Annotated in this window: 34 protein-coding genes and 1 pseudogene; 16 read left to right on the forward strand and 19 right to left on the reverse strand. The window is 72.2% G+C overall.

What is annotated here, in order from left to right:
• The first annotated feature begins 399 nt into the window (after positions 1-399).
• Genes ACZ6RT_RS27375 through ACZ6RT_RS27405 form a run of 7 tightly spaced genes read left to right on the forward strand, consistent with a single transcriptional unit; the run spans position 400 to position 7,101 of the window.
• On the forward strand, positions 400-1,734 hold the full coding sequence (locus tag ACZ6RT_RS27375) for a hypothetical protein (RefSeq protein WP_470156987.1): 1,335 nt from the start codon (positions 400-402) through the stop codon (positions 1,732-1,734).
• Positions 1,734-2,729, forward strand: coding sequence for an ABC transporter substrate-binding protein (locus ACZ6RT_RS27380; protein WP_470157017.1), 996 nt, complete (start codon positions 1,734-1,736; stop codon positions 2,727-2,729). Before ACZ6RT_RS27375 ends, ACZ6RT_RS27380 begins: the two co-directional genes overlap by 1 nt.
• The gene (locus ACZ6RT_RS27385; RefSeq protein ID WP_470156988.1) at positions 2,726-3,733 is read left to right on the forward strand and encodes an iron chelate uptake ABC transporter family permease subunit; all 1,008 of its coding nucleotides are present in this window, start codon (positions 2,726-2,728) and stop codon (positions 3,731-3,733) included. Before ACZ6RT_RS27380 ends, ACZ6RT_RS27385 begins: the two co-directional genes overlap by 4 nt.
• Complete coding sequence (locus ACZ6RT_RS27390) at positions 3,730-4,719, forward strand: FecCD family ABC transporter permease (RefSeq protein WP_470156989.1); 990 nt, start codon at positions 3,730-3,732, stop codon at positions 4,717-4,719. Before ACZ6RT_RS27385 ends, ACZ6RT_RS27390 begins: the two co-directional genes overlap by 4 nt.
• Positions 4,716-5,546 (forward strand): ABC transporter ATP-binding protein, encoded by an 831-nt coding sequence (locus ACZ6RT_RS27395; protein ID WP_470156990.1) that lies wholly within the window; start codon positions 4,716-4,718, stop codon positions 5,544-5,546. Before ACZ6RT_RS27390 ends, ACZ6RT_RS27395 begins: the two co-directional genes overlap by 4 nt.
• Positions 5,543-5,896 carry a hypothetical protein gene (locus ACZ6RT_RS27400; protein WP_470156991.1) on the forward strand — a complete coding sequence of 118 codons (354 nt, stop codon included), beginning with the start codon at positions 5,543-5,545 and terminating at the stop codon, positions 5,894-5,896. Before ACZ6RT_RS27395 ends, ACZ6RT_RS27400 begins: the two co-directional genes overlap by 4 nt.
• 26 nt (positions 5,897-5,922) lie before the next feature.
• Positions 5,923-7,101, forward strand: coding sequence for a GTP-binding protein (locus ACZ6RT_RS27405; protein WP_470157018.1), 1,179 nt, complete (start codon positions 5,923-5,925; stop codon positions 7,099-7,101).
• 121 nt (positions 7,102-7,222) lie between these two features.
• On the opposite strand, the gene ACZ6RT_RS27410 is transcribed toward ACZ6RT_RS27405, so the two are convergent.
• Both ACZ6RT_RS27410 and ACZ6RT_RS27415 read right to left on the reverse strand, forming a co-directional pair.
• Positions 7,223-7,441 (reverse strand): hypothetical protein, encoded by a 219-nt coding sequence (locus ACZ6RT_RS27410; RefSeq protein WP_470156992.1) that lies wholly within the window; start codon positions 7,439-7,441, stop codon positions 7,223-7,225.
• Between the two features lie 123 nt (positions 7,442-7,564).
• A complete protein-coding gene (locus tag ACZ6RT_RS27415) occupies positions 7,565-8,749 on the reverse strand; it encodes a cation diffusion facilitator family transporter (RefSeq protein WP_470156993.1) in 1,185 nt (394 codons plus the stop codon).
• A gap of 48 nt (positions 8,750-8,797) precedes the next feature.
• Between ACZ6RT_RS27415 and ACZ6RT_RS27420 the strand changes: the two genes are divergently transcribed.
• The gene (locus ACZ6RT_RS27420) at positions 8,798-9,157 is read left to right on the forward strand and encodes an ArsR/SmtB family transcription factor (RefSeq protein ID WP_399191538.1); all 360 of its coding nucleotides are present in this window, start codon (positions 8,798-8,800) and stop codon (positions 9,155-9,157) included.
• A gap of 80 nt (positions 9,158-9,237) precedes the next feature.
• Here the strand turns inward: ACZ6RT_RS27420 and ACZ6RT_RS27425 are convergent, their stop codons facing one another.
• Both ACZ6RT_RS27425 and ACZ6RT_RS27430 read right to left on the reverse strand, forming a co-directional pair.
• Complete coding sequence (locus ACZ6RT_RS27425) at positions 9,238-9,462, reverse strand: hypothetical protein (protein ID WP_470156994.1); 225 nt, start codon at positions 9,460-9,462, stop codon at positions 9,238-9,240.
• Positions 9,463-9,490: 28 nt separating this feature from the next.
• The gene (locus ACZ6RT_RS27430; RefSeq protein WP_399191542.1) at positions 9,491-10,093 is read right to left on the reverse strand and encodes a hypothetical protein; all 603 of its coding nucleotides are present in this window, start codon (positions 10,091-10,093) and stop codon (positions 9,491-9,493) included.
• A gap of 521 nt (positions 10,094-10,614) precedes the next feature.
• Here ACZ6RT_RS27430 and ACZ6RT_RS27435 point away from each other — a divergent pair.
• Entirely contained in the window at positions 10,615-11,334 is a 720-nt protein-coding gene (locus tag ACZ6RT_RS27435; protein ID WP_470156995.1) for a class I SAM-dependent methyltransferase, read from the forward strand.
• Between the two features lie 96 nt (positions 11,335-11,430).
• On the opposite strand, the gene ACZ6RT_RS27440 is transcribed toward ACZ6RT_RS27435, so the two are convergent.
• The 6 genes from ACZ6RT_RS27440 to ACZ6RT_RS27465 form a co-directional block, all read right to left on the reverse strand.
• Positions 11,431-12,876, reverse strand: a complete 1,446-nt coding sequence (locus ACZ6RT_RS27440) for an ABC transporter ATP-binding protein (protein ID WP_470156996.1) — start codon at positions 12,874-12,876, stop codon at positions 11,431-11,433.
• On the reverse strand, positions 12,873-13,661 hold the full coding sequence (locus ACZ6RT_RS27445) for an ABC transporter permease subunit (RefSeq protein ID WP_470156997.1): 789 nt from the start codon (positions 13,659-13,661) through the stop codon (positions 12,873-12,875). The genes ACZ6RT_RS27440 and ACZ6RT_RS27445 overlap by 4 nt, the downstream gene beginning before the upstream one ends.
• On the reverse strand, positions 13,658-14,620 hold the full coding sequence (locus tag ACZ6RT_RS27450; RefSeq protein WP_470156998.1) for an ABC transporter permease: 963 nt from the start codon (positions 14,618-14,620) through the stop codon (positions 13,658-13,660). The genes ACZ6RT_RS27445 and ACZ6RT_RS27450 overlap by 4 nt, the downstream gene beginning before the upstream one ends.
• A complete protein-coding gene (locus ACZ6RT_RS27455) occupies positions 14,610-16,175 on the reverse strand; it encodes an ABC transporter substrate-binding protein (protein WP_470156999.1) in 1,566 nt (521 codons plus the stop codon). Before ACZ6RT_RS27455 ends, ACZ6RT_RS27450 begins: the two co-directional genes overlap by 11 nt.
• 271 nt (positions 16,176-16,446) lie before the next feature.
• A complete protein-coding gene (locus tag ACZ6RT_RS27460; RefSeq protein WP_470157000.1) occupies positions 16,447-17,775 on the reverse strand; it encodes a YibE/F family protein in 1,329 nt (442 codons plus the stop codon).
• Between the two features lie 197 nt (positions 17,776-17,972).
• Positions 17,973-18,353 carry an ArsR/SmtB family transcription factor gene (locus ACZ6RT_RS27465; protein ID WP_399191556.1) on the reverse strand — a complete coding sequence of 127 codons (381 nt, stop codon included), beginning with the start codon at positions 18,351-18,353 and terminating at the stop codon, positions 17,973-17,975.
• A gap of 66 nt (positions 18,354-18,419) precedes the next feature.
• On the opposite strand from ACZ6RT_RS27465, the gene ACZ6RT_RS27470 reads away from it, so the two are divergent.
• Both ACZ6RT_RS27470 and ACZ6RT_RS27475 read left to right on the forward strand, forming a co-directional pair.
• On the forward strand, positions 18,420-20,441 hold the full coding sequence (locus ACZ6RT_RS27470) for a heavy metal translocating P-type ATPase (RefSeq protein ID WP_470157001.1): 2,022 nt from the start codon (positions 18,420-18,422) through the stop codon (positions 20,439-20,441).
• 46 nt (positions 20,442-20,487) lie between these two features.
• Positions 20,488-20,688: pseudogene (locus ACZ6RT_RS27475) on the forward strand (permease); the annotation flags it as partial.
• 81 nt (positions 20,689-20,769) lie between these two features.
• Here ACZ6RT_RS27475 and ACZ6RT_RS27480 read toward each other — a convergent pair.
• Positions 20,770-21,267, reverse strand: coding sequence for an SDR family NAD(P)-dependent oxidoreductase (locus tag ACZ6RT_RS27480; RefSeq protein ID WP_399191560.1), 498 nt, complete (start codon positions 21,265-21,267; stop codon positions 20,770-20,772).
• Positions 21,267-22,046 (reverse strand): MFS transporter, encoded by a 780-nt coding sequence (locus ACZ6RT_RS27485; protein ID WP_470157002.1) that lies wholly within the window; start codon positions 22,044-22,046, stop codon positions 21,267-21,269. The genes ACZ6RT_RS27480 and ACZ6RT_RS27485 overlap by 1 nt, the downstream gene beginning before the upstream one ends.
• Before the next feature lie 83 nt (positions 22,047-22,129).
• On the opposite strand from ACZ6RT_RS27485, the gene ACZ6RT_RS27490 reads away from it, so the two are divergent.
• Positions 22,130-22,717 carry a TetR/AcrR family transcriptional regulator gene (locus ACZ6RT_RS27490; RefSeq protein ID WP_470157003.1) on the forward strand — a complete coding sequence of 196 codons (588 nt, stop codon included), beginning with the start codon at positions 22,130-22,132 and terminating at the stop codon, positions 22,715-22,717.
• 70 nt (positions 22,718-22,787) lie between these two features.
• Here the strand turns inward: ACZ6RT_RS27490 and ACZ6RT_RS27495 are convergent, their stop codons facing one another.
• Positions 22,788-23,441 (reverse strand): response regulator transcription factor, encoded by a 654-nt coding sequence (locus ACZ6RT_RS27495; RefSeq protein ID WP_470157004.1) that lies wholly within the window; start codon positions 23,439-23,441, stop codon positions 22,788-22,790.
• The gene (locus tag ACZ6RT_RS27500; protein WP_470157005.1) at positions 23,419-24,567 is read right to left on the reverse strand and encodes a sensor histidine kinase; all 1,149 of its coding nucleotides are present in this window, start codon (positions 24,565-24,567) and stop codon (positions 23,419-23,421) included. The genes ACZ6RT_RS27495 and ACZ6RT_RS27500 overlap by 23 nt, the downstream gene beginning before the upstream one ends.
• Before the next feature lie 167 nt (positions 24,568-24,734).
• Here ACZ6RT_RS27500 and ACZ6RT_RS27505 point away from each other — a divergent pair, with 167 nt between their 5' ends.
• Positions 24,735-26,597, forward strand: coding sequence for a serine hydrolase domain-containing protein (locus ACZ6RT_RS27505; RefSeq protein WP_470157006.1), 1,863 nt, complete (start codon positions 24,735-24,737; stop codon positions 26,595-26,597).
• A gap of 84 nt (positions 26,598-26,681) precedes the next feature.
• On the opposite strand, the gene ACZ6RT_RS27510 is transcribed toward ACZ6RT_RS27505, so the two are convergent.
• Together ACZ6RT_RS27510 and ACZ6RT_RS27515 are read right to left on the reverse strand one after the other, a co-directional pair.
• Positions 26,682-27,137 carry a hypothetical protein gene (locus ACZ6RT_RS27510; RefSeq protein ID WP_470157007.1) on the reverse strand — a complete coding sequence of 152 codons (456 nt, stop codon included), beginning with the start codon at positions 27,135-27,137 and terminating at the stop codon, positions 26,682-26,684.
• A gap of 201 nt (positions 27,138-27,338) precedes the next feature.
• The gene (locus ACZ6RT_RS27515) at positions 27,339-28,856 is read right to left on the reverse strand and encodes an RICIN domain-containing protein (RefSeq protein ID WP_470157008.1); all 1,518 of its coding nucleotides are present in this window, start codon (positions 28,854-28,856) and stop codon (positions 27,339-27,341) included.
• 861 nt (positions 28,857-29,717) lie between these two features.
• On the opposite strand from ACZ6RT_RS27515, the gene ACZ6RT_RS27520 reads away from it, so the two are divergent.
• Both ACZ6RT_RS27520 and ACZ6RT_RS27525 read left to right on the forward strand, forming a co-directional pair.
• Complete coding sequence (locus ACZ6RT_RS27520; protein WP_470157009.1) at positions 29,718-31,931, forward strand: glycoside hydrolase family 9 protein; 2,214 nt, start codon at positions 29,718-29,720, stop codon at positions 31,929-31,931.
• 786 nt (positions 31,932-32,717) lie between these two features.
• A complete protein-coding gene (locus ACZ6RT_RS27525) occupies positions 32,718-33,752 on the forward strand; it encodes an SGNH/GDSL hydrolase family protein (RefSeq protein ID WP_470157010.1) in 1,035 nt (344 codons plus the stop codon).
• A 1,516-nt stretch (positions 33,753-35,268) separates the two neighbouring features.
• Here ACZ6RT_RS27525 and ACZ6RT_RS27530 read toward each other — a convergent pair.
• Positions 35,269-36,279 (reverse strand): DNA polymerase Y family protein, encoded by a 1,011-nt coding sequence (locus ACZ6RT_RS27530; RefSeq protein WP_399191577.1) that lies wholly within the window; start codon positions 36,277-36,279, stop codon positions 35,269-35,271.
• Positions 36,276-39,752 carry a DNA polymerase III subunit alpha gene (locus ACZ6RT_RS27535; protein WP_470157011.1) on the reverse strand — a complete coding sequence of 1,159 codons (3,477 nt, stop codon included), beginning with the start codon at positions 39,750-39,752 and terminating at the stop codon, positions 36,276-36,278. The genes ACZ6RT_RS27530 and ACZ6RT_RS27535 overlap by 4 nt, the downstream gene beginning before the upstream one ends.
• A gap of 532 nt (positions 39,753-40,284) precedes the next feature.
• Between ACZ6RT_RS27535 and ACZ6RT_RS27540 the strand changes: the two genes are divergently transcribed.
• Positions 40,285-42,159 carry an RICIN domain-containing protein gene (locus ACZ6RT_RS27540; protein ID WP_399191581.1) on the forward strand — a complete coding sequence of 625 codons (1,875 nt, stop codon included), beginning with the start codon at positions 40,285-40,287 and terminating at the stop codon, positions 42,157-42,159.
• Positions 42,160-42,193: 34 nt separating this feature from the next.
• On the opposite strand, the gene ACZ6RT_RS27545 is transcribed toward ACZ6RT_RS27540, so the two are convergent.
• Entirely contained in the window at positions 42,194-43,219 is a 1,026-nt protein-coding gene (locus tag ACZ6RT_RS27545; protein ID WP_470157012.1) for a LacI family DNA-binding transcriptional regulator, read from the reverse strand.
• Positions 43,220-43,496 lie beyond the last annotated feature (277 nt).

The following is a 43,496-nucleotide window of genomic DNA, read 5'->3' on the forward strand; positions in this document are numbered from 1 at the left end:
TCCTCTTTTTTTTTTTTTTTTGTTCTGTACCTTTTTTTTTTTCTTTTTTTTTTTGTTGGTGCTTTTTGTTTTCTGGGGGGGGGGGGGGGGCGCCCCCCCCCCCCCCCCCCCCCCCCCCACCGGGGACATCAGGCCTCGTCGTCGAACAGGTCGGCGACGAGGGCGTGGTTGCAGGTCGGGTGCGCGGCCGCGACGGGACGCTGCTCGACCGCCGGGCTGAACACGGGCAGCTCGTTGCTCTCGGACATGGTGACTCCTTCGTTCGGTGAGGTGTGCCGAACACGGCGCGCCGGCGAAGTTGCGCATCCTTCACATAACGCCCCTTGGCACAGCGATCAGGGTAATGGTAATCATTATCAATGTCCACGAGTTGACAACGATCATCATTTTGGAGGCTTCGTGCGTTTAGCAGCGCTCTCCCTCGGTACGGCCGCCGTCCTGGCCCTCGGCCTGGTCCCGGCCCTTCCGGCCACTGCCGCGAGCTCCGGCTCCCGGCTGGTCGTCGCGGACGCGGCCGCCGACCGGCTGTACGTGTACGCCGTCCCCTCCCACCGGCTGCTGGCGACCTTCACCGGCCGGACCTTCGCCGACCACACCGGGATGCTCCCGCTGAAGGACGGCCGGGTCCTGTTCGTCGACGAGGCGAACCGGCAGCTCGTCGCCCTGCAGACCAGCGGCTCCCCGCGGATCGTCGGGACGGCTCCCCTGCCCGAGGGTGAGTTCACCCACCTGGCCGCCGATCCGTCCGGCCGGCACGCGGTCGTCGCCGCGGCCGAGGAACACGACCATGAGGAGGAAGAAGCGTCCAAGGAGCGCCAGGAGGCCGCGAAGGCCACGAAGGCCGAGGAGGCCGAGGAGGAGGACGGCCACGGCACGCTGACCGTCGTCGACCTGCGCACCTACGGCGCCTGGACCGCCGAGATCCACACCGGTCACCCGGGCGTGGCCTTCGGTGAGGGCACCGTCGTCCACCGCAACGACGCCGACAACACCTTCGAGACCTATCCGATCGCCGACATCGTCGCGGCGGGCGGCGGCGAGGTCGAGCCGACCAGCACGGTCCCGATCGGCGCCGGCGGCCACGGTGAGGCCTACACCGGCGGCCTCGTCCTGAGCGCGACGAACGCCGGGCTCGACACCGCGCGCCTGTCCGGCGGCGTCCTGTCCCCGGTCCGGACCGTCGCCTGGCCCGCGACCGGACGCGCCTACTACCTGCGGGTCAGCGCCGACGGCCGCCGCGTGGCGGCCTACTCCTCCGACGAGTCCGGCGACGACTGGCAGAACTGGCGGCACGAGTCGTTCCTCGTCGACCCGGTCACCGGGAGCTCGGTGACGGCGCCGCTGGGCACCGGCTTCCTCTTCCGGCACGGCCTGTCCGACCGGCACGCCGGATACGTGATGCAGCGTCCGGCCAACGACATCGTCTCCTTCGTCAAGGTGCGTCCCGGCGTTCCCGGTTACGGAACGGTCAGCTCGACCGTCACCCTGCCGCGCCTGCCCGGCGGCCCCGTCGTCGGCACGTCGCCCTGGAGCGCCCAGTTCAGGCGCATCGCCCTGCAGCCGAACGGCTCCCTCGCCTACGTGACGGGCGGAGGCACCGGCAAGATCACCGTCATCTCGCCCGACCTCGGACGGGTCGTCGGGACCATCAACGTCCCGACCTCGCTCGACGGCGGCGGAGCCGTCACCGTCGTCACCCCCGGTGTCGACTCCGTGGACAAGATCGGTCGTTGATGAGAAAGCTGATCGCCGCGACCGTGCTCCTCGCGCTCACCACCGCCACCGGGTGCGGCGGCTCGGACGCCAAGGAGCCCGCCGCCGCCTCCGCCCCGGCGGCCCCGGTCGCCTCCGCGGCCCCGGTCGCCTCCGCCACCGCGGTCGCGGCGTCCCTGACCGTCACCGACCCCACCGGCAAGACCCTCACGCTGAAGAAGGTCCCCGAACGCGTCGTCTGCCTGACCGGGATCTGCGACGACATGCTCGTCGAACTCGGCCTGGTCCCCGTCGGCACCACCACTCCCAAGCTGCTGACCCGGCCCGACTACCTCGGTCCCGCCGGAAAGGACGTCCCCGTCATCCCCGGCGGCTTCGGCGGCGAGGACGTCGCCGCCATCGCCAGGGCGAAGCCCGACCTGGTGATCGGCCTGGCCGGCGTGCACGAGGGTCTGGCCCCCGCGGTGGAGAAGTTCGCGCCGCTGTGGAACGTCCAGGTGAAGTCCTACAGGGACTCCATCGGCTACCTCCGCAACATGGCCGCGCTCACCGGCCGGGGCGAGCAGCAGACGAAGGCGGAGAACGCCTTCACCGCCAAACTCGCCAACGGCGCCACCAGGGCCCAGGCCGCGGGGCTGAAGGACAGGACCGTCCTGGCCATGTACGGCGGCAGCTCCATCGGCGTCAACACCACCGACGACGTGCTCGGCAACTTCCTGTCGCAGTACTTCGGCTACCCGTGGCCGAGCAAGGGCGGCGGGTTCGAGACCGCGCAGGCCTACAGCATCGAGGAGATCCTGGCCAAGGCACCACAGGTGATCTTCGTGCAGTCGTTCTCCTTCGGCAACGCCAAGCCCGTCACCGAGACCTACCGGGACAACCCCGTGTGGAAGCGGATCCCGGCGGTCACCACGGGCAAGATCTACGAGGTCCAGCCCGAGCTGTGGGCGTCCGGTCGCGGCACCCGCGCGTTCGGCATCATCCTCGAAGAGGCCCTGGCGAAGGCCACCGGGTGACCTCCTCGCACGTCAGGGGGCACGGCTCGGCCGTGCCCCCGCTCCGCTTCGTCCTTCCGGCAGCCGTGCTGGCGCTGCTGGCCCTGTGCGGTCTGTGCCTGGGCACCCCGGTGATCGCGCCCCATCACCTCCCCGCGGTCCTGGCCGACCACGCCTCCCTGGAGTACGTGGTGCTCTGGGAACTGCGGCTGCCCCGCCTCCTGCTCGGGCTGCTCGGCGGCGCCGCCGTCGCCGTGGCCGGGTTGTTGCTCCAGGAGGCGCTGCGCAACCCGCTCGCCGTCCCCGAGCTCCTCGGCGTCTCCTCCGGCGCGGCCGTCGCCGTCGCCGCCTGCGTCATCTGGGCGCTGCCCGTCTCCCCCTCGCTCCATCCGCTCGTCGGCCTCGCGGGCGCCGCCGCCGGAGGCGGGATCACCCTCGCCGCCGCCCGCACGGCCCGTACCGCCGGTGGGGTCCTGCTCATCGGATCCGCGGTCACCGCGGCCATCCAGGCCCTCCTGCTGGCCATCATGGCGACGGCCGACCGGCTCCAGTACGACCTGCTCTTCCGCTACCTCGTGGGCAGTCTCAACGGCATCCTGTGGGAGCAGGTCTCCCGCACCCTCCCGTGGCTCGTCCTGGCCGTCCCCCTCGTCGTGCTGGCCGTACCCGCGCTCGGGCTGCTCCGCCTCGGGGACGAGGCCGCGACCTCCCTCGGCACCGGGGTCACCGCCGCGCGCACCGGTGTCCTGGCCGTCGCGGCACTGCTGGTCGGAGCGGTCACCGGCCCCTGCGGCCCGATCGCCTGGGTCGGATTCGTCGCCCCCCTCCTGGCCCGCAGGATCCGGCCGGACGGCGACGCCCGTTCCTGGACGTGCTGGACGGCCGTTCTCGGCGCGACGATCACCGTGGCCGCCGACCAGGTCGCCCGGCTGGCCCTCGCCCCCGTCGAGACGCCGCTCGGCGCCTGGACCGTCCTCATCGGCGTCCTCGCCGGGACCGCCCTGCTGCGCCGGGGTGCGCGATGAGAAGGGCACTGCTTCCACTTCTGGCGGCGCTGGTGGCGCTGGCGGCATGCCTTCACCTGTGGGCGGGAGGGGCCTCCGTCGACGACCTGCTCGCCGTCGCCCGGCCGCAGACGCTGGAGGAGCGCATCCTGTGGGAACTGGGCCTGCCCCGTCTCGTCACGGCGGCGCTCGCGGGTTCGGCGCTCGGCGTCGCCGGTCACCTTCTGCAGACCTCACTGGGCAACGAGCTGGCCGCCCCCGAGCTCACCGCCGTCAACCCGGGAGCGGTCCTCGGCGTGCTCGCCGCCGCCACCTTCGGGCTGGCGCCCGCGGACTCGGCGCTCGGCGGCCTGGGGGCGGCGCTCGTCGGCGGCGTTGTGGGAGGGGTGGTGACCTGGCTGCTCGCGGCGGGCGGAGGACCCGGCCGCGCGGTGATCGCCGGCCTGCTCGGATCGGCGCTCATGGGCGGGGTCACCACGCTGCTGCTCGCCTACCAGCCCAGCCGGTTCGGCAACGTCCTGCGTTGGCTCGTCGGATCCGTCGAAGGCCGGGTCTGGGACCACCTGGTCATCGCCGTGTGGTGGATCCCCCTGTGGATCTGCGCCGCGTGGGCGGCGACCGCCGTCACCACCATCCTGCAGGGCGGGGACCAGCACGCCGCCTCCCTCGGGCTGGCGCCGCGGCGTGCCCGCCTCACGGTCCTCGGCATCGCCGTCGCCCTCACCGCCTGCGCGGCGAGCCTCGCCGGAGCCCTGGCGTTCGTCGGGCTGGTCATCCCGCACGCCGCACGGCGCCTGCCCGGCACCGGCCCCCGCCGCCACGTGCCCGCGGCGGCCCTGCTGGGAGCCGCGGTCCTCGTCGCGACCGACGCCGCCGCCCAGTCCCTCACCCGCCTCATCGCCGGCACCGAGCTGGGCCACCGCCTGGGTCTGCCGACCGGTGTCGTCACCGCGCTGGCCGGAGCAGTGATCCTCGTCGTCATCGTCTCCAGGGAGAAGCACCCGTGAGTCTGAGAACCCTCGGCCTGAGCTTCGGGCACGACGGCCGCCGCCTTCTCCGCGGAATCGACCTGACCGTCGGAAAAGGCGAGTCGGTCGCGCTGGTCGGAGTCAACGGCAGCGGGAAGAGCACGCTGTTGAGGCTGCTCTCGGGGATCCTGACCCCGCACGCCGGCACCGTCGAGCTCGACGGCCGTCCCCTGAACCGGATGTCGCGCAGGCAGATCGCCCGCCGCGTGGCCATCATGCACCAGACGCTTCCCCCGGTCCCCGGTCTCACCGTCCGCCAGCTCGTTCACCAGGGCCGTTATCCGGGCCAGGGCCCGCTCGGGATGCTCCGCACCACCGGACACGACCCCGCCACCGAGGAGGCCCTCGCCCTCACCGGCCTGGCCGGTCTGGCCGATCGGGTCCTGGACACCCTGTCCGGCGGAGAACGGCAACGCGCCCGCCTCGCGCTCGCCCTCGCCCAGGAGAGCGATGTCCTCCTGCTCGACGAGCCCACCGCGCACCTCGACATCCGCCACCAGCTCGAGGTCCTCGAACTCGTCCGGGAGGTGCGCACCGCCCGCGGGCTGACCGTCGTCACCGTGCTGCACGAACTCGACCATGCCGCACGTTTCACCGACCGCATCGTCGCCCTTCACCGGGGAACGGTTCACGCCGACGGCCGGCCGATCGACGTGCTCACCCCGGACCTGCTGAGCGAGGTCTTCGGCGTGACCGGCAGGGTCGTCCTCGACGAGGTGCGCCACCATCCCCGCTGCATCCCCGACGACCCTCTCGCCACCGGCCCGGCCGGCGCCCGTCCCGGACCGGTGGGGAGCGTGTCGTGACCGGCAGGCCTTTCACCGTGCTCGTCTGCCAGGCCGGCCCGTGCCGCTCCGGGGAGCCGGGCCTGGACGTCCTGACACGGCTCGCCGCCACCGTGCGGCACAGTCCGCACGGCGTCCTCGTCCGCACCGGATGCCTGTTGAACGCACCGCGTTGCCGGACGGGCGCGGCACACGACAGCGGATGCCACCTGGTGGTGCAGCCCTGTGACGTGAACCGCAGGCCTCGCGGCACGGCGATCCCGGTCGGTCCGATCCTCACCCCCCAGGACACCCGGGCCGTGACGTCCTGGCTGGCCGGCAGCGTCCTGGACGCCGAAGGTCTCGCCCCGAGACTGCGCACCATCCCATGAAGAAGACGTCCCTGCTCCAGGAGGTCGTGTTGTCCGTTTCCCAAGCCGATCGGATTCCGGCCGCGCCACTGCCGGTGACCGTCCTGTCGGGATTCCTCGGCGCGGGCAAGAGCACCCTGCTGAACCACGTGCTGGGCAACGTCGAAGGGCTCAGGGTCGCGGTCATCGTCAACGACATGAGCGAGATCAACATCGACGCCGAACTCGTCCGCGGAGGAGCGCTCGCCCGCACCGACGAGCGGCTGGTGGAGATGACCAACGGATGCATCTGCTGCACGCTGCGCGACGACCTGCTGGAGGAGGTGGGCCGCCTGGCGCGCGAGGGACGATTCGACTACCTGCTGATCGAGTCCAGCGGCATCTCCGAGCCGATGCCCGTGGCGGCGACGTTCGCGTTCGGTGAGCAGGGCGGGCAGATGCTGGCGGACATCACCCGGCTGGACACGATGGTCACCGTCGTCGACGCCGGCGGCCTGCTCACCGAACTGCAGGCCGGCGACGAGCTCGCGGCCCGCGGTATCGCGGCCTTCGACGACGACGAGCGCACGGTCACCGACCTGCTGGTGGATCAGATCGAGTTCGCCGATGTCATCGTCGTCAACAAGACCGACACGGTCACCGCGGCACAGGCCGGCAGGATCGAGGCGGCGCTGCGCGGGCTCAACCCCCAGGCGCGCGTGCTGCGGGCCACCTTCGGGCGCGTCCCCGTCGCGGAACTGGTGGGAACGGGCCTGTTCGATCTGGAGCGCGCCCAGCAGGCGCCGGGCTGGGTCAAGGAGATCAATGGAGAACACGTCCCGGAGACCGAGGAGTACGGCATCGCGAGCATGGTCTACCGGGCGGACCGCCCGTTCCACCCGGCGCGCCTGTGGGACCTGGTGGAGCGCGGCATCGTCACCGACGGGACCCTGCTGCGTTCCAAGGGGTTCTTCCTGCTGGCCAGCCGCCCCTCGGTGACAGGGCTGTGGTCGCAGGCCGGTCCCGTCGCGTCCTTCGAGCCGTTCGCCGACGCGGCGTCCCTGGACAGGTCCGCCCTCCAGGAGATCGCCTTCATCGGGATCGATCTGGACCGGGCAGGGTTGTTCGCGGACCTGGACGCCTGCCTGTGCACCGACGCCGAACTCGCTCCCGGTCCCGCGCACCTGGTCGACCCCTTCCCCGAGTGGGACACCGGCGACCTCCACTCGCACGCTCCGGCCCACTGAGGAACCACCCCGCCTGCCGGTGGCCCGCGACGACGTCGGCCGTGCCATTCGCCGGCGCGGCACGGAGCGTTGCGGCGGCGCACGGCACGGTGTCGGGCATGGTGGTTCCTCCTTCGCCCTGTCAGGCACCGCGGCGAACGAGCAGCACGTGGTCGGTGACCTCGGCGGTGCGCCCGCCCGGCCCGGTCGCGATCCTGCGGAGCGCGTCGGCCCGCTCGACCGTCCACCTCGCCGGGTCCAGACCGATGCCCGCGACGACCTCGCGCGGCGTCGGGTACCGGGCGTCGGGATCCTGGTTCCACGACCACGGCGCGGTCGAGCCGTGGTCGACGACCAGCAACCGGCCGCCCGAGCGCAGCGCGTGCGCGGCCGCGCGCAGGACGAGTGGCCTGTCCAGGCCGGAGGGTGTGTGCAGGTGATAGGCCAGTGGTGCCGGCCGGATCGTGCCGGCGACTCCGTCCGGTCAGCGGTGGGTGGCCAGCAGGGCGTGATGGTCGGCGCCGTCGAGGTGATCGGGGTCGGCGTGCACGGTGGCGGCGCCCAGGCGGGGCAGATGGTGGATCAGCCGGTGCTCGGCCTGCACCGCCACGGCGTGCGCCTGCAGCAGCGACAGGGCGGGATCGACGACGATGTCGACCTCGGCGCGCAGTGTGTGACCGACCCAGCGCAGCCGCATCGACCCGACCCGCCGTACGCCCGGAGTGGTGGTGAGGATCTGCTCGCCCCGGTCCAGAAGGGCCGGGTCGACCGCGTCCATCAGCCGGTGGTAGATCTCCCGGGCCGCCTGGCGCAGCACGAAGCAGATGGCCACCGTGATGGCCAGGCCGACGATCGGGTCGGCGATCGGGTACCCCAGCGCCGCGCCGCCCGCGCTCAGCAGCACGGCCAGTGAGGTGAAGCCGTCGGTGCGGGCGTGCAGCCCGTCGGCGACCAGAGCGGCCGAGCCGATCTTCCTGCCGACTCTGATCCGGTAACGGGCCACCCACTCGTTGCCGAGGAACCCGATCAGCCCGGCACCGGCCACCCAGCCCAGTGCCTGCACCTGCTGGGGAGCGATCAAGCGCTGCAAGGCCTCATACCCGGCGAACGCGGCGGAGGCGGCGATGATCATCACGATGGCGATGCCCGCCAGGTCCTCGGCCCTGCCGTACCCGTAGGTGAAACGGCGGGTGGCCGCCCGGCGCCCGAGGGAGAACGCGATCGCCAGCGGGATCGCGGTCAGCGCGTCGGCGACGTTGTGCAGGGTGTCGCCCAGCAGGGCGACCGACCCGGAGAAGGCCACGACGACCATCTGGACGACGGCGGTCACCATGAGGGCGGCGAAAGAGATCGCCACCACCCGCATCCCCTGGTCGCTGGACTCCAGCGCCGCGTCGCTCTTGTCGGCGCTGTCATGGCCGTGCGGGGTGAAAGCGTGGCCGGCGCGCCCGATCAGGCGCCCGAGTCGGCCGCGCGCGGATTTTCCTTGGCGCCCGTGCCCATGCCCGTGGCCGTGCCCGTGGTCGCGTCCGTGGCCGTGCCCGTGGCCGTGCCCGTGGCCGTGCCCGTGGTCGTGCCCGTGCTGGTGGTCGTGGTCGTGGTCGTGGTCGTGGTCGTGGTCGTCAGGCTCCTGGGAGGACAAAGAATCGTCCTTGGGCTGTTCAGACATCGCTACCTCACTTGCGAACGACGGCCATGTCACACAGCATATGTATCCATGTGCGCACGCGACAACGTCTCAGATACCAACCCTTCGCAGGAGCAACCCACCGGCGCCCAGGTGGAGGCCGCCGTCGGGGCCTTCCGGATGCTCAGCGACGCCACCCGGCTGCGCCTGATGTGGCTGCTGGCCTCCGGCGAGTACGACGTCGGCTCCCTGGCCGAGGCCGTCGCGGTCGCGCGCCCCTCGGTCTCCCAGCATCTGGCCAAACTGCGCCTGGCCGGTCTGGTCAGCACTCGCCGGGACGGCCGTCGCGTGCTGTATCGGGCCCGCGACGTCCATGTCCGTACCCTCATCGGCGAGGCTCTCTTCCACGCCGATCACGAGGTCTCCGGCATCCCCCGCCACCCCGACTGACCACAGCGCGTAGATCTCGCTGCGGCCACCCCGGTCCAGGGCCGCGGGTGGCGGTGACTCCGGTGCCGGTCCGCGCCGGGTCAGGTCACCGTGCCGATCCCGACCAGCGACGTGACGTCGGCCGAGTCGACCCCCTGCTCGGCCAGCAGAGCGGGCACGACCGCAATGCTCTCACCGCGGCCGTCCTTGTCGGTTTTGGAGATGCGAACGGTGGCCTCAGAACGGGAAGGCCATTCCATCCAGCCGGCACCCAGGCCACTCCCGAGCCTCAGTTCGTCGGCCCCGGCCTCGTGAACGACCCGCATCGCTCACCCAGAAGAACCCCCGGCGGAATTAACCGGGCGCACCTTCCGGAACGGTGTCCGCGGACATCGCCCCTTCTCCTGGAGCACTCGTCAGGTAGACATGTTGGTGGCCGTTGCCGGCGCTGACATTGATCTGGTCGAGTTGTGTCGCCGCGACAGACCACGTCGCGACAGCGGCGGACCGTTGGCGGGCCGCCAGATCGAGGAAGTCCCGGCGAAGATCTACGGGAAGCCGCTGTCCGGCCGCGTACGCATCGACCGCGATCGCCACGGCGTTCACCGCGTTACGAAACCCCATGCGAGCCACGTTGGTCGCGGTCGTCCCGGAGGGAGTCTCCGCATGCCTGTCGACAGCCTGCCGCAGAACACGCTGCCACCCATCGATCTCCGCCGGCTGCGCCGGTTGCGCGGTGAGGGTTCTGTCCTGAGGAAGCGCCTTGGTGAGGCCGGACAGCACCCCGTTCAGATCAACGGCGGTCACACGCGCCGTGGTGGTCAACTCGCTGATTTGCCGGACATCCCGTTTCGCCTCCGCCTCCCGCATGTCGGCGATGGCGGCCTGGCCGGCATCGGGGAGAGCGAAAAGGTAACCCAGTGATCCGGCTATCGCGACGGCGACGAGGATGGTCACGATGTGGCGCACCCTGCCGGACGAACGAGTGCTCGGCCGAGCCAGGGGGGATGGCCTGGCCGTTTTCGAGGACATCCAGCGGCTCCCGTTCACCCTTACAACCCCGAGTGCGGTCGTGTGACCGACGTTACCGCTTTCAACGATCTACGTCCACGCGCTCCGTTTCGGCTCGGCTCATCCTTTCGTTCTCCTGCGTTGCCTTTAGTCGTTTCTAGCCTTGGTCGATTTTCAATCATTGATCACCTCGACAATGTCGATTCATGAAATTCCTACCGGTCTCCTGCGACGAGCCGGGATCCGCTGTCGCATGCCCGCCGGTCCTTTCGCGCCGGACCTGAGCGCCGGGCCACGATCCTGAGTAACGGCCACCGCGGCGAGCCACCCCACCCACTCACCCGCTGACGGGCTCGACGTGACCCTCGTCGGACCGGCCCTCATTTTCCTCATGGCTTCACTTGACGCTACGCTCGACACCGAATGGAAATAGGAACCATTATCAAACTCAGTGAGGACGTGTGCGCGTGACTGATCCGTACGAGTGGTCGGCCGAGTTCGTCGACGCCATGATGGCCCCCCACTGGGACGTCTTGGGCCCCGTGCTCACGAAGGCGCTGCAGCAGGGCCGCCCGGGCCCTGTCGTCGACCTGGGCGCGGGCGGCGGGCTGGGCACCCTGGTGATCGCCGAGGCGCTGCCGGACGCCGAGATCATCGCCATCGAACCCTCCCTCGCGCTGCGGTCGGTGCTGACGGCCCGCGTGTTCGAACGCCCCGGCCTGCGTGACCGGGTGACCGTGCTGCCCGACGGGCTGCTGCAGGCCACGCTCCCCTCCGACGTGGGTACGGTGGTCGCGATGAACGTCATCGGCCACCTCACCCCCGCCGAACGGCACGGGCTGTGGGATCTGCTGGTGCCCGGCGGCAGGGCGGTGCTGAACCTGCAACCCCCCGCCGAACCGGTCGCGACGCCGCTGACCCGCTTCACCGACCTGCGGCTGGGGCGCCACCGCTACGAAGGGTGGGGCAGGGCCGAACCGGCGGGACCCGACAGCGTCACCTGGCACATGTCCTACCGGGTCTACGAGGGAGAGCGGCTCGTCCGTGAGGTCGAGACCGGCTACCCCTGGCGGGTGCTGCAGGAGCGGACGCTGCGCGAGGAACTCGCCGGGCACGGACTGGGCCTGACCGCCGTCGGGCCGAGCGACCTCGGGATGTACGTCATCGAGGAGGGCACGCACGTGTGAGGTGATCCGCTCCCTTCCGGGCCGAGGCGGCCCGGAAGGGAGCGGATCACCGATGTCGGACAGGTCACGTGAGCGAGCAGCGTCTGCCCGACCCGTTCACCGGACATCGGTGATCTTCCTCCGATCATCGATCATGGAGTGGTCGATCCGCAGGACGCGGTCGGCCCGGGCCGCCACCGTCGCGTCATGGGTGACCGCCAGGACGGCCAGGGCCGTGTCCTGGCCGCCCTGGCCGTCCCGGCCGTCCCGGCCGTCCTGGCGCAGCCTGTCGAGCAGGTCGAGCACCCGCTCGGCGGTCTCGGTGTCGAGGGCGGCGGTGATCTCGTCGGCCAGCAGCAGTGCCGGGCCGGCCGCCAGCGCTCTGGCCAGGGCGACCCGCTGCCGCTGTCCGCCGGACAGGGCCGCGGGGTAGCGGTGCGCCGTGCCGGCGGGCAGTCCCACTGCGGCGAGCAGGCGCTCCGCCTCGATGGTGGCCGCCGCGCGGCCGAGCCCTCCGAGCAGGCGCAGGGGACGCCGCAGCGCGGCCGCGACCGGCCGAGCCGGGTTGAGCGCGGCCAGCGGGTCCTGCCCGACCAGGGCCAGGGCGCGCAGGGCGCGGACGTTCCTGTCGCGTACCGGCCAGGGCAGTGGTTCACCCAGCAGCGTGGCGCTGCCCGCCCGGACCGGATGGAGCCCGGCCAGGGCCCGCAGAAGCGTGCTCTTGCCGCACCCGGAGGGGCCGAGCACGGCGACGAACTCCCCCGGTGCGATCGTCACCTCGACCCCGCCGAGCAGGGGGGTGCCGTCCGGCCGGTCGAGGCTCAGGCCGTCCACCGCGAGCACCGCACCGGCCGCCCGCGTCCCGGCCCTGCCATGGGCGCTCTCGGGGGACCTCGGCGCGGGGAGCGCGCCCAGCCGTACGACCCGGTCGGCCAGCCCGGTCACCACGGCGTCGTCGTGCGAGACGATCAGCGTCACCGAACGGCCTTCGGCCCGGCGGCGGCGTATCAGGGCGACGGCGGTCTCCAGGGCCTGCGGGTCGAGCGCGCTGGTGGGTTCGTCGAGGACGAGCAGGTCGGGGTCGGTGACGAGCGCCCTGGCCAGGGCGACCCGTTGCGCCTGCCCGCCGGAGAGCTGGTGCGGCAGACGCTCGGCGAACTCCGCCGGATCCAGCCCGACCTCGGCGAGCATCCGCTCGGCACGCGCCTGCCGTCCGGCGCGGGGCCACCCGATCGCCCGCAGGGGTTCGAGCACCGCGGCCCGCGCGCTCAGCAGCGGATGCAGGGCGGAGGCGGGGTCCTGGCCGAGGTAGCCGACGTGCCGGCGACGCCAGCGCCGGGTGGCGTGCAGGGGCGCGCGATCCCATTCGACGCGGCCCGCGACCCGGGTCAGGCCGGGCGGCAGCTCTCCCAGGACGGCACGCAGGACCGTCGTCTTGCCCGCGCCGGAAGGGCCCGTCAGGGCGAGCACCTCGCCACGCGCGGCGCTCAGGGCGACATCGTCGGCGACGAGGACCCCGGCGGGACCGACGACGGTCAGCCCGCTCACGACCAGCCCGCTCACGAGCGTCCCGCCAGGACGTGCGAGAGCCCTGCCACGGTGGCGGCCAGCAGGGCCAGCGCCACGGCGGGAGCGAGCAGCGCGGCCGGGTTGAGACCGATTCCCGGCAGGTTCTCCCGGAGCATCGCCGCCCAGTCGGGAGCCGGTGGAGCGGGCCCGAAACCGAGGACGTTCAGCGCGGCGGCCAGCTGCACCGCGAGCACCGTCCGCTGGCCGAGATCGGCGCCGATCAGCCCGGCGTGCGCGGGCAGCACCTCCCTGCACAGGACCGACAGGCCGCGCTCCCCCCTGGACAACGCGGCTTCGACATACCCGGCGTGCCGGGCCTGCGCGGTGGCGTCGGCCACCACCCGCACGGTGAGCGGGGCTCCGCCGAGCACCGTCCCGGCGACGACCGCCGCCGGGCCGGGCAGCACCACCACCGCCAGCATCGCCACCAGGAGCAGGGGAAGCACCAGCAGCAGATCCGACAGGGCCGCGACCACGCGGGTGGCACGGCTTCGGCTCCACCCCGCCCACAGCCCGCCCGCCACTCCCAGGGCGCAGGCGGCGGCGGCCGCGGCCAGCGCGACCAGGGTCAGTTCGCGGCCACCGGCCAGCACCCGGGAGAGGACGTCACGGCCCAGGGCGTCGGCGCCCAGTGGCAGGCCCGGTCCCGGGGCCGCCCACGGCACGGCCACGGTGCGGATCGGGTCCTGGCCGGCCAGCGCCTCTCCCCCCAGGGCGACCACCAGCACGCAGCCGGCGGCGACCGCGGCCGCGGCCGTACGTGCGCGGACGGCTCTCACCGGACCGCTCCGCCCCGGGGGTCCACGGCCCACGCGACGGTGTCGGCGGCCGTCAGGCCGGCCCCGACCACCACGCCGGCGAGCATGGCCGTGGCCTGTACCACGGGCAGGTCCCGGCCGCCGATCGCCGAGACCAGCAGCTCCCCTAGCCCCGCCAGGCCGAACAGCGTCTCCACCACGGCCGTCCCGGCGACCAGCCCGCCCCCGACCACGGCGAGCAGCCGGGCGACGGCGGGCGCGACGACGGGGAGCACGTACCGGAGCGCGACGGCCGCCGTGGACATCCCCCGCAGCTCGGCGTCGCGCACGAAGGGCCGGGCGACGGCGTCGGCGATCGCACCGCGCAGCAGGGCGGCACCGTAGGCGGCGGTCGGCAGGGCGAGGGTCAGCACCGGCAGCACCAGCAGCTCGGGACGGCTCCACGCGGGCTCGCCGACGGGAAGCAACGAGACGGGCGGCACGAGCCTCCAGCCCGCCGACAGTGCCGCCACCAGCAACGCCGCCACGGCGACCTGGGGCAGCGCCGCTCCGCCCACGACGAGCCCCGTGATCACCGGCCGCAACGGCTTCGGCCCCCGTACGGCCGACCAGGCCAGGGCCGCCATGAGCGGTACGGTGAGCGCCAGCGCGGCCACGGCCAGGGTGAGGGTCACCGGGATGCGCGGGCCGATCAGCTCGGCGACCGGCCGGCCGGTGAGAAGGGAGTGTCCCGGCTCGCCGGACAGCATCCCGGCGAGCCAGCTCACGTAGCGTTCGGCGAGGGGCCGGTCCAGCCCGGCGGCGGCGCGCAACCGCGCCAGCTGCTCGGCGTCGGCCCGTCCGCCGCCCAGCACGACGGCGGCGTCTCCCGGCAGCGCCTCGGTGAGCAGGAAGATCGCCATGGAGGCGCAGGTCAGCAGTGCCCCGGCTCGGACGATCAGCCGCAGGACGCCGCCGAGCCCCGCCCGGTCAGCCGCCAAGAGCCACCTGGTCGATGAAGCCCGCCGAGAAACCGATCCCCTCGGGGACTCCCGTCAGGCCGGGCCTGGCCAGGTCGAGCCTGTCGCTGAGCGCCCACACGGCGTACCCGCCCTCGTCGCGCAGCCGGGACTGCAGCTCGCCCAGGCGGGTACGGCGCTCAGGTTCGTCCGCCTCGGCCAGGGCCGCTTCCAGGCCGGCGTGCCAGGTCTCATCCTCCCAGGCCGTCTCGTTGGTGGGAGAGCCCGGCTTCAGCGCGACCCGGACCACGTCGAGGAAGGGGATGCCTCCCAGGTAGCCGACGTAGAAGGGCTCCTTGCCCCATACCGTCGAGAAGTAGGTGTCGGCGGGGGCGAGCTTGACCTTCGCCCGGATTCCGACCTCCACCAGCTGCTGGGCGATCAGCGTCGCGGCGGAGTCCATTCCCGGGTAGGCGGTGGTGCTGTGAAGGGTGAGGTCGACGCCGTCGGCGTATCCGGCCTCGGTCATCAGCCTCCTGGCGCGTTCGACGTCGCGGGTGCGCTGCGCCAGCCCGCCGGGGCTGGTGGGGTCCTTGGGGGTGAGCAGGTCGTTGCCCACCTCGCCGAACCCGAGGAAGGCGACCTGCAGCAGCTGCTCGCGGTCGAGCGTCAGCCGTACCGCCTCGCGCACGCGCCGGTCGTCGAAGGGCTTGGTGTCGGTGCGCATGACCAGCGGGTAGAGGGTCGCCCCGGGCCTGCGGACCAGCTTCACCGCGGGGTTGCCGGCGTGCTGCTTCACCAGCGCGGCCGGTACCGCCGCGGCCAGGTCCACCTGGCCCGACAACAGCGCCTCACCGCGCGCCTGGGGGTCGGGAACCGCGCGGACCTCGATGCGGCGGCTCGGCGGCTTCGGCCCCCACCAGTCGTCGTTGCGCTCGAACGTCGTCGCCTGCGCGTCACCACCGGCGGGACGGAACGGCCCGGAACCGGGGACGGGCCTGGTGAAGTCGGTGCTGCCGGCGGGAACGACGAACGTCGCGCCCTCCAGGGCCTTGCCGACCTCGGCGTAGGGCTTCTTGGTGACCAGTTCGAAGGTGGTGTCATCGAGCACCTTGGAGGCGCCCAGGTCGAACATCTCCATTCGGCCGAAGTTCTCGGCCGCCTTCTCCCCCATCCGCCGCAGGGAGAACAGCGCGTCCGCCGCCGTGACGGCCCGTCCGTCGGGGAACGCCGCATCACCGCGGATCGTGATCTTCCAGCGGGTGAGGGACGTGTCGGGCTTCCAGGCGGTCGCGAGCCTGGGCAGCGTGCGCCCGTCGGGCCCGGGCAGGGTCAGCACGTCGTAGGTCAAGGCCATCCGCACCAGATCGCTCTCCCCCGGCAGCAGGCCGTGCGGGTCGCCTGTGGCGTTGGACGGGGAACCGGGGGCGGCGTAGCGGACCGTGTCCGATGCCGCGCCGGACGCGGTGCCGGACCCGGCGGGCGAGGATGCGGCCGGTGATGCGGCCGTGCCCGTACCGCCGGAAGAACAACCGGTCAGCAGCGTCGCGGCCGCGGCCGCCACGGTGATCCGGCGGGAGAGTCGGGGGAACATCATGACCTTTCTCAGGGGAGCACTCGGTCGAGCTCGTCGTGGGCCGGTCGGGCGGGCCGATGATCGATGGGTGGAGACCGGCCGTCGCCCGGCGCCGAGTCCCTCCAACCGAGAAAACGGTTTTCATTTTTGCAGTAAGTTTCGGACATGTCCAATCGCTGAAAATGATCACGTTGTTCCCGTCCTGCCCGACGACGGCCGCCGCCCTCGGTAGCGGGTGCCGGGCGCCGGAACGCGCGCCGGCGCCGGCGCCGGGGGCGGCGACGACGGCGTTTCAGACGGCCGGGTCGGGCAGCGCCTGCGACGGACGCCGGTGGCGGGCCCGGCGCCGCGGGATCCCGCGGCCATCGCCGGAACCACCGCCGTGATCACTGCCGCGGTCGTGGTCGCGGTCGTGGTGGGGCCCGGTACGGCGGGTGACGGCCAGTGCGGCCAGCGCGGTCGTGATCGGCACGGCCGCGATCAGTCCCAGGGTGCCCACCACGCTTCGGACGATCTCCTGGGCGAGCACCGGGTTGGTCACCGTGTCCCCCAGGGGCTGCTCCCCCACACTGATCAGCAACAGCAGCGGCAGCGACGCGCCGGCATAGGCCAGCACGATCGTGTTGATCACCGAGGCGATGTGGGAGCGCCCGACCCGGGCCGCGGCCCGGTACAGCCGGCCGAACCCGTAGCCGGGATTGGCGCGGGCCAGCTCGCCGACGGTGGCGGCCTGGGTGACGGTGACGTCGTCCAGCACACCCAGGGACCCGATGATGATGCTGGCCAGCAGCAGCCCCTGGGTGTTGATGCGGTGGCTGGTGTCGAGGTAGAAGGAGCTCTCGTCGGTGATGCCGTTCAGCCGTACCAGGTCGATCGCGGCGTAGGCCAGCGCGCCGGTCAGGCTCAGGCTGGCCACGGTGCCCACGATCGCCACCGAGGTGGTGAGGGTGAATCCGTGGGTGAGATACAGCACGGTCAGCATGATCGCCGCGGCGCCGACGACGGCCACCGGCAGCGGCGGGCTCCCGGCCAGGATCGCCGGGATGACGAAGGTCAGCAGCAGCACGAAGGTGATGCTCAGGCCGATCAAGGCCATCAGCCCGCGCCAGCGGCCGAAGGCGATCACCGCCAGCGCGAAGGCGGCACCGGCCAGCGACAACGGTGAGGACCGGTCGTGATCGGAGATCTGGTACGGCGCCACCTCCGGCTCACCGCCGGGGGAATGGATGAGCACCACGTCGTCGCCCGTGGTGAAGCGCTGCGCACCCGGGCCGCTGGGCAGCGCGGAGGTGACGTGCCGGCCGGCCTGCGGGCCGCCGGTCAGCTGGATGCGGGCGTCACCGCAGGTGGCCGGGTCCGGTGGCGGCGGGACCGCCTGCGCCTCCCCTTCGAGCGGGGGTTCCTTCGGGCAGGGGGTGAGGGTCATGGCGGTGATGGTCCCGTTCACCCGCTGCAGTGCCCCCTGCTGGGCGGTGGAGACCGGTTCTCCCGGCCACAGATGGACCAGTGCCGCCACGGTGACGACCGCCAGCGGGACGATCACGGCCAGGATGGCCCACAGCGCCGCTCGCGAGCCGGCCGGGACGGGAGCGTGCGGGCCGTGGGAATGGTTGGCGCCCATGGGCGGGACTCTCCTGAGGCACGTGCGGACGGGACGAGGTGCCACGCGGTGACGCGGGCCGGGCAGGCGGTCGTGACCACCGGCCGCCGGAGGCGAGGGCCCGGCGGCGCCGAGCCGCTCGAATCCTCACCCGGCCTCCTTCCGCGGGCCGCACGAGGAGCCGGGCGTCAGGAGGCGATCCTTGCGGGGGCAGAGGTTCAGGAGGTGCGGTGGACCGGCCGGGTGCCGTTCGCGTGGCCGGGGGCGGCGGGCGCGTCCTCCCGGTCGAGGTGGTCGGCGTGGTAGAGGCCCTGGGTGAGCAGCCGGCGCACGTGCTCGTCGGCGGCGCTGTAGTAGACGAAGGTGCCCTCGCGGCGGCCCTTGACCAGCCCCGCGAGGCGGAGCTTGGCCAGGTGCTGGCTGACCGCGGCGGGGGCGGCGTCGGCGAGCTCGGCCAGGCAGGCCACGGACGACTCTCCCTGCAGCAACGCCCAGAGGATCTTGATGCGGGTGGGGTCGCACAGCAGCCGAAACGACTCGGCGGCCAGGTGCACCTGCTCCTCGGTGGGCATCTCGAAGTCGGGCAGCGAGCTGTGCATGGCGCCAGCATAACCTTCACCCCACCTACTTGCTTACTTGCGTGAATGCGCATATACGATACTTCGGTGACCGAGCTGAGAACCTCCACCTCTCCCGCCGCCGGGACCACCGCCACCGCGACGACGCCGGGGGCGGCTTCCTGGCGATCGGACATCTGGTCGCTGCCCGAGGTGCGGTGGGCGGTGGCCGCCACCGCGCTGTTCGCCGCCGGTGGCCTGTGCCAGCTGGCCGGGACTCCACCGTGGCTGTGGTGGGGCCTGTACCTGGCCTGCTACGCCGCCGGTGGCTGGGAACCGGGCCTGGCCGGAGTGCGGGCGCTGCGCGAGCGCACGCTGGACGTGGACCTGCTGATGGTCGCCGCCGCGATCGGCGCCGCCGCGATCAGGCAGGTCCTCGACGGCGCCTTGCTGATCGTCATCTTCGCCACCTCCGGCGCGCTGGAGGCGGTGGCCACCAAACGCACCGCCGACTCGGTACGCGGCCTGCTGCACCTGGCCCCCGAGCGGGCCACCCGGCTCACCGTCGATGGCGGCCGCAACAGGGAGGAGGTGGTGGAGGCGTCCGCCCTGCGGGCCGGCGAGGTGATCCTGGTACGGCCGGGTGAGCGGATCGGCGCCGACGGCCGCGTCGTCGCCGGGCACAGCGACGTCGACCAGGCGAGCATCACCGGCGAGGGCCTGCCGGTCGACAAGCAGGCCGGCGACGAGGTGTTCGCCGGAACCCTGAACGGCACCGGCGTACTGCGCGTGCAGGTGACGCGTCCGGCCGCCGAGAGCGTGATCGCCCGGATCGTGGCCCTGGTGGAGCAGGCCAGTGCCACCAAGGCGCGCACCCAGCTGTTCATCGAGAAGGTCGAGCAGCGCTACTCCGTCGTCATGGTCGCCGCCACGGTGGCGCTGTTCACGCTGCCGCTGCTGTGGGGCACGGACGTGCAGGACAGCCTGCTGCGCGCGATGACCTTCATGATCGTCGCTTCGCCGTGCGCGGTGGTCCTGGCCACCATGCCGCCGCTGCTGGCCGCGATCGCCACCGCCGGCCGTCACGGGGTGCTGGTCAAGTCCGCGGTGGTGATGGAGCGCCTCGGCACCGCCACTCGGGTGGCCTTCGACAAGACCGGCACGCTGACCGAGGGCCGTCCCTACCTGGCCGAGGTCCGCCTGCTGCCCGGCGGCCTCGGGGATCCGGCCGCGGATCCGGGCAGGGAGCGGCTGCTGGCACTGGCGGCCGCCGCCGAGCAGTCCTCGGAGCATCCCCTGGGCCGCGCCGTGGTGCGGGCCGCCCGCACGGCCGGTCTGGTGATCGCACCGGCGGACGAGTTCGCCTCCGAGCCCGGCCGGGGCGTGCGCGCCCGCGTCGAGGGCATGCTCGTCGAGGTCGCAGGTCCCGCCTGCCTGCTGCCCGGCGACCGCGATCGGGCCGCCCGCCGGGCGGTCGCCGACCTGCAGGACGGCGGCCACACCGCCGTCGTGGTCCGCATCGACGGCACGGCGGTCGGCGTGCTGGCGCTGGCCGACCGGATCCGCCCCGGCGCCGCCGACGCCGTCGCCCATCTGACCACCCTGACCGGTGCCGCGCCGGTGCTGCTGACCGGCGACAACGCACCGGCCGCCACCCGGCTGGCCGGCCAGGCCGGTATCGCCGACGTGCGCGCCGGGCTGCTGCCCGAGGACAAGGTGAGCGCCGTGGCCGAGCTGCAGCGCCGCGGTGCCCGGGTGGCGCTGGTCGGCGACGGCGTCAACGACGCCCCCGCGCTGGCGTCCGCCCACGTCGGTATCGCGATGGGCCGCGCCGGGTCCGACCTCGCCCTGGACACCGCTGACGCGGTCATCACCCGCGACGAGTTGGCCACCGTTCCCGCCGTCATCGCGCTGGCCCGGCGCGCCCGCCGCATCATGGTCGCCAATCTCGTCATCGCCGCCACCTTCATCGCCGTCCTGGTCGCCTGGGACCTGTTCGGCGACCTGCCGCTGCCGCTCGGCGTGGCCGGTCACGAAGGCTCCACCGTCATCGTCGCCCTCAACGGGCTGCGCCTGCTTCGCGATGCCGCCTGGCGCCGCGCCGCCGACCCCACCCGCGTTCAGAAGTGAACGCCCCCGGAGCCGTCGGGTACCGTCTCCCGTCACCTGCCCGCCCATGGCGCTGCTGGCGGTGCTGCTGTCGATCTGCTCGGAGGCCGACGCGTTCGTGGCGGCCTCGATGACCGCGTTCTCCCCGACCGCGAAGCCGGCCTTCCTGGTGGTCGGCCCGATGGTCGACCTCAAGCTGATCGCGCTGCAGACCGGCACGTTCGGCCGGGCCTTCGCGCTCAGGTTCGTCCCGCTCACCTTCGTCCTGTGTTCCTACGGTCCCTGCCGGGAGCGGGTTGAGGATCGACGCTGCGCGTGGTGCCGGTGCCCCGCCGGCTCGTTCTCGTCGTCAGTGGCGACCGTCATCGCGAGATCGACGACGGCCCCTCCCCCGGGATCGTCCGCTCCCGCTCGTAGCCGGTCCGCAGGGCGAACGGGTGGTAGGTGGCGCGACGGGGACGCCGGGTGCGGGCCCGGAGACGTTGACGATGACGCGTGGCCGGTCCAGGCCGTGGCTGAGGACGAACCGGCTCAGGTACTCCAGCGCGAAGACGCCCTCGACGCCCTCGGTGGTGACGAACCGGCTCGACCGGAAGTAGCGGGCGCACAGCACCAGCGCGTCCACGGCGGGGTGGCGGGCGTTGATCTCCCTGAGAACTCTTCTGTTCTCGCCGACCAGGCTCAGGTCCGCGGGGATGAAGTGGGCCCCGGGCAGCGTGGCCGCTTTGGCGGCATCACGGCCGATGATCACCACGGTGTCACCCCGGCCCAGGTAGGTCGAGGCCAGGGCCCGGCCCATGCCGTCGGTGCCGCCGCTGATCACGATGGTCTTCGCGGTACCGGTCATCAGGACTCCTTTGCTCCGGTGGTGGCGGGTTCGGGGTGGGTGGACGGCGCGTGGGTGCGGCCGGGCAGCAGCGGGATCGCGGCGAGCACGGCCACGATGAGCACGGTGACGAGCCAGAAGACACCGTGAAGGCCGGTGATCACGTCTGCGGAGGTCTGCAGGATGAGGGTGACCAGGGCGATGCCGAGTGCGGCGCCGAGCTGGTTGAGCATGTAGAGGACCGAACTTCCCTGCGCGACCAGCGGGCCGGGCAGGCTCCGGTAGAGCGAGCCCATCGTCGGCGCGCTGAAACAGCCCATGCCCAAGCCGATGGTCAGCGCCGCCAGTACCGGCCACCCCTGGCCGGTGTCGGCGGTGATCCGGGTGAAGGCCAGGGCGCTGAGCCCGGCCACGAGCGCGCCCCCGGCGGCCAGGCCGCGGGTGCCGATCCTGTCGGACAGCCGTCCGGCCAGCGGCATGGCGACGGCGCTGCCCAGACCCGCCGGAGCCATCAGCAGCCCGGCGGCGAGCACTCCGTGGCCGTGTGCCTGCAGGTGGTACAGCGGAAGCGTGAACAGGGTCGCGAAGGTGGCCAGCCCGCCCAGGCCCATGATGGTGACGCCGGCGGCGAACCCCCGGTCGGCGAACAGCCGCACGTCGATCAGCGGTGGCGTGCGGCGGGAGCCGAGCGCACGCAGGACGTAGCCGGTGATCAGCACGATGCCCGCGGCCAGCGGCAGCAGCGCCTGCCAGACGGTGAACGCTCCGTGCTCGGCCGTCTGCGACAGGGCCAGGACCATCGCGGAGAACCCCGGCCCGAGCAGGGCCAGTCCCAGGACGTCGAGCCGGACCGCCGACGGCGATCCTGGACGGCGCCTTCGCCGTGTTCGCCCGTCAGGGCTACGCCCAGGCCTGCGTGCAGGAGATCGCCGACGAGGCCGGCGTGGCCAAACCCACGGTCTACAACCACCTCACCGACAAGGCGACCCTCTTCCGGCACGCGATCCAGGCCGCGGCCCGGAGCGTGCTGGACCAGCGGCTCACCGCGCTGCAACCGCTCACCGAGCCCGGCACCGACCTCCGGACCACCCTGGAGGAGGTCGGCCACCACTTGGTGCGGCTGCACGCCGACGACCGCTCCTGCGCACTGCGGCGCCTGCTCTACGCGGAACTCACCCACTTCCCCGACATCCTCGACATCGCCGTCGAGAGCGGTCCGCACCGTCTCAACCAGGCGCTGGCCGACCGGCTGGCGCGGCTCGTCCTCACCGGACGTCTCCGCGCCGCCGACCCCGACCAGGCCGCCGAACACCTCCTGTCCCTGCTCGTCGGCCCCCTGGAGTCACGCTCCCAGATGGGCACCCGCCGGCTCGACGACACCGAACTGCAGGAGATCGCCCGCGCCGCCGTCCACACCTTCCTCCAGGCCTTCGGCCCCGAGAACGCGGACGCGCGGCAGCCCGCGACGTGATCGCCGCCGGACGCGGTCCCGTCCGTGGCGCGAGACGGGTCTTCCATCCCGCGTCCACGTGAGGGAACGTTCAGTCCACCAGGCCGGCGCGGTAGGCGACGATGGCCACCTGTACCCGGTTGGTCACGGCGAGCTTGTCGAACAGGTGGGACACGTGACTTTTGACCGTTGCCTCGCTCATGTGCAGGCCGGCCGCGATCTCGGTGTTGGAGCGGCCGAGTCCCACCTCGACAAGCACCTCGCGCTCGCGGCCGGTGAGGGTCTCCAGCCGGGCGAGCGCGTCACGGCGGCGCCGGACGGGCACGTCGGTGGTGACCCGGTGGATCAGCCGCCGGGTCACCTGCGGGGACAGTATCGCGTCACCGCTGTGCGCGAGGCGTACGGCACGGATCAGGTCGTGCGGCGAGGTGTCCTTGAGGAGGAATCCGCAGGCCCCGGCCTCCAGGGCGGTGAAGACGTGCTCGTCGGTGTCGAACGTGGTGAGGATCACGACCGCGGGCGCACGGGGAAGCCCGCGGACGGCCTCGGTGGCGGCCAGGCCGTCGGTCCGCGGCATCCTGATGTCCATCAGGACGACGTCCGGCTTCAGGCGGCGCACGGCGTCGACCGCCTCGCCCCCGTCCGCGGCCTCTCCTGCGACCTCCACGTCGGGCGCGGATTCGAGGATGAACCGCAGCCCGGCGCGGATCAGCAGTTCGTCGTCAACCAGCAGCGTCCTGATCATGTATGCCCCTCGCGGACGCGTCCCACGGCAACCGGCCCTCGAGACGCCAGCCTCCCGCATCGCCGGGCGCGCCGCGCACCGTTCCGCCGATCAACCGGAAACGTTCTTCCAGGCCCACGAGACCCGCCCGGGCGCCGGAAGGGCCCGCGGCGGGCCGGGGCGACCGCTCGTTGACGACCGTGATCGTGACGCCGTCCTCCGGGCTCCCGGTCACGCGGACGGTGACCGGTGCTCCGGCGGCGTGCCTGTGCGCGTTGGTCAGCCCTTCCTGCACGAGCCGATAGGCGGCCCGGGCGGTCGCCACCGGCAACGTGCCGAGGTCGCCGTGCAGCGTGACGGCGTTGCCGGCCGATGTCCAGGACTCCACCAGTCGCCGCAGGTCGGGAAAGGCGTCGTCATGTCCGGCCCGCAGCACGCCCACGATCTTCCGCAGCTCTTCGAGGGCCTCCTGCGCGGTGACCCGGATCAGCGCCGCCTCCCGCTCGACGCGTGCCGGTCCCGCGCCGGGGTTGACCTCCAGCCCGCCGGCGTGCAGCGAGATGAGGGTGACCTTGTGCGCGAGCACGTCGTGCATCTCCCGTGCGATCCGGCCGCGTTCGGCGGCCTTCGCCTGTTCGTCGCGCAGGTGCCGTTCGGTCTCGGCGCGCTCCGCGCGTTCCCGCAGTGACCTGGTCAGCTCGCGGCGGGTGGCGGTGTACCCGCCGGCCACCAGCACGGCGGCGGTGGCGGCCGTCGCGGAGAGCAGCGCGTCCGTGCCGGACCCGCCGCCGTCGACCCACTGCTGCGCCAGGAATCCCGCCACGCCGATCGCCGCCAGCGCCGCGAACCGCGGGCCCGGCCGCACACCCGCACCGCAGAACAGGCCGATCAGCAGCGGCCCAGGGTTGCCCGACAGCGCGTACGCGCCCGCCCCGGCGGCGGTGACCGCGATCGGCCACCGATCGCGGAACCACACCGCACCCGTGGCGACCAGCCCGGCGGCCGCGATGACCACGCGCGGCAGCGGCGCCCACGGCACCTTGACCGCCACGACGGTCAGCACCAGGCAGAACACCACGGAGGCCGCGCTCACCGCGTGCGGGCCGAGCGTGACGACCCGCCGCGACGCGTTCCGGTACGTCACCATCGGCCCAGCGTAACCAGGACGGCGGCGCGTCACCTCCTACGAACGTCGATGCCGTCCGCCCGAGAATCTCCGGCTTAAGTGTGATGCGGCCATGACCGCGACGGCGATGCGGCCCCGCCCTCGCCGGCGGCACCGTTGATGACCCCGACCACGTCAGGAGTCACGCCATGTGGCCAGCCCCCCTTCCACGCCTGCTGCTCATCATCGCCCTGTCCCTGGGGGCCCTCTGGCCGCCCTCCGCGGCCGCGGCCTCGGCGGCCGTTCCCGACACCCGCCGGCTGGCGGACTTCTTCGACGCCACCATGCCGGCGGCGCTGGAGGCCGACCACGTGCCGGGCGCGGTGGTCTCGGTGGTGGGCGCCGGGAAGACCCTCTTCAGCAAGGGGTACGGCCTGGCCGACCGCGAGAACGGGACGCCGTTCGACCCCGCCACCTCGCTGGTGCGGATCGCCTCCATCACCAAACTGTTCACCTGGACCGCGGTGATGCAACAGGTGCAGCGGGGCAGGCTCGACCTGAACGCGGACGTGAACCGCTACCTCACCACGTTCCGCATCCCCGCGACGTACCCCCGGCCGATCACGCCGGCGCATCTGATGGACCACACCGCCGGGTTCGAGGACAGCGCCATCGGCGTGGGCGCGCGGCGCAAGGCCGACGTGCCGCCCCTGGGCACGTATCTCGCCGAGCACGTGCCGGCGCGGATACGCCCGCCCGGAGAGGTGTCGGCCTACTCGAACTACGGCGCGGCGCTGGCCGGGCACATCGTGGCGCAGGTGAGCGGGAAGCCCTACGACCGGTACGTCCAGGACCACATCCTGGACCCGCTCGGCATGCGGCACAGCACGGCCTCCGAGCCCGTCCCCGCCCGTCTGGCCGCGGGCCAGGCACGCAGCTATGACCACGAGGACGGGACCTACCGGCGCAAGCCCTTCGTCTTCGACAACCTCCCGCCCGACGGGTCGATCAGCGCCACCGCGGACGACATGGCCCGCTTCATGATCGCCCACCTGGGGAACGGGCCCATCCTCGACGAGCCCACCGCCCGCCTCATGCACCGGCGGTCCTTCGCCGCCGACCCCCGCATCGACGGGTACGCCCACGGGTTCAAGGAGCAGACCGTCAACGGGCATCGCGTGATCATGCACGACGGCAGCTGGGAGGGCTTCCAGAGCGCGCTGCTGCTGGTGCCCGGCGCCGGCGTCGGCCTGTTCGTCTCCACCAACGGCACGGGCGGCATCGACACCGTCTCCAAGCTCGTACCCGCCTTCTTCGACCGTTTCCTCCCCGGCGACCGCGCCGCGCCCTCCGCCCCGCCCGGCAGGACGGCCACGCCCGTGGCGGGCTTCTACAAGCCGGCCCGCACCGTCGAGTCGACCATCGAGAAGGTGCTCACCCTCACCGGCTCCTTTCGGCTGCGGGTCACCGACGACGGAAGACTCGCCTTCAAGGGCATGACGTGGAGCCCGCTGGCGCCGGGGCTCTATGAGCAGGACGGCGGCTCCCAGCGGCTGGCGTTCGTCACGAACGGCGCCGGCGTCACGTACGCGGCCACCGACGGGCCCACCTACGAGCTCATCCCCTGGTGGGAGACGCCTCCGGTCAACCTCGTCGTCGTCTCGGTGTTCGCCGTCACCGCCCTGACGGCCGTGCTCGGCCTGCCGTCGGCCGCCGCGCTCCGGCGACTGCGGGGACGTCCCGCTCCAGCGCCTCGCGCCTGGCGCGCCGCCCGTCTCCTCTCCGGCCTGGCCGGCGCCGTCGGGCTGGCGTTCGTCGTCATGTTCGCGCTGATGCTGACCGGCGACACGAGCATCCTGTACGGCGTGCCGGTGAGCCTCCGCATGCTGCTGCTTCTCCCCCCACTGTTCCTCGCCCTCACCGTCGCCGCGATCGCGACCACCGTGATCGGCTGGAGACACCGGCCCATCGGCGTCCTGGCCCGCGGTCACCAGGTGACCGTGCTGGCCGGAATGTCGGCCCTCGTCTGGTTCTGCCTGCACTGGAACCTGCTCGGCTGGCGGTTCGGCTGACCGCCGCCGCAGACGATCCACCTCCACGATCCCACCCCGCCACCACACCGGCCGTCCCACCTGCGAGAACAGGCTGAAGTCTCCTCATCGTCCCGGTCGGGGCGTCCGAACGGCCGTCAGGCCTCCGCTTTCCCAGGTGTCTCCACCGGACGGCCCACCGGCCCGGGTGAGGCGTTCGCGCATCACGGCCGGATCTTCAAGACCCCGCACCGGCTCCGGTTCGTCGGCGACGACGCCCACCGGCGGATGATCGGCGCTCGGCTCAGCCTCCGGCTCCGGACCTGGTCCAGGAAACAGGACCTGGGAGCGGCGGTCCTCCATCTCCCACAGGTGGTCGACGACGTGCCAGGCGAGGCGGCGCGCGGCGTAGCGGACCGGCCGGCCGCCGGGGATCGACGGACTCCCGTCGGAGGGCCGGGACAGCACCTCGACGAGGTCCGCGCGCATCGCCACCAGGGCCGAGGGCTCGCGGATCGGCTTGCGGCGGACGCCGATCCTGCGAGCGTACGCGCGCTCGGCGTTCACGACATGGGCGGCCATCTTGTCGCGGTCCCTGCCACCCCGGTGCCCGGAAGGCACCGGGCACCGCTCGGCGCCGGTGGAGGTGGGTGCGAGAGCCGTGGTCCTTGCCGGTGATCTCGTCACAGGTGTCGCCCTGATCAGCACTCGCACCCTGCTCGTACGGTCCCACCGGAAGCGTGAGGGCCGTACCGCGGACCCGCGGTCACGTCGAGAGGATCGTCAGACGGCCGTGCGCGACCACTGCTGGTTGGTACCGGTGTTGCACGGATACTGCTTGAGGATCACCCCGTCCGCGGTCGACGCGGACGGCACGTCCACGCACTTGCCGCTGTGCCGTGCCCGGAGCTGGAAGTGGCCACCGCCGGCGACCATCTGGAACTGCTGGTTGGTGCCGGTGCCGCAGGTGTACTGGACGAGCTCGGCGCCGTCCGCGGTCGAGGCGCTCACCACGTCGAGGCACTTCCCGCTGTGGCGGCTGACGATGCGCCAGTAGCCGCCGCCGGCGTCCTGGAACCGCCACTGCTGCCACGCGTTGCCGCCGTAGGTGTACTGGCCGACGCGCGCACCGTTGTCGGTGTTCGGCTGCTGGACGTCCATGGCCTTGCCGCTGTGGCGCGCGTCGACCCTGTAGAACGTCACCGGCGGAGGGGTGGGGTTGCCGACGGTGTCGCCCCAGGCGTACCGGATCCGGTCGGCGCCGGAGGCGTTGCGGACGGTCAGGTTGAGGTCGGTGCCGCTGCCGCTCAGGGCGTACATCGAGTACCAGTCGTAGCCGATGGTGCCCGGCTTGCCGCCGAGGGCGGGCCAGTAGGTGCCGCCCATCTGGTTGTCACGCATGACCTGGGCCATGGCGCGGATGTGGCGCACGAAGTTGTCGGTGCTGTTCGCGTCGCCGTAGTCGAGGCCGGTGGACATCGGCGCGCCGAACTCGGTCGCGACCGCGCGGGAGGCGCAGTTGCCCAGGCGCGTCTGGATGTGGCTCCGGAAGGCGTCGTAGGTCATGGCGCCATAGAAGAAGGCGTAGTGGTGGAAGGAGAGCAGCGTCGCGTTGAAGCGGCCGTCGTTGCAGACGTCCCGCAGGTCCTGGCTGTAGCCGGTGCCGCCGATGAGCACCCGGCCGGGCACCGCGGAGGTGTGGTAGCCGAGCCAGTTCGCCGCGACGTTGCGCCATTCCGCCGACGTGTAGCCGTGCGGCTCGTTCATCGGCTCGAAGTAGACGTTGCCGTTCGAGCCGTACGTGTTGGTCACGCTGGACCACATCGTGTTCCACGCGGCGAGGTTCGTGATCCTGCCGCCGGAGGCGGCGCCGTCCTCCCAGTAGGCCAGGATGACCTTGAATCCGCGGGCGGTGGCGGCGTCGATGGCGCCGCGGTAGGCGTTCCACCAGGTCGTGTCGGCCACGGTGTGGGTGTTGATGGGCAGCCGGACGGTGTTGACCCCCAGGGTGGAGGCCATGTCGTCGTAGAGGGCGTTGGCCTTGGCCCGTACCGTCGCGTTGCTGTCGGACCGGCTCAGGCCCTGCACGACGAGCGTGCCGGTGCTGAAGTTGTCGCCCAGCACGGCCCAGTTCATGCCCCGGAACTGGCTGGTGGCGGCATCGGCCGGCGGCGCGGAGACGACGAGGCTCGTCGCCGCGACGAGCGCGGTCACCACAAGGGCGATCAGCGACCGGCGCGACGACCGGGTGCTCCGCGACGATCCTGATGAGTGACCATCAGACGCCATGATCAGTGCCATGAAGTGTCCAATCACTAGATCTGAATTCCCGGGTCGAATCCTCGGTCGGCGTGACGACCGGGTCGTTCTGGTTCAGGGGCGTCAGGTCGAGACCGTCGGGGCTCACCGCCAGGTGGAGGGCGTGGTCGTCACCGGACCGGTTCGGCGGCTCCTCTGACGCAGGGACACCGCGGGCGTCCTTTCCGGGAATCGGCGGAAAGACGGCGAGGGACGACATCACGGCTGCGCGCTCACGGCGGGGCCTCGGGAGAAACGAGATGCATCGACGGGCACGCGAAGAGTTGTTAACGTTAACATTTCTGCGCACATCTTTTTCCTGCGAGCTCGGCAATGGGGCCATCGGTTCCCGCTCAAGGGTCGGCGATCAGGTCACATCCGTGTTTCTGCTGCATTTCCGCAAAGTGTTTAGGGTTCATGGGCGGGATGTCAACATCCCCTCACAAGAAATTCATCTCCGCGCAGTCAACATCCCGCGGTGGCGGCGACGGTGTGCGGTCCGTCCCCGGCCGCGGAAGCTCGTATCGCCTGTTCAACCCTCTGCGATGCCCGGTGGCCGGCGGCGCGGGTCTTCGGGGAATGCCGGTGAGCCCGGGGGCCATGCCGCATGCCCGGGTGATCTCGCCCATGCCCCGGGTCGGCGCGACCCCCGCCGGGGACGCGGGGAAGCGGTCGCGCCGAGATTCTGCGGACTAGGCGGAAACTTTCGTGAAAGTTACAGAAGCATTCGGCGGGAACGGCGCCGTGAGCTGCACGAAACACTTTCCACGACAGCGGTGGCTATCCCTTCCCGGCCTGCGCTTCCAAGATGTGAAGCCCGCACAGCACAGGTCGAGAGGACTCCGTGTGAACATGCCAGGCCGGATGCGGCTATCGGCGGCGGCGCTGGCCGCCGCCCTGGCCGCGGCGTCGATCACCGCGGTCACCGCCGCAGGAACCGCCCACGCCGTCGTACGACCGGCGCTCGGCCAGAGCATCAAGGTCAACCAGGTCGCCTACGCGCCCGACGCGGCCAAGCAGGCGACCGTGATCAGCAGCTCCGCATCACCGCTGGCCTGGAGCCTGCTGGACGGTTCCGACCAGGTGGTGGCCGGCGGCACCACGACCGTCTTCGGTGCCGACTCCCGCTCCGGCGACTCCGTCCACAAGATCGACTTCTCGTCCTACACCGGGACCGGCACCAACTACGTGCTCACCGTGAACAACGAGTCCAGCCACCCCTTCGACATCGGCACCGCCGTCTGGAAGAAGCTGCCCTACGACGCACTGGCGTTCTTCTACCACCAGCGCAGCGGCATCGCGATCACCTCCCAGTACGCCGGCGGCGACCGGTACGCCCGAGCCGCCGGCCACCTGAACGTCTCCCCCAACCAGGGCGACGACAACGTGCCGTGCCGCAGCGACTGCGGCTACCGGCTGGACGTGCGCGGCGGCTGGTACGACGCCGGCGACCACGGCAAGTACGTGGTCAACGGCGGCATGTCCGTCTGGCAGCTGGTCAACGCCTACGAGCGGGCCAGGAACGTCCCCGGTGCCGACACCGGCGCCTTCGCCGACGGCACCATGTCCATCCCCGAGCGCGGCAACGGCGTGCCCGACATCCTGGACGAGGCCCGCTGGGAGATCGACTTCCTGCTGAAGATGCAGGTCCCCGACGGCCGCCCGCTGGCCGGCATGGCCCACCACAAGATCCACGACGCCAACTGGACCGGGCTGCCGCTGCTGCCCGCCCAGGACCCCCAGGCCCGGGTGCTGTCGGCGCCCAGCACCGCCGCCACCCTGAACCTGGCCGCCGCGGCCGCCCAGTGCGCCCGGGTGTGGGCGTCCGTCGACTCCGCGTTCTCCGCCCGCTGCCTGACCGCGGCCGAGAAGGCCTACGCCGCGGCCAAGGCCAACCCCTCGCGGCTCGCCCCGGCCTCCGACGGCACCGGCGGCGGCTCCTACGCCGACGGCAAGGTGACCGACGAGTTCTACTGGGCCGCCGCCGAGCTGTACGCCACCACCGGCAAGCAGGCCTACCGCACCGACCTGACCTCCTCCTCCCTGTACTACGGGCGCAGTTTCACGAACGAGGGCGCCCAGTGGGGAGAGGTCGGCAGCCTGGGCGACATCACGCTGGCGCTGGTGCCCAACGGCCTGACCTCCTCCATCGGCCAGCAGCTGCGGGCCTCCTTCGTCTCTGCCGCCGACGGCCTGCTGAACGTGATGCGCGGCCAGGGCTACCCGGTGCCCTTCCAGCCGTCCGGCGGCTACATCTGGGGGTCCAACAACCTGATCCTCAACAACACCGTCCTGCTGGCCCTGGCCCACGACTTCACCGGCGCCGAACGGTTCCGCACCGGGGTGTTCGAGACCATGGCGTACCAGCTCGGCCGCAACCCGACGGGCTACTCCTACGTCACCGGCTACGGCGACAAGCCCTCCCGCAACGTCCACCACCGGTTCTGGGCCAACCAGATCGACCCCTCCCTGCCCATCGCACCGCCCGGCGCCCTGGCCGGCGGACCGAACAGCGGCCTGGAGGACCCGGTCGCCCAGCAGCGCCTCAGCGGCTGCCGGCCGCAGAAGTGCTACCTGGACGACATCGAGGCCTGGTCGGTGAACGAGGTCGCCATCAACTGGAACGCGGTGCTGGCCTGGGTCGGCGCCTGGAACGCGGAGAAGGCCGGCGGCACCGGCCCCAGCCCGTCTCCGACCCCGACTCCCACCCCCACCCCCACCCCCACCCCCACCCCGACCCCGACCCCGACTCCCACTCCGACCCCGATCGGTAAGGCTTGCGCCGCGACCTACACCGTCACCAACCAGTGGAACGGCGGCTTCGGAGCCAACGTCGCGGTGAAGAACACCGGCACCACCGCGCTCACCGGCTGGACCGTCGCGTGGACCTTCCCCGGCGGCCAGACCATCACCCAGCTGTGGAGCGGCTCGCACACCGTGAACGGCCCGGCCGTCACCGTGGCCAACCTGGCCTGGAACGGCGCGCTGTCCTCGGGCGGCACCACCTCCTTCGGCTTCAACGGCGCCGGGTCCGGAGCCGACGCCACCCCTGCCGCGGTGACCTGCACCGCCCGGTGACCCGAACGGCGGGAGACGCGCCGGTGCGCGACGGAGCAGAGTCCGCTCCGCACCGGCGCGGCCCCGTCTCGTGAGGCCGTCACGGGCTCGATCCTCGCTGCCGAAGGGTCGCGCGACGGCCGTCACCGTTTCACGGCGCCACGCCCGTCACCGGGCCGGACGCACACCATCCGCGTGGGACGGCCGTCCTTCGTGCTCCGTCCTGATCGGCTGACCGACAAGGGTTCGTTCAGAACGGCTTCGGCCGACCGGGACCGAATGGCCGAACAGCAGGAATTGAACTGCTGAAATAGCCCACAGTGATAGTTCTGCTACAAGATTACATGTCTCGACGTCGAATTCGTCCTGTCGGTAAACGTGAGATTTCACTCACACACGCCGGACGGGACCGCAATACGTGGCCGGACGAGATCGCTTCGGCCCGATACCGGGCGCACGGAGAATGCGAGCGATGATCCACGCCTCAAATGCAAATTTTGACAAGCCTGAAAAGTCCTATTTTGGTTGAGAATACCCATAGAAGTGACGAAATTGTTCCAGGAGAGGGTACTTCACAGTCATCATGCGACACCTATGGTTGTTCCGGACGCGATGACATCAAGGATTCCGGGCGAAAGCAGCGGCAGTACGCTTTGCGCACCGCTGCCCGAGCGGAAATCCGGCACACGGATCCTGTCGTTACGCGGTGCCCGCCGATCTCCTGTCGGAATACCGGTCGATCCCGGCCTTCGACAGCACCGATCACCGTTTTCGCTTTTTCCAGACCGGCCAAGGAGCACGCCTGACGTGAAACTTCACCGTGACGAACTGACCCCGCAGATGCAGGAGTACACGCGGTTCGACGACCGTGGCGAGACCCGCTACCTGCCGTACCTCATGTATTTCCACCGGGCCGACTACAGGTCCTCCGTCATCAACACCGACCGTGCGGGATTTCGTGTCTCACACGGTCCGGACGGAGAGACCGCCTCGGCCGCCGGGACCATGCCCGCAGGTCCGGTACGTCTGATCTCCGGCAGCTCCACCGTGCTCGGGATCGGGGCCACCAGTGACGCGACCACCCTCGCCTCCCAGTTGTGGCGCAAGCACGCCCCCTCCGCCCCGTGGCTCAATTTCGGCGGGCGCTGCTACAACTCGACGCAGGAGCTGCTGCTCTTCACTCTCTATCGCCATCTGCTGCCCGAGATCGACGAGATCGTCGTCTTCTCGGGGCTCAACGACCTGACCGTCGGACGGCTTCCCGAATGGCAGCAGGGCGACCACGGCGCTTTCTGGTTCTGCGGTGAGTACTTCGAGAAGATGGAGGAACTTCGCGAGAGCAACCGCAAGAGCTCCGGCCGGATTCTCGGCCGCCGCTCCGAACGCCGCCGCACCATCTCCACGCACGACGACGTACGCCGGGACATCTCCGCCGTCATCGACTCCGCGGCCGGCCTGACGCTCCGTCACCTCGACAGCTGGCAGCGGCTGGCCGGTCCGACGACGAGGCTGATGTACGTGCTCCAGCCGATGGCGCTGTGGATGCGCGACCGGCATGCCCCGCAGGAGCAGCTGCTCTTCGACGAGATCGACCAGATCTCCAAGCTGGGCACCTGGGAAGCGCTGTACGGCGACATCTCCAGGAAGGAGGTCGCCCAGGCCTTCTCCGAGAAGCTGCGCGCCGGTTGCGAGAAGATCGGTGTCGGTTACGTCGACCTCAACCCGATCGTCGCCGAGGCCGTCACCGAGAAAGACTGGGTCTTCGTGGATCGGGCGCACTACACCGACCACGGCTACGACCTCGTCGCCCGCATCATGGCCGAGACCCTCGATCTCACCTGATCTTCCGGCCCCTCCCTTTCCCGCTTCCTCCCGAATCCCGAGATCAGGTCGTCTCATCATGGCTTTTCTGCGCAAGCTCGTGACCAAGGTGTTCCGGCGCCCGAAGCGCACCGGCCGCAAGAACGACGCGTCCATCTACCCCATGTTCTGAACCGCTCCCCCGGGGAGAAGCCGGCCACGAGAACAAGCCCGGGCGTTCGCCGCGCCGACGTGCTCGGATCTCCGACGCGTCGGCGACCGCCGGCCGTAGAGGCGGCCGGACGGCTCGTGCGGAGACCGTGAGATCCGTGGTCCCGTGCCTCGGACCTGGGAGGGAGACGGTGCGGTATCGAGCACGAACGGCGATGCCGGTGACCACCGTGTCGGCGTACCCTCCGATCATGACGCACCCGGGCACCGCTGTCGTGATCGGCGCGAGCATCGGCGGCCTGCTGGCCGCCCGGGCCCTGACCGAACGGTACGCGAAGGTCGTTCTCGTCGATCGCGACCCGCTGCCGGACGAGGTCGCAGCCCGCCGCGGTGTGCCGCAGGGACGGCAGCTGCACATCCTGCTGGCCCGCGGCAGGCAGGCGTTCGAGGAGCTGCTGCCGGGCCTGTCGGACGAGCTGACCCGCCTCGGGGTCCCGCTGATCGATCTTCACGACGAGGTCCACTGGTACAACGACGGGTACCGGATGCGCCGGGCGCCGTCGGAGCTGAGAGCCTTCGGGATCAGCCGACCGCTGCTGGAGCACGCGGTCCGGAACCGGGTCGCGGCACTGCCCGGGGTGAGCATCCTGTCGGGGTACGAGGCGGTCGGCCTCACCGTGGCGCCCGGCTCACGACGGGTCGACGGGGTGCGGGTCCGGCCCCGCACCACCGGGACGAGCGAGCGGGTCACAGAACCGGACAGCGAGCCGGTCGGTGAGTCGGTCATCGGCGCCGACCTGGTCGTGGACGCCGCCGGACGGGCCTCGCGGACGCCGGTGTGGCTGCGCGAGCTGGGATACGAGTGCGCCCCGGAGGAGCAGGTACGCGTCGACATCACCTACGTCACCCGCAACTACCGGCGCGAGTCCCACCACCTCGACGGGCTGTCGGGGGTCCTGACCAACGCCGTCCCGGCCCTGCCGCGCACCGGGATCGTGGCCGCCCAGGAGGAGGGCCGCTTCGCCGTGGTCCTGGCCGGCATGCTGGGCGAGGAGCCGCCCACCGACGACGAAGGGCTGGCGCGCTACGCCACCGGCCTGGCCGCGCCGCAGGTCGGCGAGGTCGTGCGGTCGGCGGTGCCGCTGGACGCGCCGGTGAAGATGCGCTTCCCGGCCAGCACACGACGCCGCTACGAGCGGCTGCGGAGCTTTCCCGGCGGCTACCTCGTGACGGGCGACGCCTTGTGCAGCTTCAACCCCCTCTACGGCCAGGGCATGACGGTCGCCGCGCTGGAGGCACTGCTGCTGGCCGACCTGCTCCCCCGGCGGCACGCGAGACCGGCACCGGTGACCGGGACGTGCGCTCCCCGGCCGGGTGACCGGCCTTCTCAGCGCGGTCGTGCCAGCGTCGCGGGGCGGACGGCGTCCGCGCCGAAGCGGGCGCGTGCCCGGTCCGCGGCCTGCTCGATGCGGCGCCGCCTGTCGTCGCCCGGATCCAGGACGAGCTGCCGTACGGCGTGCTCCTCGTCCATGAGCCGCTCGGCGCGCACGGCGACGGCGCGGACACGGGCACGCTGGAGCCCGAGCCGGGCGTGCAGGTCGTAGGCGCAGGCGGCGAGGGCGGGCGTGTGCGCGGTGGGCTCGTCCAGGGTGCGCGAGCGATGGGTGCTCGTGCCGTCGGCGTAGGTGACGCTCAGCGCGAGCCGCGTGGCGACCTGCCGGGTCGTGCGCAGCCGCAGGCCGAGCCGTTCGGCGAGGTCCAGCAGGGCCCGCCGGTGCGCGCCCGGATCGAGCTCGTCACGGGGGAAGCCGTGCGCGCAGCCCGTCGACGCGGGCGGGGCCGCGGGACGAACGGGCCGGGGGTCATGGCCCCGGGCGCGCTCGGACAGCGTCAGCGCGGCGGCACTGCCGAGGATGCGCTGCAGGGTGTGCGGGGGCACCCGGAGGAGGTCGCCGACGCAGCGGATGCCGTAGCCCGCCAGGGTGCCGGCCGTCGCGGGGCCCACGCCGGGCAGGTCGGCCACCGGCCGTGGGCCGAGGAAGGCGGCGACGGCCTCGGGCTCGGGCGCGATGACGGTGACGTCGCCGGGGGCGGTGGCGGCGGCCGCCATGGCGGCGATCATGGGGGTGCATCCCGCGCCTATCGTGGCCCGCAGGCCGACATGGGCGGCCAGGCGCAGGCGTACGAGGTGGGCCAGGTCCTGACGTCCGGCCTCGGCGTCGAAGTACCTGTGGGCGCCCGTGACGTCGAGGTCGGCGGCATCGGGCGGCAGGGCCTGGACGAGCGGGGTCACGTCGCCGAGCAGCGTGAGCGCCGTCTCGTAGAGGTGCCGGTCACCGGGGCCGATGCCGTGCAGGTGGACGCGAAGGATGCTCCGGGGCGCGGGCACGTCGCTCACCCCGCGGACCCGGGACCGCGGTGCGCGAGGCGCCGCAGGTCCGCCGAGCGGCTCCCCGCGACCTGCAGATCGCTCCACGGGTGAAGGCGGGCACCGGCCGTCCCGTCGGGCAGGGTCCGCCCGGCGGGTGCCGCGGTGCCGTCGTGCGCGGGGGTGGGCGCGGGCTCGGTGCGGCCGAGGAGTTCCAGGGCGGCCTGCGGGCCCGCGTCCCGGCGGGCCGCCGCCACTTCCTCGAGGTCCCAGGCCGCCTGGCCGACCACCGTGCGGCGGTCGCCGCGGCGCGCGACCGTGCCGCGGACCAGCAACAGCCCGGAATGGAAGATCGTCCTCGCGCATGCCGGGTGACCGTGGTCGAAGAAGACCAGGTCCACCAGGCCCGAGTCGTCCTCCAGCGTCACGAAGATCACGCGTTTTCCCGACGGGACGGGCGGGGTCTGGGTGGCGGCGCGCACGCCGGCGACGAGCACCGGCCGGCCGGCGTGCATCGCCTGCAGGTGCCGGGCGTCGGTGGCGCCGAGCTCGGCGAGCAGGCGGTGATGGTGGGTGAGCAGATGACGGCTGACGTCGGCGGACAGCACGTCCAGTTCGGCGCCCAGGCTCTCGCGGGCGGTCATCTCCGCCAGCCCGCTCGCCCGGGCACCGTCGAGCTCGTCGCCGAGCGGCAACTGACCGTCGGTGCTCGTACCGGTGCTCGTGCCGGTGCCGTGGCGGCGGTGGCGGTGCAGTTCGGCGGCCTGGAGCAGCAGGTCGCGTCTGCTCGCCTCGCCGCGCAGGGCGTCGAGGGCGCCGATCCGGATGAGGCGCCGGGCCAGCGGCAGGGACGGGCGGGCCCGCAGCCACAGGTCCCGCAGCGAGACGAAGGGCCGCCCTCCGGCGATGCGGGCGCTCTCGGGGGCGGTGATGCCGCGCACCATGGACAGGGCCAGCCGTACGCCCCAGCCGTCGCCCGTCCTCTCCACGCCGTGGAACGGGAGGGAGGCGTTGACGTCGACCGGCAGGATCGGGACGCCGTGGCGCCGGGCGTCGTGGACCAGGACGCGAGGCGCCCACATCCCGGGGTCGTGCTCGAACAGGCCCGCGTAGAAGGCCGCCGGGTGGTGGGCCTTGAGCCAGGCCGACTGCACCGCGGGCACCGCGAACGCGACCGCGTGCGCCCGGCAGAAGCCGTAGGAGCCGAACTCACGGACGATCGCCCAGACCTCCTCGGTGACGGCCCGCCCGTAGCCGCGCTCGGCCGCGCGGGTGCGGAACCAGGTCTCGACCCTGGCGAGACGCCCGGGGTCGGCGAGGGCACGGCGGGCGACGTCGGCGGCCGCGCGGTCGCAGCCGGTCATCACGGCCAGGATCGCGATGATCTGCTCGTGCCAGATGACCACCCCGTAGGTGTCGTCCACGATCGGCTTCAGGTCGGGGTGGGGGCAGTGCGGCGGCTCATGACCGTGGCGTGCGGCGATGAACCGGGCGGGCATCCCACCGGCGACCGGGCCCGGCCGGAACAGCGAGATGTCGGCGATGACGTCCCGCATGGTCCGCGGCTGCAGCCGGGCGATCAGATCCCGCTGCCCCGGGCTCTCGAGCTGGAAGCAGCCCAGCACCGATCCTCGGCGGATCAGCTCGAAGGTCGCCTCGTCGCCGAGGTCGACGTGGCCGGGGTCGTCCAGGTCGATGTGCCGGCCGGTGGTACGGCGGATCTCGGCGACGGCGTGCGCCATGGCCGACTGCATCCGCACCCCCAGGACGTCCAGCTTCAGCAGGCCCAGGTCCTCGACGTCGTGCTTGTCGGCCTGGACGGTCGGGTACGCGCCGCCCGGGGCGGGCTGCACCGCCAGCCGGTCCAGCAGGCCGGCGCTGGAGAGGATCACCCCGCACGGGTGCATGGCGAACCCGCGCGGCAGCGCGTCCAGGCCCTCCGCGAGCCTCCACAGCGGCCCGAACCGGGCCGCCTCGGCGGCGAGGTGGCGCAGCTCGGGCAGCTCGGCGAGGCAGGCGCGGATGTCACCGGCGCGGATGCGGGGGAACGACGCGGCGATCCGGTCGATCGTCCGGGGGCCGATCCCGAGGGCCAGGCCGGCATCGCGCAGGGCGTGACGGGCCCGGTAGGTCTCGACCGTCCCGGTGACCGCCACCCGCTCGGACCCGAACCGCTCGAAGATCTTGTCGTAGACGTCCAGGCGGCGCGCGGACTCCACGTCGAGGTCGATGTCCGGCAGCGTGGTGCGCCGCTCGGACAGGAACCTCTCGAACAACAGCCCGTGCTCGAGCGGGTTGGCGGTCGCGACGAACAGCGCGTGGTTGACCATGGATCCGGCCCCTGAGCCGCGGGCCGCGACCCGCACGCCGAGGGCTCGCGTGTCGGCCACCACCTGCGCGACCGCCAGGAAGTACGCCTCGTGGCGCAGCGTGGCGATGACGCCCAGCTCGTACTCCAGCCGCTTCACGGCCCGCGGGTCGCCGTCGAGGCCGCGGGCGGTCATGCCCGCCGCGCACCGCTGCCGCAGCAGCCGCATCCCGTCCCCCGCGCCGGTGCCGGCGCCCACGACGTGAGGCTCGGGAAGGTGCGGGCGTCCGAGGCCGAGATCGCGTACCGGGTCCACGGCGCACTGCCGGGCGGCCCGCGCCGTCTCCTCGATCAGCCGGCGTCCCCGGCCTGCGGCGGCGCTCGCGCACGCGGCCACCCGCTCGGCGACCTCGGCCATCTCGGCGCCGGACTTCAGGTACCGCTCCCCCGGATCCAGCCGGCCCGCCCGGAACGGGATGGGCCGCAGCAGCCGGGCGGCGTCCAGCACGTCGGCGAGCCGGTGCTGTTCGCGCCGCTCGTAGCGGACCGCGTTCGTCGCCACGACCGGTATGCCGAGCCGGTCGCCGAGCGTGAGCGTGTGCGCCGCCAGTCGCAACGAGCCCGCTCCCAGACCCGGCAGCCCGTACGTGACCACCTCCAGCCACAGGCCCTCGCCGGCGACCTCCCGCCACGGCGCCAGGAGCCTCTCGGCGATGTCGGGCCGTCCCGCCGTGAGCGCGCGCACCGGCTCCGAGGCCGGGCCGAGCAGCACCGACAGGTCCCGGCCCACGTGCTCGCGCAGAGCGTCCCAGGAGGCGAGGGGGAAGCCGCCGGCCGGGCTCGCGTGCGCGGCGGAGACCAGGCGGCACAGCCGCCCCCACCCGGCGGCGGAGCGGGCCAGCAGGGTGATCCGCAACGGCGGTTCCGTCACCCGGGCGCCACCGCGGACCGGTGTACGGGCCCGGCGTGCCGTCGCGGGCGCGGGGATCTGCGCGGCGACGGCGAGGTCCACGCCGAAGATCGGGCGCACCCCGGCCTTCATGCACGCCTTCGCGTGGCGGACGGCGCCGGTCACCGTGTCCCGGTCGGTCAGCGCGAGCGCCTCCATGCCGAGATCCGCCGCGGCGCGTACCAGGTCCTGCGGGTGGGAGGCCCCGTAGCGGGCGGAGAACCCGGACGCGACGTGGAGATGCACGAACCCGTTCCCCGGCATGAGTCCTCCCGGTGTGACGGCGGGCCCGGGGAGCACATCCCGCATCGAATACGTGTTCGATCAGTATGTGCCGCCCGTCACCGGAACACGCCGTCCGACACGCCGCGAAAGTCCGGATTTCCGGTACACGTCCGTCGTGGGTCCGGGCCGGGACCCGTCACCGGGGCCGACGCCTCCCGGGGGACCCTGCCGTTCGCCCGCTTCACGCGACGGGGCCGGCGCGAGAGGAGGCCGGCGGCCGTTCCGCGGCCGATGTCCCACGCTCACGGGAGGTGACGCCCGGCGTGGCCCCGCCGCGCCGGGCACGGGACGGGTACGAGGAGCGCTCGAAACCATACATTCACCTCACTGACACACATCATTGACATCACTGACAGCGAGTTCTAGGCTGCGGTCGAATCGATTCGATCCGACGTCGGACATCCTGGTTTTCACGCCGTTCGCGCCACCAGCACCCCCACGAAGCCGTTCCACTCACCGTGCACGCAGCACCCATGAGTGAGGAGAGTCCACGATGAACATCGCCGACATCGTCCGCCGGATCCGGCCGCGACGTCCCACGACACCACCCCCGGCCCGTCCGCCCCGCCCCCGCGCGCCCGAGGAGCCGGGTGCGGACGTCACGTCCGGCAGGCGGCACGGGGGCCGCCGCGCGATCGCCGCCTTTCTCGCCGTCGGCGCCCTCGTCGCGGGCCCCGTCGTGACGTCCGCGACCCCGGCCCAGGCCGCCGACCAGTCCATCGCCGTCGACTTCTCCGCCGGTGGCGGCACTCCCACCTACCGGGCCTCCGGCTGGATCTACGGCATGACCGAGAACGCGTCGGGCCCGCCCGACCGGTTCTTCACCGACGTGAAGTTCCGGTACATGCGGGCCGGTGGGGCACAGCTCGACGGCCCGGGGGGCTGGGTGTCGGGCAAGTACGACCGCCGGTGGAACGCCACCCGCGCCCAGCTGCTGCGCACCCGGTCACTGGGCGGGGAGTTCATCCTGCTCGTCCACGACCTGTGGGGCGCCGACGGCCACCCGATCTCGCGCTTCCCCGGCGACAACGGCAACTGGACGGACTACGACGCCTTCCTCACCCGCCTGATCGGCGACGTGCGGGCCACCGGCGTCCCGGTGCAGTGGGACCTGTGGAACGAGCCCAACATCACGCTGTTCTGGAACCGTCCCCAGTCCCAGTACCTCGAACTGTGGCGGCGCACCTACCAGCGAATCCGGGCCGCGTTCCCGGCGCATCTCATCGTCGGACCGAGCTGCGCGTGCGTGCCGTCCACCGGCCACGCCTTCTGGAACCAGTACCTGGACTACGTCAAGGCCAACAACGTGGTGCCCGACATCATCAGCTGGCATTCGCTGCCGGGCGACCCGGTGGCCAACGTGGCGGCGGCCGACACCACGCTGAACTCCCGCGGCATCGCGCACCCGCGGCCCTACCAGATCAACGAGTACGGGGCGCCCGACGAGCAGAACCCCGCCGACGGGGCCTGGTACATCGCCCGCCTGGAGCGGGCCGGCGCCGACGGCCTGCGCGCCAACTGGGCGGGAGGGGGCAACCTGCACAACGACCTCGGCAACCTGCTCGTGCGCGACTCCGCGGGCCGGTACCAGCCGAAGGGCGAATGGTGGGCCTACCGCTTCTACGGCTCGCAGACCGGGCAGATCGTGTCCGTCACCCCCAGCGCCTCGTACGACGCGTTCGCCACCAAGGCCGCCGGGACGGCCAAGATCCTGGTCGGCGGCGGCTCCACGACCGGCAACATCGCCGTCGGCCTGCGGCGCCTGGACGCCACGAGCGGCATCGTGGAGAACAACCGGGTGCGGGTCGTCGCCGAGCGCATCCCCTACAACGGCGGCGGCGCCGTCACGGCTCCGGTCACCGTGCAGAACTCCGTGGTGACCCTGTCCGGCAACGGCACGACGGTCAACCTGCCGCACACCGCCGTCGACGACTCCTACACCATCACGCTGCTGCCCCCCTCCTCCGACCCCGGCGGCGGGCCGACGTCGGTGCTGCGCAACGTCAACGCCGGCCGGTGCCTGGACGTGCCCGGCGCGACCACCGCCAACGGCACCCAGCTCCAGCTGTGGGACTGCGGAGGCGCCACCAACCAGCAGTGGACCCTGACCCCGGCCAAGCAGCTGCAGGTGTACGGCGGCAAGTGCCTGGACGCCTACGGCCAGGGCACCGCCAACGGCACCCGGGTGATCATCTGGGACTGCAACGGCGGCGCCAACCAGCAGTGGAACGTCAACGCCGACGGCACGATCACCGGGGTGCAGTCCGGCCTGTGCCTGGAGGCGAGCAACTTCGGGACCGCCAACGGCACCAAGGCACAACTGTGGTCCTGCACCGGCACGAGCAGCCAGAGATGGACCAGGAGCTGACCCGACGCACGCGGGGACGGCGCAGTGCTCGGGGTCAGGCGGGGCCGACGCGGGGACGCGCCGGCCCCGTCGACTCGCGCAGCGAGATCGGCGGGGCGGTGAGCAGCTGGCGGTGCGGCAGGCCGGGGTCGGCGATGCGCTGGATGAGCAGGTCGACGGCCTGCGCGCCCAGCTCGTCGGCCAGGATGTCGGCCGCGGTGAGCGGTGGGTGCAGGTTCTCCGCCCAGTGCCGGGCGGCGACCCCGGTGAGCGAGAAGTCGCCGGGCACCTCGAGACGGGCGTGCGCCAGCGCGCGGTGCATGCCGGGCAGGGCGGCCTCGTTGATGGTGGCGATGGCGGTCAGCTCGGGGTGGGTGACCAGGAGCTTCTCGACGCAGGCCCGTCCCGCCTGGGCGTCGTCGGCGCAGCAGACCTGCACGCCCTCCAGGCCGCGCTCGACGACGGCGCGGCTGAAGCCGAGCTGCGCCCGGTGACCGGGGCCGTACCCGGCGGCGACCAGCTCGGCCGAGCGGTTGACCAGGGCGATGTGACGATGGCCCAGGTCCGCCAGATGGCCTGCACAGCGGGCTATCAGCGTCTCGTAGTCGATGTCCACCCAGGTCATCTCGTCGGGCCGGCTGGTGTGGCCGATGCCGACGAACGGCAGCCCGACCTCCGTCAGGCGGGTGACCCGGTCGTCCTCCAGCCGGATCTCCATGAGGACGACCCCGTCGACGCGGGCTCCGGTGACCACGCGCTCGAACGAGCGGTCGTGCTCCCCCCCGGAGGGCGAGAGCAGCACGTCGAGGTCGGCGCGTGCGGCGGCGTCGACCACGCTGGCCACGAAGCCCAGCTGGACGTCGGTGAGGCGCTGGCTGGCCGGGGGGATGACCAGCCCGATGGTGCGTGTCCTGCCCTCCTTGAGCGCTCTGGCCGCGGCGTTGGGGCGGTAGCCGAGCTCGTCGATGACCGTCTGGATCCGCCGCCGGGTCGCCTCCGCCACCGGCCGTTTGCCGCTCAACGCGTACGACACCGTGCTGCGGGACACACCCGACCGCCTGGCGATCTCTCCGATGTTCACCGGCACTCCTCAGCGGACGTGGCTACGACGCTCTCCCATGGTAGAGGGAACCGGTTCGCCCGGAGCATCAGGATCCGGCCTGAAGAACGGCCCCGCGGGCGAGGAGATCCCGGATGACCCATTGACGCGCCAGCGACATCGCCTTAGGTTCAGTCGAACCGATTCGATAAACGGATCCGGCACCTAGGGCGTGTCGTCAAAGTGGTTGGGAATCGTGCAGTATGTAAGACGTGGTGCGACGCTATGAGCTGACGGACGCCGAGTGGCAGGCGCTGGA

Source organism: Streptosporangium sp. NPDC050148 (genome assembly GCF_055586505.1).

What these genes read in the sequence shown, in the direction of transcription:
- ACZ6RT_RS27380 (WP_470157017.1), top strand. Translation starts at nt 1,734, where the DNA reads ATGAGAAAGCTGATCGCCGCGACCGTGCTCCTCGCGCTCACCACCGCC.
- ACZ6RT_RS27390 (WP_470156989.1), top strand. Translation starts at nt 3,730, where the DNA reads ATGAGAAGGGCACTGCTTCCACTTCTGGCGGCGCTGGTGGCGCTGGCG.
- ACZ6RT_RS27415 (WP_470156993.1), bottom strand. Translation starts at nt 8,749, where the DNA reads ATGTCTGAACAGCCCAAGGACGATTCTTTGTCCTCCCAGGAGCCTGAC.
- ACZ6RT_RS27420 (WP_399191538.1), top strand. Translation starts at nt 8,798, where the DNA reads ATGTGCGCACGCGACAACGTCTCAGATACCAACCCTTCGCAGGAGCAA.
- ACZ6RT_RS27425 (WP_470156994.1), bottom strand. Translation starts at nt 9,462, where the DNA reads ATGCGGGTCGTTCACGAGGCCGGGGCCGACGAACTGAGGCTCGGGAGT.
- ACZ6RT_RS27455 (WP_470156999.1), bottom strand. Translation starts at nt 16,175, where the DNA reads ATGATGTTCCCCCGACTCTCCCGCCGGATCACCGTGGCGGCCGCGGCC.
- ACZ6RT_RS27460 (WP_470157000.1), bottom strand. Translation starts at nt 17,775, where the DNA reads ATGGGCGCCAACCATTCCCACGGCCCGCACGCTCCCGTCCCGGCCGGC.
- ACZ6RT_RS27465 (WP_399191556.1), bottom strand. Translation starts at nt 18,353, where the DNA reads ATGCACAGCTCGCTGCCCGACTTCGAGATGCCCACCGAGGAGCAGGTG.
- ACZ6RT_RS27480 (WP_399191560.1), bottom strand. Translation starts at nt 21,267, where the DNA reads ATGACCGGTACCGCGAAGACCATCGTGATCAGCGGCGGCACCGACGGC.
- ACZ6RT_RS27485 (WP_470157002.1), bottom strand. Translation starts at nt 22,046, where the DNA reads ATGGTCCTGGCCCTGTCGCAGACGGCCGAGCACGGAGCGTTCACCGTC.
- ACZ6RT_RS27495 (WP_470157004.1), bottom strand. Translation starts at nt 23,441, where the DNA reads ATGATCAGGACGCTGCTGGTTGACGACGAACTGCTGATCCGCGCCGGG.
- ACZ6RT_RS27500 (WP_470157005.1), bottom strand. Translation starts at nt 24,567, where the DNA reads ATGGTGACGTACCGGAACGCGTCGCGGCGGGTCGTCACGCTCGGCCCG.
- ACZ6RT_RS27505 (WP_470157006.1), top strand. Translation starts at nt 24,735, where the DNA reads ATGTGGCCAGCCCCCCTTCCACGCCTGCTGCTCATCATCGCCCTGTCC.
- ACZ6RT_RS27510 (WP_470157007.1), bottom strand. Translation starts at nt 27,137, where the DNA reads ATGGCCGCCCATGTCGTGAACGCCGAGCGCGCGTACGCTCGCAGGATC.
- ACZ6RT_RS27515 (WP_470157008.1), bottom strand. Translation starts at nt 28,856, where the DNA reads ATGGCACTGATCATGGCGTCTGATGGTCACTCATCAGGATCGTCGCGG.
- ACZ6RT_RS27520 (WP_470157009.1), top strand. Translation starts at nt 29,718, where the DNA reads ATGCGGCTATCGGCGGCGGCGCTGGCCGCCGCCCTGGCCGCGGCGTCG.
- ACZ6RT_RS27540 (WP_399191581.1), top strand. Translation starts at nt 40,285, where the DNA reads ATGAACATCGCCGACATCGTCCGCCGGATCCGGCCGCGACGTCCCACG.